Source organism: Geopseudomonas sagittaria (assembly GCF_900115715.1).
Classification (GTDB): Bacteria; Pseudomonadota; Gammaproteobacteria; order Pseudomonadales; family Pseudomonadaceae; genus Geopseudomonas; species Geopseudomonas sagittaria.
This window is the reverse complement of sequence record NZ_FOXM01000012.1, coordinates 56,371-111,908: the sequence shown is the minus strand read 5'-3', so window position 1 is coordinate 111,908 and position 55,538 is coordinate 56,371. Positions and strand designations below refer to the sequence as shown.

Sequence of the window (55,538 nt, the reverse complement as noted above, 5' to 3'; positions counted from 1 at the left end):
ATCATCACCTACCCCCGGCCTGCCGCCGCCCTACCCCACTCCACGCGAAAACGGGCACCCCAGATGCCTGCCACGCCGTACTGCTGACTCCCTGCCTGCCAGCACGACACCATCAGGATGTGCGTGCCCGAGCGGGACTCCAGGCAGCTCCCACTGATCCGCGGCGACCGCCAATGGTCCGCCCGTTGCCGGATATCCAGGGCACCACGCCAGCCAGATTCATTGTTCATACGAGAGGGATCGAGCCATGAGCTTTGTCATCACCTGGACTACTGAATTCGAAACCGGCATCGACATCATCGACGAGCAGCACAAGCGCATCTTCGAGTATCTGGAAGAAATCGATCACGCCATCAAGACGCACAACGCCGATGAGGTCGAGCACGTCATCAAGTCGCTGATCGATTACGCCATCTCGCACAATACCTTCGAGGAGAGCCTGATGGAGAAGGCCGGCTATCCCATGCTGGAGCCGCATCATCAGGTCCACGAAGCCTTCAAGGCCCGCGCCCAGGCCTACAGCGACCGCCTGGCCCAGGGCGAGGATACCTTCCGCGTGGCCAGGGAGATCCGCACCGATATCGGCCTGTGGTTGACCAACCACATCAAGCGCGACGACAAGCACTATGTCTCCTTCGTGAAACGCAACATCGAAGGCGGTTTCGTCGCCCGCATGCTGGGCAAGTTCTTCCGCTGATTGCGCCAGATGCCGTAAACAAAAAGGCCGGTCAGTTGACCGGCCTTTTTGTTTACGGCAACAACTCAGTTCACACGCAAACGCTCGCGGTTCTTCTCCAGCGTGGCCGTACCGATTCCCTTCACCTCGAGCAACTCATCCACCGAGGTGAACGGCCCCTTGGCATCGCGGTACTCGACGATCGCACGGGCCTTGGCCTCGCCGATGCCATTGAGTTCGCGGGCCAGAGTCTCGGCATCGGCACTGTTCAGGTCGATCCGGGTCACCGGCACGACGGCCTGCGCCTGCACCACCGGTTGGGGTGTGGCGGGCGCCTCGGCAGCCATGGTGGCGACGGAAAAACCGCTGAGCAGTGCGAACAGCAGGGAAGAAAGACGCAGTTTCGACATGTTCGACAATTCCTTTGTCAGATGGGGAGGGACCGCCGCTATTCCCGACGGCCACCCGAAGCTAAATCAGCGCCGCAGAATGTCAAAGCAAAAACCACAAGAAATGCGCGTGTTAATGCATTTCAGCGACGCGGTTGGCAATTGTTCGGCCGACCCACAGCGCCGCACCCCAGCCAGCCCGCCCGCGCGGCCAGGATCGGGGGGCACCGCGGCATGAGAGTTTTGCCGTCACGCGCTCGGCCTGAGCTACAGTCCCAGAACCCTCCATTTCCTCGGCAAGGTGAGTGAGCATGGTCAAGAGACAGCTGTTCGGCGATGCCTACCAGCCGCAGCAGATCGCCCGGCGGGTCGCGGAAATGGGCGTGGCCAAGGCCCGCGCCGACGGCCTGACCCTGCTGGTCCTGGCGGTGCTGGCCGGGGCGTTCATTTCCCTCGGCGCCTTGCTGTTCACCGTGGTGGTGACCGGCAGCGAGCTGGGCTTCGGCGTCACCCGCCTGCTCGGCGGCCTGGGCTTCTGTCTCGGCCTGGTGCTGGTGGTGATCGGCGGGGCCGAGCTGTTCACCGGCAACAACCTGCTCGCCATGGCCTGGGCGAGCCGGCTGATCGCCAGCCGGGAGCTGCTGCGCAACTGGCTGCTGGTCTACCTGGGCAACGTCATCGGCTGCCTGGGCACGGTGCTGCTGGTGCTGTGGGCGGACAGCGCCGCCCTGGCCGGCGGGGCCGTGGGAGAAGCGGCGCTGGGCATCGCCCGCGCCAAGACGGAGCTGCCGCTGGGCGCCGCCTTTGCCCGCGGCATCCTGTGCAACGTGCTGGTGTGCCTGGCCGTGTGGCTGGCGATGGGCGGGCACAGCCTGACCGACCGCTTGCTGGCCATCCTGTTTCCGATCACCGCCTTCGTCAGCCTCGGCTTCGAGCACTCGATCGCCAACTGGTTCTTCCTGCCCTATGGCCTGGCCCTGGATGGGCAGGACAGCCTGTCGCTGGCCGCCGCGGCGCGCAACCTGGCCGTGGTCACCGCCGGCAACATCGTCGGCGGCACGCTGCTGGTCGCCGGCGTCTACTGGCTGGCCTACCTGCGCGGCCTGCCGCGGGGCTGATTCAGACCTGCTGGCGGCGTTTGTAACGCACCTTCGGGTGGTTGCCCACCCGCTTGATCTCGAACAGGTCGATGGCGGCGAACAGATCCACCAGCCGCGCATAGCCGTAGTTGCGCGGGTCGAAGGAGGCCTGGTTGGCGATGCGTGCGCCGACCAGGCTGAGATGCGCCCAGCCTTCGTCGTCGGCGGCGAAGGCCACGGCATTGCGCAGCAGGCTCATCAGCTTGCTGTTGCCCTTGAGCTCATGCCCCGTAAGCCGGCAGACCACCTCCGGCGGCGCGCCGACCGCGCCGGCCTCGGCAGTCACCGCGCTGCTGCCCAGCGGCTGGATGGTCACCTCGACCGGCATGTCGTCGAGGAAGACGAAGCGCGAACAGGCGTTGACGTAGGGCACCGGCGACTTGCGCTCGCCAAAGCCGATGACCTGCTTGCCGTCGGCGCGCAGGCGGGTGACCAGCGGGGTGAAGTCGCAGTCCGAGGACACCAGGCAGAACACCTCGACCGGCTTGCCGTGCAGCACGTCCATGGCGTCGATGGCCATGGCCATGTCGGTGGCGTTCTTGCCCTTGACCAGGTCGAACTGCTGGACCGGCTGGATCGCGTGCTCGTGCAGCACCTCCACCCAGGATTCCAGCCGCGGACTTTTCCAGTTGCCGTAGGCACGACGGATGGACACCATGCCGAGCACCGCCAGTTCGGCGAGGATCGCCTCGATCTTGCGGCTCGGCGAGTTGTCGGCATCGATGAACAGCGCTACGCGGACGTTCTGCACACTCCTGCCCTCCCCGTGCCAGTAAGCCTCAGCCTAGCAGGCCGTTTCCAACGCAGTTCCGGTGACGCCGCTGGCCTTACAACAGCCTGCTACTTCAAGGCCTTCTTCGGGTAGATGTCGTAGCGGCTGGACTTGCCTTCGAGCTGGTAGGACGGCTTGGGCCCGTCGATGCACGGCGCCTTGCGCGGGCGCTTGACCACCACGCGGTGGCTGGCCAGGGCCAGGGCCGCCGCGAGCAGGGCCGGGGCATCGAGGTCGTCGCCGACCAGCGGGCGGAACAGGCGCATTTCCTTCTTCACCAGCGCGCTCTTGTCACGGTGCGGAAACATCGGGTCGAGGTAGATCACCTGCGGCGCTTCGCCCTGCCAGGCGCCGATGATCTCCACGGCGTTGCCGGTGAGCAGGCGCATCTGCGCGACGATCGGCGCCACCTCGGGGGCGCGGGCGGCACGCGCCAGGCCATCCTCGAGCAGCGCGGCGATCAGCGGCTGGCGCTCGATCAGGCTGACCGCGCAGCCCAGGCTGGCCAGCACGAAGGCATCGCGTCCCAGGCCGGCGGTGGCATCCAGCACCCGCGGGCGCACGCCGGGCTGCACGCCGACGGCCTTGGCGATCATCTGCCCGCTGCCGCCGCCGAACAGACGGCGATGGGCGGCGGCGCCCTCGACGAAGTCGACGCGCACCGGCCCCGGCGCATCGGGGCCGAGTTCGGCCAGCTGCAGGCCGGCGTCACCCAGCTGCAGGGCGAATTCGGCCTCGCCCTCGACGCTCAGCCCCAGGCGCTCGGCCCACTGCGCGGCGGCAGCGGCGTGGACGGGACTCAGGGCTTCGACGCGGATGCGAACAGGGCTGGCGGACATCGGGACTTCCGGGCGGGGACAGTGGGGCGGCCATTTTGCCAAATAACGCAGCGGCCCGCCCTATCGCGGCACTGGCGCGCGCCCGAGCAGCACCCAGGCCACCCCGCCCAGCAGCAGCGCCGAGGCCAGCAGCAGGCGCAGATCGAAGGGTTCGCCGAGCAGCAGCACGCCGAACAGGGCGGTGATCAGCGGCACGCTGAGCTGCACGGTCGCCGCCTGGGTGGCGCGCAGCGCCGGCAGCACCGCGTACCACAGCGCGTAGCCGAGGCCCGAGGCCAGGGCGCCGGAGAGCAGCGCATAGACCAGTCCGGCGGCGTCCAGCCGCGCCCACGGCAGGCCGAGCACAGCGAGCAGCAGCGCCAGCGGCAACGCGCGGATGAAATTGCCGGCGGTGTTCGCGGTGGCATCGCCGGCGCCACGACCGCGCAGGGAATACACGCCCCAGGCCACCCCGGCCAGCAGCATCGACAGCGCCGGCAAGGGCTGCGGCGCGCTGGCGCCGGGCAACAGCAGCACGGCCAGGCCGCCGCAGGCCAGCAGCAGGCCGCAGCTCTGCCCCAGCGCCAGCCGTTCGCCGCGCCACAGGCCCCAGAGGATCATGCTCGCCTGCACCGCGCCGAACAGCAGCAACGCGCCGGTCGCCGCGGCCAGCTGCAGGTAGGCCCAGGAAAACCCGGCGGCATAGGCGAACAGCGCCAGCGCCGACAGGTTGCTGCCGGCCAGCACCGCGCACTTCGCACCTGGCCGCAGATAGACGATCAACCCCAGCGCCAGCGCACCGCCGAGCAGGCGGATGGCGGTGAAACTGGCGGCGTCGATATGGCCGTCGCGCAGGGCGATGCGGCACAGCAGCGAGTTGGCGGCGAAGGCCAGCATGGCCAGGGCGACGAGCAGCGACAGGCGCAGCAGGGGCATGGAAGACTTCCCGGTCTTTGGTCGTGCGCAGAGGGTAGCGCGAAAGGCGCGGTCGCAGGGGCGACTTGGCAACGCCTGGCGCAGGCAGGGTGCGCTTTGCGCTCCCTACAGGAGGCCCAACTGCTCGCCGGCCGTGTTCTCCGGCAGCGCCGGCAGGCCGGGCAGGCGCGCCATCAGCTGCGCGTGAAAACGCCGCGCCAGTTCGGGCGCCAAGTGGTTGTCGGGGGTATGCAGGAACACGTGGGGTGTGCGGCCTTCCTCGATCCAGCCGGCGACCTTGTCCAGCCAGGGGGCGAGGAAGGGATCGTTGGCCTCCAGCTGCGGATGGCCGATGAAGCGCACCTGCGGCGCCTGGCTGAATGCCGCCGGACGCGGCGGCAGCCGCGGCTTCTTGCTCTGCGCATGCAGCACCGCCGCGCTGCGCTCGGTGCAGCTGAACAGCGCCCGCGAGTCGAGGCCGATGCGCTCGACACCGTGCTCCAGCAGCAGGCGGTTGAGCGCCCTCTCCTCGCCGCCTCGGGCGAAGAACGCCGGATGGCGCACCTCCACCGCCAGGCTGCGCGCGGACGGCAGACCGTCGATGAACGCCGCCAGCTCGGCGAGGCGCGGCGGAGCGAAGCTGGCCGGCAGCTGCAGCCACAGCGGCGTGACACGCGCGCCGAGCGGCGCCAGCAGGTCGAGGAAGTCGCGCGCGGCAGCCAGATTGTCGCGCAGGTCGCCTTCGTGGCTGATGTCGCGCGGCAGCTTGGCGCAGAAGTGGAAGCCCTCCGGCATCAGCTGCGCCCAGCGCGCCAGGGTCGCCGCCGCGGGCCGGGCATAGAAGGTGGTGTTGCCTTCCACGGCGTTGAACACCCGGCAATAGGCCGGCAGGAAATCGCGACCGGCCAGGCCGTCCGGATACAGCGAGCCGCGCCAGGCCGGCTCGTTCCACGCCGGGCAGCCGAGAAAGTACGGCAGCACGGCCGCGTCAGCCCTTCTTCGGGGTGGCCACGTTGTCGCGCAGGTACACCGGCTGCGCCTGCTCGGCGTCCACCGCCTCGCCACGCGCCCAGGCGAAAGTGGCCAGGGTCAGCAGGTCCTCGGCATGCGGCAGCAGGCCGGCATCCATGCCGCTGACCGCCACCGGGATGCGCGCCGCGAAGGCCCAGCCGGTGCCGGCGCCGAACCACTCGCCCTCGGCAGCGCGCGGCAGGGCGACCTGCTCCGGCGGCAGCACCGCCTCGACGCCGGCCAGACGCATCTCGCCGTCCTCCAGGCGATAGCAACCCCAGTACAGCTCGTCCATGCGCGCATCGATGGCGGTCGCCACCTGGCTGACCCCCTGCTCGCGATGGGCGCGCTGGGCCATGACCGCCAGGTTGGAGATCGGCAGAACCGGGCGGCCGAGGGCGAAGGCCAGGCCCTGGACCACGCCGACGGCGATGCGCACGCCGGTGAAGGCGCCCGGACCGCGACCGAAGGCGATGGCCTCCACGGCGCCGAGGACGATACCGGCCTCGGCCAGCACTTCCTGCACCATCGGCAGCACGCGCTGGGCATGCAGGCGCGGGATCACCTCGTAGCGGCTGTAGACACGCCCCTCGTGCAGCAGTGCGACGGAACAGGCTTCGGTGGCGGTATCCAGGGCCAGCAGGGTGGTCATGACGGAGGTCCGGTACGTTGGGAAACGGGCGCGCATTGTAGCAGCCGCGGCTGGTCGCGGCGTGGGCAGCCACGGCACGCGGGCCGGGCAGCCCTCGCCGTGCCCCGGAAATGCAAACGGCCCGCACAGGGCGGGCCGTTTGCTGCAGCAGAGAGCGGATCAGCTCAGTGCGGCGAGCACCTTGGCGGTGATCTCTTCGACGCTGCCGACACCCTCGACGCGCGAGTACTTCGGCTTGCCGGCGGTCTGCTCCAGGTCCTGATAGAAGCCGACCAGCGGCAGGGTCTGGGCGTGGTAGACGTCCAGGCGCTTGCGCACGGTCGCTTCCAGGTCGTCTTCGCGCTGGATCAGCTCTTCGCCGGTCTCGTCGTCCTTGCCGGCCACCTTCGGCGGGTTGTACTGCAGGTGGTAGGTGCGCCCGGAAGCCGGGTGCACGCGGCGGCCGGACATGCGGCTGATAATTTCCGCATCCTCCACGGCGATCTCCAGCACGTGGTCGATTTCCACGCCGGCGTCGCGCAGGGCTTCGGCCTGCGGGATGGTGCGCGGGAAGCCGTCGAACAGGAAGCCGTTGGCGCAGTCGGCGGCGACGATGCGCTCCTTGATCAGGCCGATGATGATCTCATCGGAAACCAGGCCACCGCTGGCCATCACTTCCTTGACCTGCAGGCCCAGCGGGCTCTCGGCCTTGACCGCGGCACGCAGCATGTCGCCGGTGGAGATCTGCGGAATGGCGAATTTTTCGGTGATGAAGCGGGCCTGAGTACCTTTGCCGGCACCCGGTGCCCCCAGCAGAATCACACGCATCTTGTTGCTCCAGAAAGGATGTAGGAAATCCTGGATTCGCCTCGTGGGGCCAATCTCGAAATTTTTATTTGCGCCCTAGCATGAAATGGGGCGGTGAAAAAGCAGACCAAAATACACAGCTACCCGGCCCGACACAAGATAGCGGGATGCTGGCGAGGGGCCGCTCAGCCGGTGTTGCGCAGCCCCGCGGCAATGCCCGCCACGCTGACCAGCAGCGCCTGCTCCAGGGGACTCTCGGCATGCTCGGCGAGGCGGCGCGAACGGGCGAGAAGCTCGACCTGCAGCAGGTGCAGCGGGTCGAGGTAGGCATCGCGCACGCTGATCGACTCACGCAGCACGGGGTCGCTGCCGAGCAGCTGCGCCTGGCCGGTCAGACGCAGCACCGCGTCACTGGCCTGCGACAACAGGTCGCGCAGCTGCTGCCCCAGCGGGCGCAGGTTTTCCTCGACCAGACGCTCGTCGTACAGCCGGGCGATCCCCGCATCGGCCTTGGCCAGCACCATCTCGAGCATGTCGATACGCGTGCGGAAGAACGGCCAGTGTTCGCGCATCTCGTGCAGCAGGCGCGTCTCGCCGCGCTCTGCCGCCTGCCCCAGCGCGGCTTCCCAGCCCAGCCAGGCCGGCAGCATCAGGCGCGTCTGGGTCCAGGCGAAGATCCACGGAATCGCCCGCAGGCTTTCCACCCCGCCGCTGCGCCGCCGCGCCGGCCGGCTGCCCAGCGGCAGGCGGCCCAGCTCCTGCTCCGGAGTGGCCTGGCGGAAGTACGCGACGAACTGCGGATGCTCGCGCACCACCGCGCGATAGGCCGCCACCCCGTCGGCCGCCAGACGCTCCATCAGCGCCCGCCATTCGGCGGTCGGCGCCGGCGGCGGCAGCAGGGTGGCCTCCAGCACTGCGGCCAGATAGAGGCTGAGGTTCTGCTCGGCGACGCCGGGCAGGCCGAACTTGAAGCGGATCATCTCGCCCTGTTCGGTGACCCGGAAACGCCCGGCCACCGAGCCCGGCGGCTGCGAGCGGATGGCCACGTGCGCCGGGCCGCCGCCACGCCCCACGGTGCCGCCGCGACCGTGGAACAGCAGCAGCTCGACACCGTGGCGCTGGCAGACGTCGACCAGCGCCTCCTGGGCGCGGTACTGCGCCCAGGCCGCCGCCAGCGTGCCGGCGTCCTTGGCCGAGTCGGAGTAGCCGATCATCACCTCCTGCGGCCCGGCCTGGCGGGCGCGGTAGCCGGGCACGCCCAGCAGGCGGTCGATCACGCTCCCCGCGTGCTCCAGATCGTCCAGCGTCTCGAACAGCGGCACCACGCGCAGCGGCCGCTGCAGGCCGGCCTCCTTGAGCAGCAGCTCGACCGCCAGCACGTCGCTGGGCGCGCCGGCCATGGAAATCACGTAGGAGCCCAGCGCCGCGGCCGGTGCCTGCGCCGCCACCCGGCAGGTGGCCAGCACCTCGGCGGTATCCGCCGACGGCCGATAATGCGCTGGCAGCAGCGGCCGCGGGTTGTCCAGCTCGCGCTGGAGGAAGTCGAGGCGCTGCGTCTCGTCCCACTCGGCGTAGCGGCCAACACCCAGGTAGGCGGTGATCTCGTCGAGCGCCGCGGCATGCCGCCCGGCATCCTGACGGATGTCCAGGCGCACCAGGAACAGACCGAAGGTGTGCGCGCGGCGCAGGCTGTCGAGCAGCGGGCCGTCGGCGATCGTGCCCAGGCCGCAGGCGACCAGCGAGTCGTAGCAGAGCAGCAACGGCTCGAGCAGCTCGCGGTTGTCCTGCAGCACCGCGGCACCCGGGGCTTGGCCGTCCTGCAAAGCCGCAGCCGCCCAGTCGCGGGTGGCGAACAGCCGGGTACGCAACTGACGCAGCAGCGCCCGGTAGGGCTCGGGCGCCTCGCCGACCCGCTCGCGCAGCGCCGGGCTGGCCTGGTGCATGGACAGGTCGGTGATCAGACGCTCGACGTCGCGCAGGTGCAGCTCGGCAGCGATGCGCCGTGCCAGCAGCAGCACCTCGGCGGTGACCTGCGCGGTGACATTGGGATTGCCGTCGCGGTCGCCGCCCATCCACGAGGCGAAGCGGACCGGGGCCGCCTCCAGCGGCAGGCGGGTACCGCAGCAGCCGTGCAGCAGCTCGTCGACGCCGCGCAGGAACCCCGGCAGGGCACTCCACAGCGAATGCTCGATCACCGCAAAGCCCCACTTGGCCTCATCCACCGGGGTCGGCTTGCTGCGGCGGATCTCTTCGGTATGCCAGACTTCGGCCAGCAGCCGGCGCAACTCGCGAAGCGTCTGCGCCTTCTCCTTCACGGACAGATCGGCATGATCCCGCGCGGCCAGACAGGCCGCGATGTCGTCGTATTTCTTGATCAGGGTGCGCCGCGCCACCTCGGTCGGATGGGCTGTGAGCACCAGCTCGATGTCCAGTCCGGCGATCTGCTGCGCCAGGCCCTGCGAACTGTGGCCGGCGGCCTGCAGGCGCTCGAGCACCTCGCCCAGCACCCGCTCCTCGAACGGCAACGGCTCGGCCGGCCGGCGGCGGCGGATACGGTGGTACTGCTCGGCGATGTTGGCCAGGTTGAGGAACTGGTTGAACGCCCGCGCCACCGGCAGCAGCTCATCCTCGGCGAGGGCATCGAGGGTCTCTGCCAATTGCTGTGCGCCGGCCAGCGAGCCGCGCCGGGCCGCCTTGGCCCCCTTGCGGATGCGCTCGATCTTGGCCAGAAAATCCGCACCGCGTTCGGCACGAAAGGTCTCCCCCAGCAGCTCGCCCAGCAGGTGGACGTCCTCGCGCAGGCGCGCATCGATTTCCGCCATCTTCGCCCTCCTCCCTGTAACCCTTGCCGGTTCGGCACGATTAGCCTTGCGGCAGGAGCCGCAAGAGCAGTCTAGGCTCAGTCTAAAGACATCCCCGTTACCGACCACAGTACAAGGCCGGAGGCATGCATGAAAATCCGCGATCTGGTCAATGAATGGGAACTCAGCGCCAAGGGCAAGCTGAGCAAGAGCATCTACAGCATTCCGCTCGACGTGGAGTCGGCCGCTCGCCTGGCCGCCCTCAGCGAGATGTACCCCAAGCGCCGCCCCGAGGAGCTGCTGAGCGAACTGGTCGGCGTCGCGCTGCAGGAACTGGAGGGGAGCTTTCCCTACGTGAAGGGCAGCAAGGTGGTCGCCACCGACGAGCAGGGTGATCCGCTGTACGAGGATGTCGGCCTGACGCCACGCTTTCTGGCCCTGGCCCGCAAGCATCTGCAGGAGTTGAACAGTCGCGACGAGGATAGCGACTACTGAGTAACCGCTGTACGTAGTTACAGTCCCGATACGGGGCTTTCGCCGGTCCGGATGTCTCCGCGCCGGCCAAAGGGTGTGCCTGCCGTTTTGCCGAAAAAACCGCCGCGACTTCCCTTTCCCGTTGCAGGTGACACACTGTTCGACACTACCCGCTCGGGGGCCGCCGGTCAGAACCTTGCGACCCCCGGCGCAACTCGGCGGCTGGCGGCGGGTCACACTCTCCCTTGCCCGAAACCGACATCTGCGGAAGGTTGCTACTGCATGCCCCTTGCTTCACGCCTCTTCGCGCTCCTCGCCATCCTCTGGCTGGGCGGCGCCCAGGCGGCGGTCAACGAGATCGACGCCGCAAGCTACGGCTTCCCGCTGACCAACCCGTTCGAGGCGACCATCGCCACCACCCCGCCGGAACTGCGCCCCACGCTGCCGGACGATGCCGACATCGACCAGGCCGACTACAGCCTGCGCCTGCGCCCCCGTCGCGAACTGCCGGACAACTTCTGGGCGGTCAAGTCGCTGAAGTACCGTCTGGCCCGCCAGGAGGGCCGCGCGCCGCTGGTGTTCATCATCTCCGGCACCGGCGCGCACTACGCCAACGGCAAGACCGAGGAGCTCAAGCGCCTGTTCTACGGCGCCGGCTACCACGTGGTGCAGCTGTCCTCGCCGACCAGCTACGACTTCATGGCCGCCGCCTCGCGGCACGCCACGCCGGGCATTTCCGACCGCGACGCCATCGACCTGTACCGGGTCATGGAGAGCGTCCGCGCACAGCAGAAGGATCTGCCGGTCAGCGACTACTACCTGATCGGCTACAGCCTTGGCGGCCTGCATGCCGCCTTCGTCAGCCATCTCGACGAAAGCCGCCAGGCGTTCAACTTCCGCCGCGTGCTGCTGGTCAACCCGCCGGTCAACCTGTTCACCTCGGTGACCAATCTCGATCGCCTGGTGCAGACCGAGGTCAGCGGCATCGACAGCAGCAGTACCTTCTATGATCTGGTGCTCGGCAAGCTGGCGCGCTACTTCGAGGAACGCGGCGCGGTGGAGATCGACGCGGCGATGCTCTACGACTTCCAGCAGTCCAGGCAGCGCCTGTCCGACGAGGAGATGGCCATGCTGATCGGCGCCGCCTTCCGCTTCGCCGCCGCCGACATTTCCTTCACCTCGGACCTGATCAACCGGCGCGGCTTCATCATCCCGCCGACCTACCCGATGGATCAGGGCACCAGCCTCACGCCCTTCTTCAAGCGCGCCCTGCTCTGCGACTTCGGGTGCTACATCCGCGAGCAGTTGATGCCGTACTGGCGCCGCCAGGGCGACGGCAACAGCCTGCTGCAGCTGATCGACCAGGTCAGCCTCTACTCGCTGCGTACCTACCTGGCCGGCAGCGACAAGATCAAGGTCTTCCACAACCGCGACGACATGATCCTCAGCCCCGGCGATCTCGGCTTCCTGCGCCGCACCTTCGGCGCGCGCCTGACCCTGTTCCCTCGCGGCGGGCACTGCGGCAACCTGAACTACCGGGTCAACACTCAGGCCATGCTGGAGTTCTTCCGTGACTGACTCTCTTCGCCGCCTGCTGCCGGCCATCCTGCTGGCCCTGAGCACTGGCGCCCTGGCCGAGCAGCCCGCCGACGCCGACGGCTTCACCCGGCCGCTGGAACAGCTGAAGTTCAACCCCCAGCTCAACCAGCGCGAATTCGAGCGCGCCACCCTGGTGGCGCTGGTCAACAACGACCCCTGGGAGGAGTGGAACCGGCGCATCTACCACTTCAACCAGCGCTTCGACGAATGGGTCTACCTGCCGGTGGTCAACGGCTACCGCTTCGTCACCCCGCGCTTCGTGCGCAGCGGGGTCAGCCACTTCTTCGCCAACCTCGGCGAGGTGCCCAGCCTGGCCAACCACCTGCTGCAGCTGCAGGGCAAGGACGCCATGACCACCACGGCCCGCCTGCTGTTCAACACCACCCTCGGCATCGGTGGCCTGTGGGATCCGGCCAGCCGCATGGGGCTGGAGCGGCGCAGCGAGGACTTCGGCCAGACCCTCGGCTACTGGGGCGCCGAGGAGGGCCCCTATCTGGTGCTGCCACTACTCGGCCCCTCCAACCTGCGCGACACCGGCGGGCTGGTGTTCGACACCGCCCTCGGCAGCGCGGCGAACCCCGCCGTGGAAGCCGGCCTCACCGCGCAGGGCACGACCTACTACGGGCTGATGGCCATCGACCGCCGGCACATCAACGACTTCCGCTACGGCCAGCTCAACTCGCCGTTCGAGTACGAGAAGGTGCGCTACGTCTACACCGAAGCACGCCGCCTGCAGATCAGCGAGTGACCGACAACCCATCGACTCGCTCGATGGGTTGCACTAGGAATGCGCAACCATCCATCCGCGGAGCTGAACTAACATGGCGTGAAGCCCACAAGGAGCTGCGCCATGAGCTATCCCCACTATCGCGACGTACTCGACCTGCACAGCGGCCGCGCCACCTCGGATGGCGACGGCGTACGCCTGACCCGCATCATCGGCGGCCCCGGCCTGGAACGTTTCGATCCGTTCCTGATGCTGGACGCTTTCGACTCCTTCGATGCCCGCGACTACATCGGCGGCTTCCCGCCGCATCCGCACCGCGGCTTCGAGACGGTGACCTACATGCTCGAGGGGCGCATGCGCCATGAGGACCATCTCGGCCACCGCGGCCTGCTCGAGCCCGGCGGCGTGCAGTGGATGACCGCCGCGCGCGGCATCATCCACAGCGAGATGCCCGAGCAGGAGCAGGGCCGCATGTTCGGCTTCCAGCTCTGGCTCAACCTGCCGGCGGCGGACAAGATGGGGCCGGCCGGCTACCGAGACTTCGCCCCCGCCGAGATTCCGCGCCTGACCAGCGTCCGGGGTGTCGAGGTGACGGTGATTGCCGGACGTTTCAAGGAAGGCGAGCAGGAGCAGAGCGGCGCCGTGCAGCGCCCGCATACCGAACCGCAGCTGTTCGACCTCAAGTTACCGGCCGGTGCCTGCGTGATGCCCGAACTGCCGCGCGGGCACACTGTGCTGCTGCACGTGTTCGAGGGTGAGCTGATGGTGCGCGGTCAGCGCGACCACACGGTCAAGACCGGCCAGCTGGCGCGCCTCGGCGATGGCGACAGCCTGCACCTGACCAGCGCCCAGGGCGCCCGCGTGCTGCTGATCGCCGGACGCCCGCTGCACGAGCCGATCGTCCAGCACGGGCCGTTCGTGATGAACACTCACGAGCAGATCGAACAGGCGCTGGCGGACTTTCGCAGCGGGCGCTTCGCGTGAGCGCCATGCCTGCCAGACACGCTCAGGCGTAAAGCTTCGGCGCCCCCTCCGGGCGCGTCTTGAAGCGCCGGTGGGCCCACAGGTACTGCTCGGGGCACCGGCGCACCGCCTGCTCGATCCACTGATTGATGCGCAGGCAGTCGGCTTCCTCGCTGTCGCTCGGGAAGTCGGTCAGCGGCGGATGGATGGTCAGCCGATAGCCGGAACCGTCGGCCAGGCGCTGCTGGGTGAAGGGCACCACGCGCGCCTTGCCCAGGCGGGCGAACTTGCTGGTGGCGGTGACGGTGGCGGCCGGCACGCCGAACAGCGGCACGAAGATGCTCTGCTTGCGGCCGTAGTCCTGGTCCGGCGCGTACCAGATCGCCCGCCCGGCGCGCAGTACCTTGAGCATGCCGCGCACGTCATCGCGCTCGATGGCGCTGGCATCGAGGTTGTGCCGCTCGCGGCCGTGACGCTGGATGTAGTCGAACAGCGGGTTCTTGTGCTCGCGGTACATGCCGTCGATGGTGTGCAACTGGCCGAGCAGCGATGCACCGATCTCCAGGGTGGTGAAATGCAGGGACATCAGGATCACCCCCTGCCCTTCGCGCTGCGCCGCCTGCAGGTGCTCCAGCCCCTCGACGTGCGCCAGGCGCGCCAGGCGGGCCGACGGCCACCACCAGCTCATCGCCATCTCGAAGAAGGCGATGCCGTTGGAGGCGAAGTTCTCGCGCAGCAGGCGGGCGCGCTCGGCGGCGGACAGCTCGGGGAAGCACAGCTCGAGATTGCGCGTGACGATCTGCCGACGCGATTTCGCCGCCAGCAGCATCAACGCCCCCAGGGCGCGCCCCAGCTTCAGCAGCAGCGCATAGGGCAGCTGCACCACCAGCCACAGCACGCCCAGGCCCAGCCACAGCGGCCAGTAGCGCGGATGAAGAAAAGCGGCACGAAAGCGGGGACGGTCCATCAGCACATCCAGTCAGGCGAACGAGCGGATCATTCTACCTTGTCACGCCGCAGCGAATCAGCCGTGGCTGCAACTTGCGGGCACGAGGTGATGTCGTTATAAGTCCCGGCATCTCCCTGGCTGCAATCACCATGAATCAAGCAGATCTGACCGACCAAGACCCCATCTTCCGGCTCAAGGGCAACATGCTCGCCGTCACCGTGCTGGAGCTCGCCCGCAACGACCTGGCGCGCCTCGACCGGCAGCTGGCCGACAAGGTCGCCAAGGCCCCCAACTTCTTCAACGACACGCCGGTACTGCTCGGTCTCGAGCAGCTGGCGGCCGCGGACGCCGAGCTGGACCTCGGCGCCCTGCTGGACATCTGCCGCCGCCACGGCCTGCTGGCCCTCGGCGCCCGTGCCAGCCGCCCCGGCGACATCCAGGCCGCCGACGAGCTGGGCCTGCCGCTGCTGCCCTCGGCCAGCGGCCGCGAACGGCTGCTGGCCGAGCCCCAGGCAGCGGAGCCGGAGCCGGAGCCGGAGCCGGTCGAGGAGGCCGAGCCGGCCGAAGCGCCAATGCAACCGACCCTGGTGATTACCCGCCCGGTGCGCGGCGGCCAGCAGATCTATGCCCGCGGCGGCGACCTGGTGGTGCTGTCGACGGTCAGCCCGGGGGCGGAACTTCTCGCCGACGGCAACATCCATGTGTACGGCCCCTTGCGTGGCCGCGTTCTGGCCGGCGCCAGCGGCAATGCCGAAGCGCGAATTTTCTGCCAGCAACTGACCGCTGAACTACTCTCCATCGCCGGCCGCTACAAGGTCGCCGAGGACCTGCGCCGCAGTCCGCAGTGGGGCAAACCGGTGCACGTCAGCCTGTCGGGAGATGTGTTGAACATCACCCGCCTTTAACGGATACTCCCGGCAAATTCAGGGACCTGAAACCATTCATTTGGGGTAAACACCTTGGCGCAAATTATTGTTGTAACTTCCGGCAAGGGTGGCGTGGGCAAAACGACTTCCAGCGCCGCCATCGGCACCGGCCTTGCCCTGCGCGGGCACAAGACCGTGATCGTCGACTTCGACGTCGGTCTGCGTAACCTCGATCTGATCATGGGCTGCGAACGGCGCGTGGTGTATGACTTCATCAACGTGATCCACAACGAAGCGACCCTGAGCCAGGCCCTGATCAAGGACAAGCGCCTCGACAACCTCTACGTCCTGGCCGCCAGCCAGACCCGCGACAAGGAGGCCCTCAACAAGGAGGGCGTGGCACGGGTCATCGAGGAACTGAAGAAGGACTTCGAGTACATCATCTGCGACTCGCCGGCCGGCATCGAGACGGGCGCGCACCTGGCGATGTACTTCGCCGATGTCGCCATCGTGGTGACCAACCCGGAAGTGTCCTCGGTCCGCGACTCCGACCGCATCCTCGGCCTGCTTGCCAGCAAGTCGCAGCGCGCGGAAAAGGGCGAGGAGCCGATCAAGGAGCACCTGCTGCTGACCCGCTACAACCCCGAGCGGGTGTCCCGTGGCGAGATGCTCAGCGTCGACGACGTCGAGGAGATTCTCTCCATCGGCCTGCTCGGCGTGATTCCCGAATCCCAGGCGGTGCTCAAGGCCTCCAACCAGGGCGTGCCGGTGATCCTCGACGATCAGAGCGACGCCGGTCAGGCCTACAGCGATGCCGTCGACCGCCTGCTCGGCAAGGAAGTGAAGCACCGCTTCCTCGAAGTGCAGAAGAAGGGCCTGCTGCAACGCCTGTTCGGAGGTCGCGAATGAGCATCTTCGACTTCCTTCTCGCCCGCAAGAAGACCAATACCGCCTCCATCGCCAAGGAGCGCCTGCAGATCATCGTCGCCCACGAGCGCGGCAACCGCGGCCAGCCGGACTACCTGCCGGCGCTGCAGGAAGAGCTGATCGCGGTGATTCGCAAGTACGTGCCCATCGACCAGGACCAGGTCCAGGTGGCGCTGGAAAACCAGGGCACCTGCTCGATCCTCGAGCTCAACATCACCCTGCCCGATCGCTGATCGGATAGGGGCGTGTACTACGGCGGCCTGCGGGTCGCCGTTTTCATTTATGGGATTTTCCATGCCGCTGTCGAATATCGAAATCGTCCACCAGGACGCCGCCCTGCTGGTGATCAACAAGCCGACCCTGCTGCTCTCGGTGCCCGGTCGGGCCGAGGACAACCGCGACTGCCTGGTCACCCGCCTGCAGGACAACGGCTATCCGGAGGCGCGCATCGTCCACCGCCTGGACTGGGAAACCTCCGGGCTGATCGTGCTGGCCCGCGACGCCGACAGCCACCGCGAACTGTCGCGGCAGTTCCACGACCGCGAGACGGAAAAGGCCTACACCGCGCTGTGCTGGGGCCAGCCGGCTACCGACAGCGGACGCATCGAGCTGCCGCTGCGCTACGACCCGCCGAACAAGCCGCGGCACATCGTCGACCATGAGCTGGGCAAGCATGCACTGACCTTCTGGCGCGTGGTCGAGCGCTGCGGCGACTGGTGCCGGGTCGAGCTGACGCCGATCACCGGCCGCTCGCACCAGCTGCGCGTGCACATGCTGGCCATCGGCCACCCGCTGCTCGGCGACCGCCTGTACGCCCACGAGCAGGCGCTGGCCGCCCACGAGCGGCTGTGCCTGCACGCCAGCCTGCTGTGCCTGACCCATCCGCAGAGCGGCGAGCGCATGCGCTTCGAAAGCCCGGCGCCGTTCTGAGTCTCTCGGCCAAGGCCGGCGTGCAAGTTCCCTTCGCCCAAGCAGGGGCGAGGGGCCAAAAGCCCGCGCCGGCGCAAGGCGCGGGCCAGGCATATTCCGGTAAACTGCGCGAATCACCGCCGCCGGAGCTGTCATGCGCGAAGAACTCAACCAGGGCCTGATCGATTTCCTCAAGGCCTCGCCCACGCCCTTCCATGCCACCGCCAGCCTGGCCCGCCTCCTCGAGATCGCCGGCTACCAGCGTCTCGACGAGCGCGAGCCGTGGCAGGCGCACGCCGGCGGGCGCTACTACGTCACCCGCAACGACTCCTCGCTGATCGCCATCCAGCTCGGCCGCCGCGCGCCGCTCGAGGGCGGCCTGCGCCTGGTCGGCGCGCACACCGACAGCCCCTGCCTGCGGGTCAAGCCGCAGCCGGAACTGGCCCGCCAGGGCTTCTGGCAGCTGGGCGTGGAGGTCTACGGTGGCGCCCTGCTCGCCCCCTGGTTCGACCGCGACCTGTCGCTGGCCGGGCGGGTCACCTTCAGGCTGGACGGCAAGCTGCACAGTCGCCTGATCGACTTCAAGGCCCCCATCGCGGTGATCCCCAACCTGGCCATCCACCTCAACCGCGAGGCCAATCAGGGCTGGGAAATCAACAAGCAGACCGAGCTGCCGGCGATCCTCGCCCAGCTGGCGGCGGGCGAGCAGCGCGATTTCCGCACCCTGCTCGCCAGGCAGCTGGAGCATGAGCACGGCCTCCAGGTGGACGCGGTGCTCGACTTCGAGCTGAGCTTCTACGATACCCAGAGTGCGGCCGTCATCGGCCTGGAGCAGGAGTTCATCGCCGGCGCGCGGCTGGACAACCTGCTGTCCTGCTACGCCGGCCTCAAGGCCCTGCTGGCCGCCGGCGACGAGGAAAACTGCGTGCTGGTGTGCACCGACCACGAGGAAATCGGCTCCTGCTCGGCCTGCGGCGCCGATGGCCCGCTGCTGGAACAGGTGCTGCGCCGCCTGCTCGGCGACGAGGAAAGCTACGTGCGCGCCATCCAGCGCTCCCTGCTGGTCTCGGCCGACAACGCCCACGGCGTGCATCCCAACTATGCCGACAAGCACGATGGCAACCACGGCCCGAGCCTCAACGGCGGCCCGGTGATCAAGGTCAACAACAACCAGCGCTACGCCAGCAACAGCGAAACCGCCGGCTTCTTCCGTCATCTGTGCGAGGAACACGCGGTGCCGGTGCAGTGCTTCGTCACCCGCAGCGACCTCGGCTGCGGCTCGACCATCGGCCCGATCACCGCCAGCCGGCTGGGCGTGCGCACCATCGACATCGGCCTGCCGACCTTCGCCATGCACTCGATCCGCGAACTGGCCGGCAGCTACGACCTCGCCCATCTGGTCAAGGTGCTCGGCGCCTTCTACCAGAGCCCCGAACTGGCCTGATGCGGGAGCACACCCATTGACCCTGGCGATCTTCGACCTCGACGACACCCTGATCGACGGCAACAGCCCCAGCCTGTGGCTGGAACACCTGGCCGACCTCGGCTGGCTCGACCGCGACTCCTTCATCCCCCGCGAGCAGGAGCTGGTGGCGCAGTACGCCGCGCTGCAGATCAGCCTGGAGGACTACTTCGCCTTCAGCCTGCAGCCGCTGGTCGGGCGCACTCCGGAAGAGGTCGACTATATCGCCGGGCCCTTCGTCGAGGCGGTCATCGAGCCATTGATCCACAGCGACGCCATGCGCGCCGTCGCTCGCCATCGCGCCGCCGGCGAGCGCATCCTGATCATCTCCGCCACGCCGTCCTTCCTGGTCCGGGCCATCGCCGAGCGCCTGGGCATCGCGGACGTGCTGGGCACCGACCTGGAGCTGCAGCACGGCCACTACAGCGGCCGCATCAGCGGCATCGCCACCGCCCGCGAAGGCAAGATCCAGCGCCTGGCCCAGTGGCTGGAGGAGCAGGGCGAGGCGCTGGCGGGCGCGCACTTCTATTCCGACTCGCGCAACGACCTGCCGCTGCTCAGCCACGTCGCGCATCCCCACGCGGTCAATCCGGATGCGGCGTTGCGCGCGCATGCCGAGCGGCAGGGCTGGGAGATCCTGCACTGGCGCTGAGCACCCGCCAACCGCGCCACAGCCAGCGAGGCGCTGCGCGTCGGCTGTGGCGAGACCACTCAGCTCAGGCTGTCGTCCACCACCAGCACCAGCTTGCCCTGCACCTCGTTGCTGGCCAGCGCGGCGAAGGCTTCCTCGGCGGCGCTGATCGGGTAGCTGCGCTCCAGCTGCGGCTTCAGTCGGCCTTCGGCGAACAGCGGCCAGACCTGCTGCTCCAGCTCGGCGATCAACTGGGCCTTGGCCTCGGCGTCGCGACTGCGCAGGGTCGAACCGATCATCTGGATGCGCTTGCCGAGCAACTGGGCCAGATCCAGCTGCGCCTTGCGCCCGCCCATCAGGCCGATGATCACCCAGCGCCCGCCCTGCCCCAGCAGCTTGAGGTTGAGCTCGGCGTAGCTGGCACCGACCGGATCGAGGATCACGTCGAAGGGCGCGAAGTCGCGCAGCCCGTCGAGATCCTCGCTGCGCACCACCCCGCCCTGGGCTCCCAGCGCCACGCAGTACTCCACCCGCTCGCGCGAGCCGACGCTCACCCAGCACGGACTGCCGAAGGCCTTGCACAGCTGGATGGCGGCGGAGCCGACGCCGCTGGCGCCGGCGTGCAGCAGCACCTTCTCGCCCGGCTGCAGGCGCGCCAGCTGGAACAGGTTGAGCCAGGCGGTGGCGTAGACTTCCGGCAGCGCGGCGGCTTCCTGCAGGCTCAGGCCCTCGGGCACCGGCAGGGCATGGCGCGCGTCCACCACCACTTCCTCGGCCATGCCGCCACCGGCGAGCAGCGCGCACACGCGGTCACCGACCCGCCAGCGGCTGCCGGCGCCGACCTCGCTGACCACCCCGGCGCACTCCAGGCCGAGCACCTCGGTCACCCCCGGCGGCGGCGGATACAGGCCGTTGCGCTGCAGCAGATCGGCGCGATTGAGACCGGCTGCGGCCACGCGGATGCGAATCTGCCCCACATCGCACTCCGGACGCGGCTGCACGCCCCATTCCAGCTGTCCGTCGATACCTTGCAATGCGTTCACACTACCTCCATATTGTCAAAAGCCCGCCGCCCTTTGGCCGCCGGAATCCGCCCGGATTGTGACCCGGAAACTGCCCCCGCGTCAGCCTCCCCTTCCCCTCCGGGCGCACGTTCATGATGGCACCATGGAACTAGGTGCCACTTACGCTGCCTAACGGCGTAACACTCTGCGACGCATATAACTCATGAAACGCACTCTGTCCTGCACTGCCCTAGCCCTCGCTCTGGCCACCAGCGCCCTGCCGCTGTCGGCCGCGGCCACGCTCAGCAACCCTTGGGACGGCCTGCAGCCCGACCGCGATCAGACCATCGCCAGCCTCAACGTGGTCGAGCTGCTCAAGCGTCATCACTACAACAAGCCGCCGCTGGACGATGCCCGCTCGTCGCAGATGTTCGACGACTACCTGAAAAGCCTCGACCCGGCGCGCAGCTACTTCACCGCCGGCGACATTGCCGACTTCGAGGCCTGGCGCCATCGCTTCGACGACTACCTGAAAAGCGGCGAGCTGCAGCCCGGCTTCGTGATCTACAAGCGCCAGCTCGAGCGCATGCAGGAGCGCCTCCAGTTCGCCCTCGCCCTGCTCGACAAGGGGGTCGACAAGCTCGACTTCAGCGCCGACGAAAGCCTCGACATCGACCGCGAGAAGGCGCCCTGGGCCGCTGACAGCAAGGCGCTCGACGAGTTGTGGCGCAAGCGGGTCAAGGACGAGGTGCTGCGCCTGAAGATCGCCGGCAAGGAACCCAAGGCGATCGAGGAACTGCTGACCAAGCGCTACAAGAACCAGCTCAAGCGCCTGGCGCAGACCCGTAGCGAAGACATTTTCCAGGCCTACATCAATGCCTTCGCGCAGACCTACGATCCGCACACCAACTACCTGTCACCGGAAAACGCGGAAAACTTCGACATCAACATGAGCCTGTCGCTGGAAGGCATCGGCGCGGTGCTGCAGAGCGACAACGAGCACGTCAAGGTCGTGCGCCTGGTCCCCGCCGGACCGGCGGAGAAGAGCAAGCAGCTGCAGCCGGCGGACCGCATCGTCGGCGTCGCCCAGGACGACAAGGAAATGGTCGACGTGATCGGCTGGCGCCTGGACGAGGTGGTCAAGCTGATCCGCGGGCCCAAGGGCTCGCAGGTGCGCCTGGAGGTGATCCCGGCCAGCAATGCCCCCAACGACCAGAGCAGCAAGGTGGTGACCATCACTCGCGAGGCGGTCAAGCTGGAAGAGCAGGCGGCGAAGAAGTCGGTGCTCAAGCTTGCGCACCAAGGCCGCGACTACAAGCTCGGGGTGATCGAGATCCCCGCCTTCTATCTCGACTTCAAGGCCTATCGCAGCGGCGACCCGGACTACAAGAGCACCACCCGCGACGTGCGCAAGCTGCTCACCGAGCTCGAGCAGGAGCAGGTCGACGGCGTGGTCATCGACCTGCGCAACAACGGCGGCGGCTCCCTGCAGGAGGCCAACGAACTCACCGGCCTGTTCATCGACAAGGGGCCGACCGTGCTGGTGCGCAACAGTGACGGCCGCGTCGACGTGCTGACCGACGAGGACACCGGCACCCACTACAACGGCCCGATGGCCGTGCTGGTCAACCGCCTGTCGGCCTCGGCCTCGGAGATCTTCGCCGGTGCCATGCAGGACTACCACCGCGCGCTGATCCTCGGTGGGCAGACCTTCGGCAAGGGCACCGTGCAGACCATCCAGCCGCTCAACCACGGCGAACTGAAGCTGACCCTGGCCAAGTTCTACCGGGTCTCCGGGCAGAGCACCCAACACCAGGGCGTGCTGCCGGACATCCCCTACCCGGCCGTGGTCGACGTCAAGGAAATCGGCGAGAGCGCCCTGCCGGCGGCCATGCCGTGGGACCGCATCGCGCCGGCCATCGATCAGGCCGCCAATCCGTTCCGGCCGTTCCTCGCCGAACTGCAGGCCCGCCATGCCGCCCGCACGACGCAGGATCCGGACTTCCTGTTCGCCCGCCAGCGCCTGGAACTGAGCCAGCAGCTCATGCAGGAGACCGTGGTCAGCCTCAACGAAGAGAAGCGCCGCGCCCAGCAGAGCACCATCGAAAGCCGCCAGCTGGCCCTGGAGAATGCCCGCCGCAGCGCCAAGGGCGAAACCCTGCTGAAAGAACTCAAGGATGAGGAAGAGGATCTGGCCAGCAGCGAAGAAGAAGACAAGCTGCCGCCGGAGAAGGATGCCTTCCTCGCCGAGTCGGGACGCATCCTGCTGGACTACCTCAATCTCAATACGGCCATCGCCCACCACTGAGAAGCCAGACCGGCAGCGCTCAGCCGCACCTGTCATCAGGCAGTCACAATTTAGTCGTGAAATCACCACGCCCCGGCCAATGCCGGGGCGTTTTTTCATTGACTGCCGAGCCCTGCATGACCACCACCGAACAGTTGAGCGAACTGGAGCGAATTCTCGCCCACAACCAGCTCAACACCCTGTTCCAGCCGATCTTCTCCCTCGCCGCTCGACGCATTCACGGCTTCGAAGCCCTCAGCCGAGGGCCGTCGAACAGCCCACTGCATGCACCGCTCGCCCTGTTTTCCGTGGCCCGCAGTGCCGGACGCCTGAGCGAACTGGAAATGGCCTGTCGCGCCCTTGCCTGTACCCGCTACAGCCGCCATGGCGGCCACAAGACGCTGTACCTGAACGTCTCGCCCGAATCGCTGGTCGAACCGGGCCACCAGTCCGGACGCACCCTGCAGCTGCTGCAGAGCTGCGGCATCGCACCGGAGCGGGTGGTGATCGAGCTGACCGAGCAAACGCCGATCGAGGATTTCGACCTGCTCGACCGCGCCCTGCACCACTACCGAGCCATGGGCTTTTCCATCGCACTGGACGATCTCGGCGCCGGCTACTCCAGCCTGCGCCTGTGGTCGGAGCTGCGCCCGGACATCGTCAAGATCGACCGCCACTTCATCGACGGCATCCACCTCGACCCGCTCAAGCGCGAATTCGTCGGCTCCATTCTGCAGATGGCCAAGGCCGCCCGCGCGCGGGTGATCGCCGAAGGGGTGGAGCAACCCGAGGAGCTGCAACTGCTGGAGCGGATGGGCGTGGATCTGGTGCAGGGCTACCTGCTCGGCCGCCCGCAGGAGCAGCCGGTCAGCGAGCCGTTGATCAGCCTCAGGGCCAGCGCCTGAAAGGCTGAGACGACTACAGGCCCAGCTCGCGCGCCCGCGTGGCCAGCCGCTCGGCGGCCTCGGCATCGGCAGCCAGCCCGGGGCCACCCTCGCGCAGCAGCTGCGCCAGCTTGAGCGCCGCCAGCGGATGGCCGCCGTCGGCCGCCTGCTGCCACCAGCGCCGCGCCTCGGCCGCATCCGGCGCGTGCCGGGCACTGCCCTTGAGCGCCTGCACGCCGAGCTGGAAGGCCGCCTTGAGCTGACCCTGGGCCGCCGCCTGACGCAACAGGCGCAGCCCCTCCTCCTGCGCGGCCAGCCCCTGACCGCGAAACAGCAGCAGATGCCCGTAGAAGTCTGCGGCCCCGGCATCGCCGAGCCGGGCCATGCGCGCGAACTGCCCCTCCATCCAGCCCCAGGCCCGCGGCTGACGCAGCAGCCACGGCCAGTGGAACAAGCGTCGCGCCAGCCAATAACCCGCCCGCGCACGCAGACGCCACAGCAGGCCCATCATTGCAGCGGCTCCAGAAACTCGAAGTCGAACACCCGGGCCACTTCCGCCGCATGCCAGGCGGCCGCCGCGGTGCCGTCCGGCGCGCCCACGAAACGACCAAGCCGCGTGGCATGCTCGAAGAACCCGGGGCGTGGCAAGCGGCTGGCGCCCTGACTGATCACCAGCGCGCTGCGCAGCGGCTGGCCGGCCTGCGCATCCAGCATGGCCAGATGCTCGAGGGCGGCCGTGAGCGTGGTCATGGCCGGGGTAGGCAGTTGCAGACGCTCGATCAACGAGCGGTAGGTCAGCAGGTGCCGCTGCCGACGAGCGTCGTCCAGCTCGTCAATCAGCGCCTGCCAGTGCTGGCGGCTGATCCGCAGGATCAACCCGGCTGCCCTTCGGCGGGCGCGGCAAATACCCTGACCAGCGCCCGGTGGATGGCCTGGTCGGGCTCGCGCTCGCCACTTTCGATCATCGCCAGGTAATGCGGGCTGATGCCGATCGCCCGCGCCAGCTGCTCGGGAGCGAGATTGCGCGCCTCGCGCAGGCGACGCAGATTAGCCAGATCGAAGGCCGGCGGCTCCAGCGACAGCGGCGCTGCCGAGCGGGCCGCCGGCTGGCGCCCGGCCGCAGCCAGCAGCTCCTGATATTCGGCCCACGGCAGCACCGCGTACTCCGCCTGTCCGTCGCGCTCGATCACCTGTACGTTCATGCTCTTACCGCCTTTATCAGTAACCTGTTTCATTTTAACAGGCCATTGCCTGCCTTGCGGCGGCTGCAGGCCCCGCGCTGCCAATCCGCCTTGTCGCGCACTCATTTCCAAGCTGCCCGGGAGGCGCTGCTCTGGCCTCCGCCACCGTCCGCACCCCGCCAGAGCGCATGGCTAGAGGGCTTGCTGGCGTTACCCACAAAAGCTGTGGATAACCTTGTGAACAATAACTGGATGACTCCCCCAAGAGCCCATGAAATGAGGCTTCCAGACAGATCGGGTATTTTTTGCTCAACAAAAAAAGCCTTTACAAATCAAACTCTTAAAAATATTAAAATCGAACACATCAGCACCCTTGACAGCGCCAGCAAGGGCGTATCCAGATGTGCATAACCAGCGGGCACAACCGCCAGCGCCAGCCTCCTTTCCACCGCATGCGTCAAGCGTGTTACCGACAGAAACAGAAACGCCCCGACTAGCGGGGCGTTTACAGGTGGTCCGATCGGCCTTATTCGGCCTTTTCCTGGATGCTCAGCAGCTCCAGCTCGAACACCAGTACCGAGTTGGCCGGAATCATCGGACTCGGGCTCTGCGCACCGTAGGCCAGCTCGCTGGGGATGTACAGCTTGTACTTCTCGCCGACGTGCATCAGCTGCAGGCCTTCGACCCAACCGGGGATCACGCCGCCAACCGGCAGATCGATCGGCGCACCACGCTGGATGGAGCTGTCGAACACCGTGCCGTCGACCAGCTTGCCCTCGTAGTGCACGCTGACCACGTCATCCGCCTTGGGCTGTGCGCCGTCGGCCTTCTTCAGCACTTCGTACTGCAGGCCGGAGGCGGTGGTGATCACGCCTTCGCGCTTGCCGTTGTCCTCGAGGAACTTCTTGCCGGCCTTGGCGTTTTCATCGCCAATCGCCGCCATGCGCTCTTCGGCACGCTTCTGCAGGAAGCCGAAGGCCTCCATCAGCTGCTCGTCGCTCAGGCGCTGCTCCTTCTTCGCCATGGCATCTTCGATACCGAGGGCCACGGCCTTGGAGTCGAGGTCATCCATGCCTTCCTGGCTCAGGCTGCGCCCCATGTTCAGACCGATACCGTAGGAGGCCTTCTGTGCCGGGGTCTTGAGCTCCTGCTCCTTCTCCGCCGCCTGCTTGTCGCAACCGGCGAGGACCAGACCGACCAGAGCCACCGCAGCGGCCAACCGATGATGTTTCATGCATGTTCCTTAGTGATGGGTGCCACAGCGGCAAACTCGGAAAAGCGCGAGCTTAGCAGGCCGGCGCGGCGGCTGCCATGGCTGGGAAAAGTTGGAATGCAGAAACGACGAAAAGTTCAAATCGCGACATTCCGCGTTGAACTTTGGGGGAGGTATTGGCTTGACTTGTCACTTTGGGGAGAAAAATGGCGCAGCGGACGGGACTCGAACCCGCGACCCCCGGCGTGACAGGCCGGTATTCTAACCGACTGAACTACCGCTGCGCGCAACCTCGAGAGTGGTGGGTGATGACGGGATCGAACCGCCGACCCTCTGCTTGTAAGGCAGATGCTCTCCCAGCTGAGCTAATCACCCATTCTGCTGCATTCGCATGTTTGCGTTTGCTCTCGAAGTGGTGCGCATTCTAGGGATCAAATTCGCACCTGGCAAGTGTTTTCTGAAATAAATTTTCGAGGCAAACCAAACACTTGCCGCAATCCACGGTGGCCGGCAGACGCGCCAGGGGGAATAATGGTCTCCTTTGCTCAAGGAGTGCCCCGCCGCCATGTGGTTCCGCAACCTGCTCGTCTATCGCCTTACCCAGGATCTGCAACTGGACGCCGAGAAACTCGAAGCGGCTCTGGCCAGCAAGCCGGCCCGCCCCTGCGCCAGCCAGGAACTCTCCACCTACGGCTTCGTCGCGCCGCTGGGCAAGGGCGCCGACGCCCCCCTGGCGCATGTCAGCCAGGAGTTCTTCCTCATCGCCGCGCGCAAGGAGGAGCGCATCCTGCCCGGCAGCGTGGTGCGCGACGCACTGAAGGAGAAGGTCGACGAGATCGAAGAGCAGCAGATGCGCAAGGTCTACAAGAAGGAGCGCGACCAGCTCAAGGACGACATCGTGCAGGCTTTCCTGCCGCGCGCCTTCCTCCGCCGCCAGACCACCTTCGCCGCCATCGCGCCAAAGCAGGGCCTGATCCTGGTCGACGCCTCCAGCCCGAAGAAGGCCGAGGATCTGCTCTCCACCCTGCGCGAGGCCCTGGGCAGCCTGCCGGTGCGCCCGCTGAGCGTGAAGGTCGCCCCCACCGCCACTTTCACCGAGTGGATGAAGAGTCCGCAGGCCAGCAACGGCCTGCAGCTGCTCGACGAGTGCGAGCTGCGCGACACCCACGAGGATGGCGGCATCGTGCGCTGCAAGCGCCAGGACCTGGGCAGCGACGAGGTGCAGAACCACCTGGCCGCCGGCAAGCTGGTGACCAAGCTGAGCCTGGCCTGGTCGGACAAGCTGTCCCTGCTGATCGACGACAAGCTGGCTCTCAAGCGCCTGCGCTTCGAGGACCTGCTGCAGGATCAGGCCGAGCAGGACGGCGGCGACGACGCCCTGGCCCAGCAGGACGCCAGCTTCACCCTGATGATGCTGACCTTCACCGAGTTCCTGCCGCAGCTGATCGAGGCCCTCGGCGGCGAGGAAATCCCCCAGGGCATCTGACCGGGTCGGCAAACCCCGGACACAAAGAAGGCGACCCGCGGGTCGCCTTCTTCATTCAGCCACGCCTAGCGGCGACGGCTCACTAGTGACGGCTTACTTCCTGCGAAACCCCGGACGCTGGCCTTCACCGGACGGCTGAGGGCGGCGCTTGGCCGGCTGCGCTGCGGCCGGCTTGCGCGAGGGGCGCTCGGTCAGGTTGGGCGAGGAGCGCTCGTCGCGCCCCTTGGCCGGACGCTGGCCGCGCTTGACGTCGGCCGGGCGCTCGGCCAGCTGCGAGCCCTGGCCACGACCTTCGCCACGGCTCGAGCGGCCACGCTCGCCAACCACCGGCTTGGCCGACTTGCGCTGCTGGCGGTCGAGCTTCTCGCGGGTCTTGCCCTTCATGCCCGGCAGGGCCATCGGCCGCAGACCGACTTCACCGGCGAGGATATCCACCTCGATCTGATCCATCTCGCGCCAGCGGCCGACCGACATGTCGGAGGTGAGGAACACCGGACCGAAGCGCACGCGCTTCAGGCGGCTGACCACCAGGCCTTGGGACTCCCACAGGCGACGCACCTCGCGGTTGCGGCCTTCCATCACCACGCAGTGGAACCAGCGGTTGAAGCCGTCGCCCTGCGGGGCTTCCTTGACGTCGGTGAAGCGCGCCGGGCCATCCTCGAGCACCACGCCGTTCTTCAGGTTCTCGAGCATCTCGTCGGTGACTTCGCCACGCACGCGCACCGCGTACTCGCGGTCCATCTCGTAGGAGGGGTGCATCAGGCGGTTGGCCAGCTCGCCGTCGGTGGTGAACATCAGCAGGCCGGTGGTGTTGATGTCGAGACGGCCGATGTTGATCCAGCGACCGCTCTTCGGGCGCGGCAGACGGTCGAACACGGTGGGGCGCCCTTCCGGGTCGGAACGGGTGCACACCTCGCCTTCGGGCTTGTTGTAGATCAGCACGCGGCGCACCACTTCGTCTTCCTCGCGGCGCAGCAGGCGGCCGTCGAGGGCGATGGCATCGCTGTAGCCGATGCGCTGGCCCAGGGTCGCCTGGGCGCCGTTGACCTTGACGCGACCCTGGGTGATCCACTCCTCGACGTCGCGGCGCGAGCCGACGCCCATGCGCGCCAGCACCTTCTGCAGCTTTTCGCCTGCGGGGCGGTATTCTTCGCCGACTGCGGCGGACTCGGCGGAATTGTGTTCTTCGTTCATTCTGGGCACCTCCCGGTGTAACCGGATTCTGTGAACTGACTCTACGAAAGAGCGGGCAAGCATCATACGCCTATGGGCGGCCGGGCGCACCCGCGAGACGACCGAGCGGGGCGATCCGGAGCAGGCCTTCAGTCGGGCTGCAGTTCGTCCGCGGCCAGGCGGGCGACGGACTCATCGCCGCCCTCGTCCTCGAGCGGCGCCAGCGGCAGATCGTCGAAATCGCTCTTCAGGCCCTGCTCCATGGCATCCAGCTCGGCCAGCAGGCTGCGGAAGTTGGTTTCGCTGCGCGGCGCCTCCGCCTGCTCCAGCGCCTCGCCCCCCTCGCCATCGGCCAGCACCAGGTCGGCACGCGCCTGCAGGCCGGCCGGCACATCGGGATCGAGGTCCTCGGCCGGCAGGCGCGGCTCCAGCTCGCGCAGCGCCGCCAGCGGCGGCAGCTCGTCGAGGCTCTTCAGATTGAAGTGGTCGAGAAAGCCGCGGGTGGTGGCGAACATCGCCGGCCGGCCGGGCACCTCGCGATAGCCGACCACGCGGACCCACTCACGCTCGAGCAGGGTCTTGACGATATTGCTGTTGACCGCCACGCCGCGCACCTCCTCGATCTCGCCGCGGGTGATCGGCTGGCGGTAGGCGATCAGCGCCAGGGTTTCCAGCAAGGCTCGCGAATAGCGCTGCGGACGCTCCTCCCAGAGACGCCCGACCCAGGGCGCAAAGCGCTCGCGCACCTGCAGGCGGTAGCCCGAGGCCACCTCGCTCAGCTCGAAACCGCGCCCCAGACAGGAGCCGCCCAGCACCCCCAGCGCCTCGCGGAGCAGCTTCGGCGACGGCCGCTCGGCCTCGTCGAACAGTTCGGCCAGGCGCTCCAGGGGCAGCGGCTTGCCGGCCGCCAGGAGGATGGCCTCGAGCACGGTCGCCAGCTGGCGCGGATCGGCAAGGTTCATTCGGCAATACTCTCGACAACGTCTTCAGACAGGCTCTCTTCGAGCACCTCGCCACGCAGGCGCACATGGATCGGCGTGAACGGCTCGTTCTGCACCAGCTCGACCAGCGACTCCTTGACCAGCTCGAGGATCGCCATGAAGGTCACCACCACCCCGAGCTTGCCCTCCTCGGCGCTGAACAGCTCGACGAAGGCGACGAAGGCCCCGCCCTGCAGGCGTTCGAGCACATCGCTCATGCGCTCGCGGGTGGACAGCAGCTCGCGACTGACCTGATGGCTCTCGAACAGCTCGGCGCGCTGCAGCACCTCGGCCATCGCCAGCAGCAGCTCGTCCAGGCCGACCTCCGGCAGCAGCGTGCGCCCGCGCGCCTGGGGCGCCGGCAGCAGCGGCACCTGCAGGTCGCGACCGACCCGCGGCAGATCGTCAAGCTCCTCGGCGGCCTGCTTGAAGCGCTCGTATTCCTGCAGGCGACGGATCAGCTCGGCGCGCGGATCCTCCTCATCCTCCACCGCCTCACTGGAGCGCGGCAGCAGCATGCGCGACTTGATCTCGGCGAGCATCGCCGCCATCACCAGGTATTCGGCGGCCAGCTCCAGGTGCACCGTCTTCATCAGCTCGACATAACCCATGTACTGGCGGGTGATGTCGGCCACCGGGATGTCGAGGATGTCGATGTTCTGCTTGCGGATCAGGTACAGCAACAGGTCGAGCGGCCCCTCGAAGGCCTCGAGGAACACCTCCAGCGCATCCGGGGGGATGTACAGATCCTGCGGCAGCTCGGTGAAGGCCTGGCCATAGACCAGCGCCAGCTGCTCGGGGCGGGCCTGATCAACGGGGGCCTCGGCGGGCATGGGGCACTCAGTCACCGGCGTTTCTCGCAATCATCGAACTCAGGCCGGCACCATGAACGGTTCCGGATCGCCACAACCGACGCGCACCACCTCGGGCTCGCCGCCCACCAGGCTGATCACGGTGGACGCCTCGAGGCTGCCATAACCGCCATCGACGATCAGGTCGACCAGCTTTTCCAGACGATCGCGAATCTCCTCGGGATCGCTCAGCGGCTGCTCGTCGCCCGGCATGATCAGGCTCACGCTCATCAGCGGCTCGCCCAGCTCGGTGAGCAGGGCGTGGGCGATGGGATTGCCGGGCACCCGCAGGCCGATGGTGCGGCGCTTGGGATGCAGCAGCATGCGCGGCACTTCGCGGGTGGCGTCGAGGATGAAGGTATAGGGCCCCGGAGTATGTGCCTTGAGCAGACGAAACGCGCTGGTGTCGACCTTGGCGTACTCGCCGAGCTGCGACAGGTCGCGGCACAGCAGGGTGAAGTTGTGCTTGTCGTCCAACCGGCGCAGCTGGCGAATGCGGTCGATCGCGCTCTTGTTGCCGATCAGGCAACCGAGGGCATAGGAAGAATCGGTCGGATAGACCGCCACGCCGCCCTGGCGAATGATGTCCACGGCCTGCTTGACCAGCCGCGCCTGCGGATTCTCCGCGTGAATCTGGAAGAATTGGCTCATTGCTGTTCCTTAAGCAATCGGATGTTCCTGTCGCGTCAGACGCCGCCAGAGCAGCGCCACATCGTCAGGCGGCGCCCGGTAGCTGCCCAGCTCGGACCACTGCCGCGGCCCGTGAAAGTCGCTGCCGGCGCTGGCCAGCAGACCGAATTCGCGGGCGAGATTGGCCAGCATGCCGACCTGACTGTCCACCTGCGGGCCGTTGGACACTTCCAGCGCATGCCCGCCCCCCTCGACGAAGGCCGCCACCAACTTGCGTCTTTTCGTTCGAGTAAAGTCGTAATGGCACGGATGCGCCAGACTGATCGAGGCGCCGGAGTCACGCAGGGTTTCCAGGGTGCTCTCCAGCGTCGGCCAGTGCTGCTTGACGTCGCCCAGCTTGCCGGCGCCCAGCCAGCGCTGGAACGCCTGGGCGTGATCCTTGACGAAGCCGGCGCGCACCATGAACTCGGCGAAGTGCGGCCGCGACGGCGCATTGCCGCTCTCGCCGCGCTCCTGCTGCACCGCCCGCGCCCCGTCCAGGCAGCCGGGCATGCCCTTGGCCGCCAGGCGCCGGTCGATCTCCTCGGAGCGCGCCCAGCGCCCCTCGTGCAGCGCCGCGATGGCCCGCTGCAGGGCCGGCGCGTCGGGCGCGAAGGCGTAGCCGAGGACATGGATGGTCGCCCCCGCCCAGGTGCAGGACAGCTCGATGCCGTCGACCAGTTCGATGCCCAGCGCTGCGGCACAGGCGCGCGCCTCGGGCAGCCCGTCGAGGGTATCGTGATCGGTCAGCGCCAGTACCCCCACGCCGTGCTCGTGCGCCCGCGCCACCACCCCGGCAGGCGTGAGCATGCCGTCGGAGGCGGTACTGTGGCAGTGCAGATCAACGTACATGGGCGATGCTTTTCCGTCTTGGGTGGTCTGTTATTATGCCCCCTCATCCTGCCCGTGGCGTGTGCCGTGAAACAATTCATCGACTTCACCCCGCCAATCCCCGCCACATGCACGATACCGTCCGCGCACAATCCGCCTCCAAGGACTGACATGCTCTACGCCATCATCGCCAGCGACGCCGCCAACTCCCTCGACGCCCGCCTGGCCAACCGCCCGGCCCATCTCGAGCGTCTCAACGCCCTCAAGGACGCCGGCCGCCTGGTCCTCGCCGGCCCGCACCCGGCCATCGACAGCAACGACCCGGGCCCGGCCGGCTTCACCGGCAGCCTGATCGTCGCCGAATTCGACTCGCTGGAAGCCGCCCGCGCCTGGGCCGACGCCGACCCCTTCTGCGCCGCCGGGGTCTACGCCGAGGTGGTGGTCAAGCCGTTCCGCCAGACCCTGCCCTGAGCGGCCGGCCGAGCGCGCCCCGTACCTCATGCTGCACCGCCCCGAGAACGTGATGAGTGAACTGCTGCTGATCGACGACGACCGCGAGCTCACCGACCTGCTGGCCGCCTGGCTCGGCCAGGAAGGCTTCCAGGTGCGCGCCTGCCACGATGGCAGCCATGCCCGCGACGCCCTCGCCGAGCGCACGCCGGATGCCGTGGTACTCGACGTCATGCTGCCCGACGGCAGCGGCCTGGAGCTGCTCAAGCAGCTGCGCGGCGAATACCCGCAGCTGCCGGTGCTGATGCTGTCGGCCCGCGGCGAGCCGCTGGACCGCATCCTCGGCCTGGAGCTGGGCGCCGACGACTACCTGGCCAAGCCCTGCGACCCCCGCGAGCTGACCGCACGCCTGCGTGCCGTGCTGCGCCGCACGCAGAGCGGCGGCAGCGCCGACACCGCCGGCAATACCCGCCTGGAGCTGGGCGACCTCAGCTACAGCCCGAACCGCGGGGTGGCGATGCTCGGCGAGCAGGAAATCACCCTGACCGTCTCGGAAAGCCACATCCTCGAAGCCCTGCTCAAGCAGCCCGGCGAGCCGCTGGACAAGCAGGCCCTCGCCCTGCTCGCCCTCGGCCGCAAGCTGACCCTCTACGACCGCAGCCTGGACATGCACGTCAGCAACCTGCGCAAGAAGCTCGGCCCGCATGCCGACGGCCGCCCGCGCATCCTCGCCAGCCGCGGGCGCGGCTACTACTACGCACCCTGAGCGTCTTTACCCTCCCTTTACCCATGACTGACCGCGGCTGACCTTGCGCCCCCTAGACTGAACTCATCCGGCGACCACGCCGCCATCGAGAAGGAATCAGACCATGCGCAAGACCCTCTCCGCCCTGCTCCTCGCCGCCGCCCTGCCGACCCTGGCCATCGCCGCTCCCGGTTCTGACGACATGGGGCCGCGCCACATGCGTGGCGACGGCTACCACCACGGCGGCCACATGATGATGAAGGGCCTGGACCTCAGCGCCGAGCAGCGCCAGCAGATCCGCAGCCAGATGCGCGAGCAGGTGAAGAGCAAGCACGAGATCACCCAGCGCTACCTCGAAAAGCTGCCGGCCGCTGAAAAGGCCGCCATGCAGAAGGAGCTGCAGGACAACCGCGACAAGGCTGCCAAGATCATTCGCGACGCACTGACGCCCGAGCAGCAGAAGCGCTACGACGAGATGCAGAAAGAGCGTGAGGCGCGCCGCGCCGAACGCGCCGAGTTCGAAGCCTGGAAGGCCGAGCGCGACAAGAAGGCCCAGTAAGACCCAACGGGGGCATCCGCCAGGATGCCCCCGTTTTTCATTCCACCTCGATAACGGACCCGCGCATGCGCACCCTGTTCTGGCGCATCTTCGCCACCTTCTGGCTGGCCATCGCCCTGGTCGCCGGCCTGTCGCTGCTGCTCGGCCGCGCCCTCAACCAGGACGCCTGGATCCTCGCCCAGCACCCCGGCATTCGCGGCGTGGCCGCCGAATGGAGCCTGCGCTTCGAGCAGCAGGGGCCGGAGGCCGCCCAGGAGTTCCTCGAACGCCACCGGCATCGCCATCGCGTGGACATCCAGGTACTCGACGAAACCGGCCAGCTGCTGGTGCGCGGCACCTTCCCACGCCGCGCCGCCGCCTTCGAAGCGCGCCAGCACAACCCGCAGCGCCTGCCCTGGCGACGCCTGACCGAGGACTACACCAGTCCGCAGAGCGAGCAGACCTACCTGTTCATCTACCGCATCCCGCATCCCGAGCTGGCCACCTGGCACCGCGACAGCCTGCTCTGGCCACTCAGCGCGCTGGTCATCGCCGTGGTGGTGCTGACCCTGCTCAGCGTGCTGCTGACCCTGTCGATCACCCGCCCGCTCAACCGCCTGCGCGGGGCGGTGCACGATCTCGGCCGGACCACCTACCAGCAGCACAGCCTGGCTCGCCTGGCGTCCCGGCGCGACGAGCTGGGCACCCTGGCCCGCGACTTCAACCGCATGGGCGCGCGCCTGCAGGACCTGATCGGCAGCCAGCGCCAGCTGCTGCGCGACGTCTCCCACGAACTGCGCTCGCCGCTGGCCCGCCTGCGCATCGCCCTGGCCCTGGCCGAGCGCGCCAGCGACGCCGAACGCGCGCGCCTGTGGCCACGCCTGGTGCAGGAGTGCGACCGCCTGGAAGCGCTGATCAGCGAGATTCTGGTCCTGGCCCGCGTGGATGCCGAGAGCAGCCAGCGCCAGCCGGTCAACCTGGCGGCGCTGCTGGAAAAGCTGCGCGACGATGCGCGCCTGCTGGCGCCGCAGCAGGAACTGCGCGTCGAGGTGCCCGCCGACCTGCAGCTGCAGGGCTGGCCGGACCTGCTCGAGCGCGCGCTGGACAACCTGCTGCGCAACGCCCTGCGCTTCAATCCGGCCGGGCAGCCGCTGGAAGTCAGCGCCCGCCGCGACGGCGAGCAGCTGCTGATCGAGGTCCGCGACCACGGCCCCGGCGCCGCGGCCGAGCATCTGGCCCAGCTCGGCGAGCCGTTCTTCCGCGCCCCCGGCCAGGCCAGCGCGGGACACGGCCTCGGCCTGGCCATCGCCCGCCGCGCCGCCCAGCGCCATGGCGGCCAGCTGGTGCTGGCCAACCACCCGCAGGGCGGCTTCGTCGCCCGCCTGGAGCTACCTCTCAACCTCGGCGCCGAGGCCTGACGGCCAGGCCGCGACGAAGTCCGCCGGCTGCAGCGGCTGCGGCTTGCGCAGCTCGCCCGCCGGCGTGCCCAGATAGATGAAGCCGATGATCCGCTCGCTGTCCGCCAGGTTCAGCCCGGCGTGCACCGTGGCGTCGTAGGCCAGCTCGCCGGTGCGCCAGACGGCGCCGATGCCCTGGACATGCGCCGCCAGCAGCAGGCCGTGGACCGCACAACCGGCGGCCAGCAGTTGCTCCGACTCCGGCACCTTGGGATGCACCTTGAGACAGGCGATGGCCACCACCAGCAGCGGCGCGCGCAGCGGCATGGCCCGGGCCTTGTCGAGCGCCGCGGCCGGCGCCGCGGGGTCGCGCGCCAGCTGGGCGCGGACGAACAACTCGCCGAGCTGCTCGCGAGCAGCTCCTTCCACCGTGAGAAAGCGCCAGGGGCGCAGCTGGCCATGATCCGGTGCGCGCAGCGCGGCGCGAAACAGCAGCTCGCGCTGCGCCGGGGTCGGCGCCGGCTCGTCCAGACGTGCCACCGAGACACGGTTGAGCAGGGCTTCGAGAGCCTCCATGGGGTTTCTCCAGTAGAAAGACAGTGCCGGGATTCTACCCTCAGGCCACGCGGTCCGGGGCCAGATCCGGCTCCAGCGGCGGGGTCAGCGGCGGCAGGCCATGGGCGGCGCGGGCTGCGTCGCAGCGCGGGTTGTGCTCGCCATGTTCCCAGGAGGCCTCGAACTCGCGACAGGGGGAGGAGCGCTGCTCGTAGATAGTGCAGCGCACGCCACAACCGACCTCGCCCAGCAGGCTCACGCAGCGTGACGGCTTGCTGGTGGTGCCGCGCATGGCCGCGTGATGCGGCGTGATCTGCTCGACCAACTCGTCCGGCACCAGGCCGCCGGCCGACTGGCATTCGCCCCAGTAGAAGGACACACGAAAGTGCGCGCAGCAGGCGCCGCACGCAAGGCAGGGATTATTGTCGGACATCGGTGCAATACCGCGGAAACCGGCGACTGCCGGCGGGAGCCGCGGATTCTAGCGAGTGGCCAATCGCGCTGGAAAGGCCGTCCGGCAGAAATTTTTTCCGCCGTTTACAGCGCCTGCGCAGGCGCGCAGAATGCCGCCCTTTCGAGCCTGAGAGCGCACCACCATGGCCCTGCCGACCCTGCGCATGATCGCCTTCATTCTCGGCATCTTCCTGATCACCCTGGGCGTCAGCATGGTCATCCCGATCATCACCCTGCTGAGCATGGGCACGCCCGAGGGCCTCTCGGACTTCCTCTGGCCGACCCTGATCACCTTCGGCTGCGGACTGGCCATGGTGCTGCCCGGCCAGCCGAAGAATGTCCAGCTGCGTCCGCGCGACATGTACATGCTGACCACCTCGAGCTGGGTGGTGGTGTGCATCTTCGCCGCCCTGCCGATGGTGTTCATCCAGCACATCAGCTACACCGACGCCTTCTTCGAGACCATGTCGGGCATCACCACCACCGGCTCGACCATCCTCACCGGCCTCGACAACGCCTCGCCGGCCCTGCTGATCTGGCGCTCCATGCTGCAATGGCTGGGCGGACTGGGCTTCATCGGCATGGCCGTGGCCGTGCTGCCGCTGCTGCGCGTCGGCGGCATGCGCCTGTTCCAGACCGAATCCTCCGACTGGTCGGAGAAGGTCATGCCGCGCTCGCACATGGTGGCCAAATCGATCCTGTTCGTTTACCTCGGCCTGTCGCTGCTGTGCACCCTCGCCTACTGGTGGGCGGGCATGAGCCCGTTCGAGGCGATCAACCATGCGATGACCACCATCTCCACCGGCGGCTACTCCACCTCCGACAACTCGCTGGCGAACTGGAGCCAACCGGCCGTGCACTGGGTCGCCGTGGTGTTCATGCTGCTTGGCGGCCTGCCCTTCACCCTCTACGTCGCCTTCCTGCGCGGCCATCGCAAGGCCCTGCTGCGCGACCAGCAGGTGCGCGGCTTCGTCGGCTTCCTGCTGCTGACCTGGCTGCTGTTCGGCACCTGGCTGTGGTTCAACTCGGACAATGCCTGGCTGGACGCGGTGCGCATCGTCGCGGTCAACGTCACCTCGGTGGTCACCACCAGCGGCTACGCCCTCGGCGACTACAGCCAGTGGGGCGGCTTCGCCGTGCTGCTGTTCTTCTACCTGACCTTCGTCGGCGGCTGCTCGGGCTCCACCGCCGGCGGCCTGAAGATCTTCCGCTTCCAGGTCGCCTACGTGATGCTCAAGGCCAACCTGCAGCAGATGATCCACCCGCGCGCGGTGATCAAGCAGCAGTACAACAACCACCAGATCGACGAGGACATCGTCCGCTCGCTGGTCACCTTCTCCTTCTTCTTCACCATCACCATCGGCGTGATCGCCCTCGGCCTGGCCCTGCTCGGCCTCGACTGGGTCACCGCACTGACCGGCGCCGCCACCGCGGTGTGCAACGTCGGCCCGGGACTCGGTCCGATCATCGGCCCGGCCGGCAACTTCGCCAGCCTGCCCGACGCCGCCAAGTGGCTGCTGTCGGTCGGCATGCTGCTCGGCCGCCTGGAAATCATCACCATCCTGGTGGTGCTGACCCCCGGATTCTGGCGCCACTGACGGGCATTCTGCGACAGCAAAGGCAACTGCCGAAGGCGCACTTTGCGTCTCGCCAGCGCCTCGGCTAAGATCGCCCGTCCGCCACGCATTGCCCGTGGCTTGTCCAGCCTGTAGCACCCAGCAGAGGTGCCGGCACCTGTCAGGGAAGTCCCCGACCAGATGAAATTCTTGACCCGCGAGCGTTCGGCCATGCGACTGCCGGACCCTCGTTTGCGCGAATACCAGTCCCGTACCCTGGCCTACCTGGCCGCTGCCGCCAGCATCGCCGCCGGCACCTACAGCCAACACTTCGGCTACGACATCCTCTGGCTGGTGCCCTACACCCTGCTCTACCCGCACCTGGCCCACCACCTGAGCCAACGCTTCAAGCTCAGCCATCCGCAGCAGACCGATCGGGCCCTGCTGCTGATCGACGCCGTGCATGCCGGCGTCGGCATGATCCTGCTCGGCCTCTCGCTGGTGCCGAGCCTGATGTTCGTCCTGACCCTGAGCTTCAGCGCGCTGATCCTCGGCGGCCTGCGCTCGCTCACCCTCGCCCTGCTCGGCAGCCTGATCGGTGCGGTGCTCAGCTTCGTGGCGATCGACCCTGCACTCAAGCTGGCCACCCCGGCGCTGGTCTCCGCAGTGAGCATCCTGTTCACCCTCCTCTATCTGTGCATCGCCGCCTTCCTCGTTCACCAGCAGGCCATCCGCCTGGACGTGGCCCGCGAGGAGGTCAAGAAGGAGCAGGAAAAGGCCGCACGCCTGGCCAGCAGCCTGGCCAAGTACCTGTCGCCGCAGGTCTGGGAATCGATCTTCAGCGGCAAGAAGAGCGTGCGCCTGGAAACCCAGCGCAAGAAGCTCACGGTGTTCTTCTCCGACATCAAGGGCTTCACCGAACTGTCCGAGGAACTGGAAGCCGAGGCGCTGACCGACGTCCTCAACACCTACCTCAACGAGATGTCGAAGATCGCCCTCAAGTACGGCGGCACCATCGACAAGTTCATCGGCGACGCGGTGATGATCTTCTTCGGCGACCCCACCACCCAGGGCGCCAAGAAGGACGCCGTGGCCGCGGTGTCCATGGCCATCGCCATGCGCAAGCACATGAAGGTCCTGCGCCAGCAGTGGCGCAGCCAGGGCATCACCAAGCCGCTGGAAATCCGCATGGGCATCAATACCGGCTACTGCACCGTGGGCAACTTCGGCGCCGACACGCGCATGGACTACACCATCATCGGCCGCGAGGTGAACCTCGCCAGCCGCCTGGAAAGCGCCTCCGAATCCGGCGAGATCCTCATCTCCCACGAGACCTACTCGATGATCAAGGACGTGATCATGTGCCGCGACAAGGGCCAGATCAGCGTCAAGGGCTTCTCCCGTCCGGTACAGATCTACCAGGTGGTCGACTTCCGCCGCGACCTCGGCGCCGCCGCCAGCTTCCTCGAGCACGAGCTGCCGGGCTTCTCCATGTACATGGACACCAACAGCATCCAGAACTACGACAAGGAGCGGGTCATCCTCGCCCTGCAGCAGGCCGCCGAGAAGCTGCGCGACAAGGTCATCTACTGATCCACGCCGCGCTGCGCCATACTGCCCGCATGTCCGCGCCGACCCCCACCCTGCCCGCCTGCTGCAGCGCCCTCCAGACCGACTGGCCGCTGCCGCAGGCGCTGCCCGGCCTGATCCTGCACAGCTGCCGTTTCGATCCCGCGCAGCTCGCCACCGACGATTTCGCCCGCAGTCGGCTGACGCCGCCACCCGGCATCGCCACCGCCGCCGCCAAGCGGCAGAGCGAGTTCCTCGCCGGGCGCCTGTGCGCCGCCAGCGCCCTGCGCCAGCTCAGCGGCACCGCCAGCTTCCCGCCCCGTGGCGAAGACAACGCCCCCTGCTGGCCTGCCGGCAGCACCGGCAGCATCACCCACAGCCACGGCTGGGCCGCCGCCCTGGTCGGCCCCAGCGACGCCTGGCGCGGCCTGGGCCTGGATGCCGAAACCCTGCTGAGCGCCGAGCGCGCCGCACGCCTCGCCGAACAGATCCTCACTCCCGCCGAGCTGCAGCACTTCCGCCAGCTGCCCGGCGACCAGCGCGCGCCCTACCTGACCCTGTGCTTCTCGCTCAAGGAGAGCCTGTTCAAGGCGCTCTACCCGCTGGTCCAGCGGCGCTTCTACTTCCACGCCGCCGCGCTGGTCGAACAGGCCGGCAACGGCCGGGTACGCCTGCAACTGCGCGAGGATCTGAGCGCCGAATGGCGCCTCGGCCGCTGCCTGGAGGGCCAGTTCGCCCTCCACGAGGAACGCCTGCTGAGCCTGGTGGCGATCCCCGTCGACTGACCCGCCTCGCACACTCGGCGCGTTTTTCCAAGCCTGCCAAGGCACAAGATATTGTGTTAGTTTGCGCGCCCTTCGACGCCCCGAGCGCCGCGCAAAGTGGCTCCGCACAGGCGACGAATGGCATAGACGCAGCAAGACTGCAGCTAGCATCAGGGCCAGCAAGGAAGCCCACAAGCCACCCACACCTTACCCACAGCGTTATCCACAGAAGGTCATTTGCATATGGGCCGCAAGCGCACTATCTTGTAGCCAATTCGCAGGGACCCACTAGATATTGGGTTTTGTGACGACAACCACATTGTATCGGCCTAGCCGGTCACAGGTCCCGCCAGGGCCGCCAGGGTGGTTGTCCGCCAACGCTTTTCCGCACGTCGCCGCCCCGCGCGCGGCGTGCATGCCCACCGATGCAGGCATCGGCCAGGGACGTTTGGAGGTGGCATGCCAGATGCATGCCCACCACCACATATTGTGTTTGGTCAACACGCTGCAATCGCACCTGTTGATCATGGGCCATACCGGCGCCTGCTACGTGCCGCCCGCCCTGTTCCGCTTCACCCGTGCGCGCTGACGCGTGACGGGCGCTCTTTTCGAACGGCGGGCACCCCAGGTGCTCAAACTGAACATACGAAATCGTGGAGACTCCGATGCATACCGACACCACCCGCGAGAACCCGACGGCCAGCCAGGATCTGGCGGCCACCGCCCCCGGCCAGCTGCGCGTGATCAAGCGCAACGGTACCGTCGTGCCCTACACCGACGACAAGATCACCGTGGCCATCACCAAGGCGTTCCTCGCCGTGGAAGGCGGCAACGCCGCCGCCTCGTCGCGCATCCACGACACCGTCGCGCGCCTGACCGAGCAGGTCACCGCCACCTTCAAGCGTCGCATGCCCTCCGGTGGCACCATCCACATCGAGGAAATCCAGGACCAGGTCGAACTGTCCCTGATGCGCGCCGGCGAGCAGAAGGTCGCCCGCGACTACGTGATCTACCGCGAAGCCCGCGCCCAGGAGCGCAAGCGCAGCGCCGGCAGCGAAGTGGCCCAGCCGCACCCGAGCATCCGCATCAGCCTGGCCAACGGCGAGAAGATCCCGCTCGACCTCGGCCGCCTGCAGACCATCATCGCCGAGGCCTGCGAAGGCCTGGCCGAAGTGGACGGCGCGCTGATCCAGCGCGAGACCCTGAAGAACCTCTACGACGGCGTCTCCGAGCAGGACGTCAACACCGCCCTGGTGATGACCGCGCGCACCCTGGTCGAGCGCGAGCCGAACTACTCCTACGTCACCGCCCGCCTGCTGATGGACACCCTGCGCGCCGAAGCGCTGGGCTTCCTCGGCGTCGCCGAGCGCGCCACCCACCACGAGATGGCCGAGCTGTACGCCAAGGCCCTGCCGGTGTACATCGACAAGGGCATCGAGTTCGAACTGCTTGATCCCAAGCTGCGCGACTACGACCTGGCCAAGCTGGGCGCCGCGCTGGATCACGAGCGCGACCAGCAGTTCACCTACCTCGGCCTGCAGACCCTGTACGACCGCTACTTCATCCACAAGAACGACATCCGCTTCGAACTGCCGCAGGTGTTCTTCATGCGCGTGGCCATGGGCCTGGCCATCGAAGAAAAGGATCGCGAAGCCCGCGCCATCGAGTTCTACAACCTGCTGTCCAGCTTCGACTACATGGCGTCGACCCCGACCCTGTTCAACGCCGGCACCCTGCGCCCGCAGCTGTCCAGCTGCTACCTGACCACCGTGCCGGACGACCTGGGCGGCATCTACGACGCCATCCGCGACAACGCCCTGTTGTCCAAGTTTGCCGGCGGTCTGGGCAACGACTGGACTCCGGTGCGCGCGCTGGGCTCCTACATCAAGGGCACCAACGGCAAGAGCCAGGGCGTCGTGCCCTTCCTCAAGGTGGTCAACGACACCGCCGTCGCGGTCAACCAGGGCGGCAAGCGCAAGGGCGCGGTCTGCGCCTACCTGGAAACCTGGCACCTGGACATCGAGGAATTCCTCGAGCTGCGCAAGAACACCGGTGACGACCGTCGCCGCACCCACGACATGAACACCGCGAACTGGATTCCCGACCTGTTCATGAAGCGCGTGTTCGACGACGGCCAGTGGACCCTGTTCTCGCCGTCCGACGTCCCCGACCTGCACGACCTGACCGGCAAGGCCTTCGAAGAGCGCTACGAGTACTACGAAGCCATGGCCGGCTACGGCAAGCTCAAGCTGCACAAGACCATCGCCGCCAAGGACCTGTGGCGCAAGATGCTGTCCATGCTGTTCGAGACCGGCCACCCGTGGCTGACCTTCAAGGACCCGTGCAACCTGCGCAGCCCGCAGCAGCACGTCGGCGTCGTGCACAGCTCCAACCTGTGCACCGAGATCACCCTGAACACCAACAAGGACGAGATCGCCGTCTGCAACCTGGGCTCGGTCAACCTGGTCAACCACATCGTCGACGGCAAGCTGGACAGCTCCAAGCTGGCCCGCACCGTGAAGACCGCCGTGCGCATGCTCGATAACGTCATCGACATCAACTACTACTCGGTGCCGCAGGCGCAGAACGCCAACTTCAAGCACCGTCCGGTCGGCCTCGGCATCATGGGCTTCCAGGATGCGCTGTACCTGCAGCACATCGCCTACGGCTCCGACGCTGCCGTGGCCTTCGCCGACCAGTCGATGGAAGCCATCAGCTACTACGCGATCCAGGCCTCCTGCGACCTGGCCGACGAGCGCGGCGCCTACTCCAGCTTCGACGGCTCGCTGTGGTCCAAGGGCATCCTGCCGCTGGACTCCCAGCAGATCCTCATCGAGGCCCGCGGCCAGAAGTACATCGACGTCGACCTGAGCGAGTCGCTGGACTGGGCGCCGCTGCGTGCCCGTGTGCAGAAAGGCATCCGCAACTCGAACATCATGGCCATCGCGCCGACCGCGACCATCTCCAACATCGTTGGCGTGTCGCAGTCGATCGAGCCGACCTACCAGAACCTGTACGTGAAGTCGAACCTGTCCGGCGAGTTCACCGTGATCAACCCCTACCTGGTCCACGACCTCAAGGCCCGCGGCCTGTGGGACCCGGTGATGGTCAACGACCTCAAGTACTACGACGGCTCCGTGCAGCAGATCGAGCGTATTCCGCAGGACCTCAAGGACCTGTACGCCACCGCCTTCGAAGTGGAGACCCGCTGGATCGTCGAGGCCGCCAGCCGCCGCCAGAAGTGGATCGACCAGGCCCAGTCGCTCAACCTGTACATCGCCGGCGCCTCGGGCAAGAAGCTCGACGTGACCTACCGCATGGCCTGGTACCGCGGTCTGAAGACCACCTACTACCTCCGCGCCCTGGCCGCGACCAGCACCGAGAAGTCGACCATCAACACCGGCAAGCTCAACGCCGTGTCCTCGGTGATCGACGAAAGCCTCTCGGCTGCCGAGCCCAAGCCGGCTCCGGTCCCGCAAGCCTGCAGCATCGACAACCCGGACTGCGAAGCCTGCCAGTAAGGCGCGAACCCTCCCCTCTCCCGCCCGCGGGAGAGGGGCCGGGGGAGAGGGCACAGCCCGCTCGCGTTCAAGTAGTGATTACTCCTCCTCGCCTCTGCGGCGAGGGCCAGGGAGAGGGGTCAACCAGGCCAGGCCCTCCCCAGACCAACGGCCCCGTTTTTCGTCTTGCGCACACGCCGCAACGTCATAGAATCAATTTACTGTCTATCCATACAGGCCGATCAGCGTCGGCCCGCTCAACCAGGCAGGAGAAGCATCATGCTGAGCTGGGATGAATTCGATACCGAAGAAGAAACCGTAGCCAAGCCGGCCGCGGCCAAGGCTGCCGCCAACGCCGCCCCGGACAAGCTCGACAACGCCGCCGAGGCCGCCGTGCACGACGCCCGCGCCGTGTCCGCCGACGACTCCGCCGCCGTGGCCCGCGCCAAGGCCGCCCTCGACCAGCTCGACATCGCCGAAGGCCTGGCCGAGCTGGAAGGCGAAGGCGCCCGCGTCACCGTCGACGCCAAGCGCATGATCAACTGCCGCGCCGACCTCAACCAGCTCGTGCCGTTCAAGTACGACTGGGCCTGGCAGAAGTACCTCGACGGCTGCGCCAACCACTGGATGCCGCAAGAGGTCAACATGAACGCGGACATCGCCCTGTGGAAGAGCCAGGACGGCCTGACCGAGGACGAGCGCCGCATCGTCATGCGCAACCTCGGCTTCTTCTCCACCGCCGACTCGCTGGTCGCCAACAACCTGGCGCTGGCCGTGTACCGCCTGATCACCAACCCCGAGTGCCGCCAGTACATCCTGCGCCAGGCCTTCGAGGAAGCGATCCACACCCACGCCTACCAGTACTGCATCGAGTCGCTGGGCATGGATGAAGGCGAAATCTTCAACATGTACCACGAGGTGCCGTCGGTGGCGAAGAAAGCCGCCTGGGGCCTCAAGTACACCCGCGCCATCTCCGATCCCGAGTTCGACACCGGCACCGTCGAGACCGACAAGGAGCTGCTGCGCAACCTGATCGCCTACTACTGCGTGCTGGAAGGCATCTTCTTCTACTGCGGCTTCACCCAGATCCTCTCCATGGGCCGCCGCAACAAGATGACCGGCGTCGCCGAGCAGTTCCAATACATCCTGCGCGACGAATCCATGCATCTGAACTTCGGCATCGACGTGATCAACCAGATCAAGATCGAAAACCCGCACCTGTGGGATGCCGAACTGAAGGACGAAGCCACCCAGATGATCCTGCAGGGCACCCAGCTCGAGATCGAATACGCGCGCGACACCATGCCGCGCGGCGTGCTGGGCATGAACGCGGCGATGATGGAGGACTACCTCAAGTTCATCGCCAACCGCCGCCTGACCCAGATCGGCCTGAAGGAAGAATACCCGGGCACCACCAACCCGTTCCCGTGGATGTCGGAAATCATGGACCTGAAGAAGGAGAAGAACTTCTTCGAGACCCGTGTGACCGAGTATCAGACGGGTGGGGCGCTGGCCTGGGATTGATTCCGGCCTGGACCACAAAGAAGCAATGCGCTTAGCCCGAGACTCTATTTAGGCTAAGCGCAGAAGGACTAAAGCCCCGCCGTGCGCGGGGCTTTATGCAAAGGGAACAAGATAATGCCAGCATTTGTAGAACACAAATTTGAAAAAGCCTTTCTTCTAACAGAAGAAAACCTCAGAAAAATTCACGAATTAGTTCGTACTCGCCTCGAAAAACTGTCGCCCCCACAAAACCCAGAATACAGAGTATATCGAGGAGACTCCTACTCATATACAACAGAAAATATCCAGGACGTTTTAAATGAAGACAACGACGACTGGAGATCAATCACAAGGCTTGAGGTACTCTGCCAAAAAATAGAATCATTCGAACTCAGGCTTGAGTTCTCAAAAAGCGGCGTCGAGCTACTAATCTCAGGCGACGATAGAGATAGCGTGTTTTTACTATTCAGCGACCTTCGTGAATACATGCAAAACGAGGTTTTACTAAAAAGAAAAGCGGCTAGCAATGGCTCACTAATTATATTTATGGTCGCCATCCTAGCAATACTTTCATTCACCATATACAGCTCAACCAACGCAAGCCTAGCAAACAACCCAGAAGAGATTAGCCAGGCATTAACCTCAAGCAGCGAACTGGACAAGCTTGACTTCCTGATAAATGATAGAGCCAGCTCAAGCCCTTCCCTAAAGCGCTCCGGCGGCTTGATAGCAATAATCGCACTAGTGATAATCTCTCTATCCGGAGTCACCGATAAAATAATAGACCTAGCGTTCCCTAAAAACCTTTTCCTCTTTGGAAAAAGAAAAATCTCATTCGAAAGAAACTCGAAATTACTAAACAACATTCTTTGGGTTGTTATTGTAGGATTCCTAGTAAGCATGATAGCCGGCTTAATCCTCTGGAAGATAACAACCTAAGTTGATCGTTCCCACGCTCTGCGTGGGAACGCATCTCTTGACGCTCCGCGTCCACCTGAAGCCCTGCATACACCCCAACCCCGTAGCGACGCAGAGCGTCACGGGCTAGGCTCCCACGCAGAGCGTGGGAGCCATCAGTCAGCCAAGGAGGCATCCCCGCGCAACCCGCCAACCGATTCACGGACGAATCCCATGGGCCGCAGCCGCTACGTCATTACCGTTCCTACGCAACCGCACTTCCTCACCTATACGGTGATGGAGTGGCTACCGCTGTTCAGCCGCCCCGCACTGGTCGACATTTTGCTCGACTGCTGGCGTTATCAGCAGGCTCGTCAGGGACTCAGGCTGTACGGCTACGTGGTGATGGAAAACCACCTCCACTACCTGGCACAGGCACCCGATCTGGCCCGATGCGTCAGCAGCTTCAAGTCCTACAGCGCCCGCCGGATGCTCGATCACCTGGAGCAATGCGGCGCGGAGTCGGCCCTGCAGCGGCTGCGCTTCAGCAAGCGGGCGCACAAACAAGACCGGGAATTCCAGCTCTGGCAGGAAGGCAGCCATGCCGAGCTGGTCTGCAGTGAGGACGTCATGCGCCAGAAACTGGATTACATCCACCAGAATCCGGTGCGGCGCGGTTATGTGGATCAGCCCGAGCACTGGCGCTACTCCAGTGCTCGGGACTATCAGGGACAGCCTGGACTGATCGGTATCGACCGCTGGATCTGAGCTGACGCGGAGCGTCGAGGGATGCGTTCCCACGCAGGAGTGTGGGAACGATCAGTGTGAGGCGGGATTCGGCGCGATCTACCCTGGAGCTGAGCTGACGCAGAGCGTCGGGGGATGCATTCCCACGCAGGAGCGTGGGAACGATCAGGCGCCTGGAAGGGCTCAGCGCTTCACACAGGCAAACAGGGCATTCCCGGAGGTTCCGTTCCAGGGAATCAGCTTCTCGTAATCATGCTCGAGCACATGCACCTCGAAGTACGGTTGCAGCAGCGTCTGCAACTCGTCGAAGCTCACCGCGACCATCGGGTGCTCGTCGTGCCACACCTGAGTCTCGCCCGCCACGCTGCGCTCGATACACAGCTTGAGCGACTGCTGCTCGCCCTGGCCGGGGTAGTTCCAGCCGGAGCTGAAGCTGAACAGGCCGTCCGCGTGCCGTGCGGTGTGGCTCACGAATGAAGCGTTGTCGATCCTGCCCTTGTCGACCGCGTTGAAGCAGAACAGCCCGTTGCTGGCCAGTGCGCGATGCGCGGTGGCGATGCAGGCCTGCAGCCGGTCGAGTCCGCCGCTGTAATGGATCGAGTAGAGGAAGCAGGTGATCAGATCCTGCGGCTCGTCCGCCGTGAAGGCGCACATGTCCTGGCGGGAGAAGTGCGCCTCCGGGCAACGCACCGCGGCGCGGTCCAGCATCGGCTGGTTGATGTCGAGGCCACTGCTCGCATAGCCAGCGTCGATGCAGTGGCGGACATGCGGCCCGGTTCCGCAGGCCAGATCGAGATGCCGGCGCCCGCCATTGCCGAACAACTGCTGCAATCGGTGAGCGCAGTGGCTTTGCGCCAGGTAGTCGATATCGGCGCACATCAGGTCGTAATAACCGGACAAGTCGTTATAGAGGATATTGCCGGACATGATGGCCTGATGTTCCAAGCGGAGCGTGGGGGCGCGCATCATAGCCCAACCCGGGCATGGGGACATTGGAAGCACGCCCGGCGGCCAGAGAGCGGCGAAGCAGGCGGAGTCCTGAAGATCTTCGCTGGAAGATCGCTGCGCGGATCTTCCACCCTACGGAATAGGCCCGGCGAGCTACGGCGACCTGTTCAGACGCAATTGCCGGCGCAGCCGCCGCGGGCGCAGGCCGGGGCTTCGGGGTTCTTCAGGGCGCGGCTGTTGACCACGGCGGAGGTGCCGAGCAGTTTGGTCACCGGGGCGTCGTCGGGGATCGCCGGGTCTTCGGCCAGGGTGCAGGCGGCGCGCAGTTCGCCCCAGGTCTTCGGGCTCAGGGCCATCGGATGGTGAACTTCGTACACCTGGCCGTTGGCTTCGCAGCGGTAGTCGTAGGTCGGCATGGTGGTTCCTCTCGCGGTGGTTGCGGGTGCCGACGATAATCTACCGTTTCCAGCCGAATCGGAAAGGGGGCAGAGCGCACGCCTGGTGCCGTCCTGACGTGCAGGGACGGCCCGCGCACCGAATGCGACTGCTTGCCAACGCCCGGAACTTGCCCTATCCACAATGGTCTCTGCTGCCTCGCCGACAAGGCGGCATACCCCAACGGACGGCCCACAAGGCCTCTCAGCAAGGATTCCCCATGAAGCATCGCAAACTCCCCCTTATCGCCCTCGCCTGCACCCTGCCCCTCGCGGCCTGCGCCGCCACGCCCGAGGCGCTCAAGCCCTATCCGGCGGCGGCCGCAGGCTTCCAGCGCCATGTGATCGACCTGCCGGCCCGGCCGAACGAGGCCGACCACAAGGTTGAGCTGATCGCCGGCAAGACCATGGAGGTGGACTGCAACCTGCGCCGCCTGGGTGGGCAGTGGCAGGAGAAAACCGTGGAAGGCTGGGGCTATGGCTACTACCAACTGGAGAAGGTTGGCCCGGCGATCAGCACCCTGATGGCCTGCCCCGACAGCAGCCGCAAACAGGCCTTCGTGCCGGTGGGCGGCGAGCCCATGCTGGTGCGCTACAACAGCAAGCTGCCGCTGGTGATCTACGCTCCGGCCGACGTGGAGGTGCGCTACCGCATCTGGTCGGCCGCGGAAAACAGCAGTCCCGCCCCGCAGCAGTAAGCGCCTGCGAGTCCTGCCCGTTCCCAGGCGTTGCCGGGTACGGGTGGGATCTGGCCTGCGAGGTCATTTGAAGCACCTCGGTGGAAAATCGCTGTGCGAGTTTTCAACCCCACGCCAGTCGGGATGACGGGGGGTAGTCCTCAGTGAAGACTGGAGCTTAACTTCAAGTAGGCATGCTGGTACCTATTTAAGCTTGGCAAGTTCCTTTGCCGCTCTTGGGTCAGAAGATCTTCGGAACCAGTATTTCGCCAATTCGATATCTACGGGTATCCCCTCACCCTTCAGGTATGACCATCCTAGCCAGTACAGCGCATTTTTATTCCCATTCAGCGCGGCCTTGTTGTACCAGTAAAAGGCAGTTGCGTATTTAGGCGTCTTGAGTACTTCCCCCCTACCGTAGGCGTGGGCCAACAGCAGTTGCGCCTCCGTACTGCCTCGCTCGGCGGCTCTTTGCATCCAGTAGACGTATTGTTTGCCGTCTGTAAGTCGATAGAATTCGGCCAGAGCCATCTGCGCCTGGATATGCCCCCTGTCGGCGGCTTGTTCAAGCCAATGGACCGCCTTGGCACTTGATCTTTCGGAGCCATTACGTCCTTCCAGGTAGTCGAGCCCCCGTTGATACATACTCTCGGACTCGGCTTGCTCGATCTTCGCGGCCAGCAGTGCGTCGGCATGCAGTTCAGACTCTTTATTGAGGCCGTTGCAGCCGCTCAGAAATACCAGACACGTGCAAGTAAGTGCTGCGCCGATAACTTTTGAATAGTGTTTCATTGTCATCCTCTGGCCGTTTCAGGCATCCGCGGGATGCACTCAGCAGCCGCTTCCCGCAACAGGCTAGTCCAAAGTCCTGCCCTTGTGCGTTGCTGCCGTGTTACCAGCTCAACGCTGGGTATCGAGAGCGGTAGGTTGCCAGGGAGGATCGCCGCACTTGCGGCCAGCCCCTCCAGAAGCCCTTGGCAAAGCTGTCAGTCGCACCCGCTACGCTGACGTAGCGTTTACCGTCCAGCATGTTGCGGCGGATCGCACCGGCCCCGCGGGATTGGGTGGGCGATGAGGGCGCGGCCAAACGGGGGTTGGGGGGGAGAATGAAGCCGACCGGCGGATGACGTTGGGTGGACTACGGCGCAGCCTTGTCCACCGGTCGCACCTGGAGGTGCAGGGCAGAAAACCGCTGCGGGGTACTTCCACCCTGGGGGGAGGAACCCTGGCGGCAGGACTCCCTGTCGCCACGGATGCTGGTCTCACCCCTGTTTCAGGGCCACCAGCGCGAAGCCGCAGACGATGCCGGCCAGAGCGATCAGCCAGCCGATCCGGTAGCCACGGTTCTTGTTCGCCTGGCGAACGGGGTCCACGGGTTTCTTCTTTCTCACAAGTCCACCTGCCTCTCGCTGAAAACAAGGCGCATGAGCCGGCAACCGGCCTGCGCGAGGCCGTCTTTGTAGGGGGGATGAGCCTGCTTGTCCAGCCCGGCGAGGCGCATATCCGCCCGGCTGCATTATGATTGCCCGCCTCCCTCCGCACAGGATCGCCCCCATGGCCAAATGGCTGGTGAAAACCGAACCCGCCGAATGCGGCATCGACGACTTCGCCAAGGCTCCGCAAACGCCGATCCGCTGGGACGGGGTGCGCAACTACCAGGCACGCAACTTCCTCAAGGCGATGGCCGAGGGCGACGAGGTGTTCGTCTACCACGCGAGCTGCAAGGACATCGGCATCGCCGGCGTGGTGCGGGTGGCGCGCACGGCCTATACCGACCCGACCCAGTTCGATCCCGAGTCGCCCTACTTCGACGCCAAGAGTTCGTCGGACAAGCCGCGCTGGCAGGCGGTGGACATGGTCTTCGAGCGCAAGCTGGCGCGGCTGATTTCCCTGGACCGGCTCAAGACCCTGCCCGGCCTGGACAACCTGCCGCTGGTGCAGCGCGGCAGCCGGCTGTCGGTGATGCCGGTCGGCGAGGAGGAGTGGCGGATCATTCTGGGCGAGCGGCAGTAGGCGGGACGGCTCCGCTTCCCGGCAGAAGCGCGGGCACGCTCGGAAAGCCAGAAAGCACAAGGGGGAGCCATTGGCTCCCCCTTCGAATAGGTCATGCTTTGTTCTTGTTGTGCTGACGGGTTTGTTGTTGTTTTTGGCAACCCGCCCGGACCAGAGTCCGGTAGTAGTCCCAAGTCGGGACCAGAAGAACAAACGTATTCCTTTGGACGCTGATATTGCCACCACCCTTGCGGGTCCAACCGGTTCTGGAGCTGCCTCGGGGCAGTTTTGTTGTTCTCGGTCCGGTCGAGGGAGAACCCCATCGGGCAACTCCTCTCCAAAAGAATCTGCTTGCTACGCCCCCACCCTGTTGTTTTTGTTGTGTTGGAGTCGTTACGTCTTGTTTTTGTTGTGTTGGTTCAGCGTTATTGTTCTTGTTGTTCGAATGCTAAAGCAGGTGCCGTGCCAACTTTTGAAAATCCTTTAAATTCAATGACTTAGACATTTTCACCATGACGGAGCGAGCGGAAAAAACCGGGAATCCGTTACCCGCGACCCCAGCCGGCGTTACGCCGCAGCGAAGCGGTAACACCTCCCGCCACCGCAGCCCCAACCCGTTACCCGGGTGAGCGGCTGCGGCGGGCCCGCTTCACGGCGCCCCGAACAGCGCCGTCCAGTAGATCCCCGCATCGCTCTTCGGGTCGGCCGCGTAGGCCGCGCCCAGCTCGCGAAATTGCGGATTGATCTTGCCCAACGCTCTTGAGCACCGCTCGAGCAGTTAGCCAGGCCTCGAGCCACCAGCTTCCAGGGCGGTACGAGCAAACTCGACGAAAGCGCGGAGGGCAGCCGGTACATGGCGACGGCTGGGGTAGTAGAGGAAAAGGCCCGGGTAGTCTGGGCACCAGTCCGCCAGCACCTGGATCAAGCGACCGTCGGCCAGCGACTCTCTGACCATCGCCTCAAATACATAGGCGAGCCCGACACCCTGCTCCGCCGGTGCGACCATCAGGCCAACGTCGCTCAGGGTGAGCGGGCCGTCCACCTCGACCTCCAGCTTGATGCCGCCTCGCTCGAGCTCCCACTGGTAGAGGCTGCCACTGGGAAAGCGATGCCTGATGCATGGCAGCCCCTGCAGGTCCTGAGGTGTCTGCGGTACGGGGTATCTCTCGAACAGCGCCGGCGCGCCTACCACCACCGAGCGCATGCGAGGGCCGATGGGCAGCGACACCATGTCCATCTCCAGGCGGTCGCCGAAGCGCACGCCGGCGTCGAAGCCGGCGGCCACCACGTCCACCAGTGCATCGTCCGAGACGATCTCCAGACGCACGTCCGGATAGGCGGCGAGGAAGCGACTCGCCAGCGGCAGCAGCAACAGTTGGACAGCCGGACGGCCGGCATTGATGCGCAGCGTGCCCGAAGGCTTGTCGCGGAAGCTGTTGAGGTCTTCCAGAGCATCGTAGATGTCGCGAAATGCCGGCTTGACTCGCACATAGAGATGTTCGCCCGCCTCGGTGAGGGCCACGCTGCGGGTGGTGCGGTTGAATAGGCGCACGCCCAGGCGCTCTTCTAGTCCACGCAGCGCATGGCTGAGGGCCGACGGTGACAGGCCGAGCTCGACCGCCGCGCGGCTGAAGCTGAGGTGCTGCGCGATAGCGAGGAAGATTGCCAGATCGGCGGCGGAGACGGGTTTCATTTGTGATTCCAGCTCAAAAGCCCATGCCATTCTTTTGGGATTATCACATGAGTAATCCAGCCCTAGAGTTACATCAACGGCCTCGCAAGCGGCGGGACCGAAGACACGAGGATTCAAACATGCGCACTTGGCTGATTACCGGGGCTTCGCGTGGTTTCGGCGCCCTGATCGCGGAACAGGCCCTGCAAGCCGGCGATGCCGTCATCGCCACCGCCCGCAAGCCCGCCGACGTGATCGCCCGGCTGGGCGACCATCCCAACCTGCTGGCCGTCCGGCTGGACGTGACCCAGGAGAGCGAGGCCCATCAGGCCGTCGCCGCGGGCGTGGAGCGCTTCGGCCGCATCGACGTGCTGCTCAACAACGCCGGTTACGGCGTACTGGGCGCGGTGGAGGAAACCAGCGCAGGTGAGGTCGAACGGCTGTATGCCACCAACGTTTTCGGTCTGCTCAATGTGACCCGCGCCGTGCTACCGCACATGCGCCAGCAGCGTTCCGGCCACGTCATCAACATCTCGTCTCTGGGCGGCTACCAGGCCTATATGGGCTGGGGCGTGTACGGCTCCACCAAGTTCGCGGTGGAGGGCATCACCGAAGCCCTGCAGCAGGAGGTCGCGCCGCTTGGCATCAGCGTCACGGTGGTCGAGCCTGGCTTCTTCCGTACTGACTTCCTTGACGAGCAGTCGCTGGTTAAGACCGCTCTGGAGCTGCCGGACTACGAGGAAACCGTCGGCGCCATGCGGCGCTTCGCCCACTCGGCCAACCACGCCCAGCCTGGGGATCCAGCCAAGCTAGCGGTTGCCATCCTCGCCCTGGCAGATGCTGAGCAGCCACCGCTGCGCCTGCCGCTGGGCAGTGACGCAGTAGCACGGATCGAGGAAAAGAATGCGCAGGTCGCCGCCGAGCTGGCCGTCTGGAAGGCACTATCGCGGTCCACTGATTACTCTGGCGAGTAGCCCTGGCATCCCTGGTGGAAAACCGCTGCGCGGTTTTCCACCATTCCCCCAGATCACGGCGCCCCGAACAGCGCCGTCCAGTAGATCCCCGCATCGCTCTTCGGGTCGGCCGCGTAGGCCGCGCCCAGCTCGCGGAATTGCGGGTTCATCAGGTTGGCGCAGTGGCCGGGGCTGGCCAGCCAGCCGTCGACCACCTTGCGCGCGCTGTCCTGCGCGGCGGCGATGTTCTCGCCGATCTGCCCGCCGCTGTAGCCGGCCAGCTCCGCCCGGTCGCCCGGGGTGCGGCCGTCGCGGTCCCGGTGGTCGAAGAAGTTGCCGTTGGCCATGGCCCGACTGTGCGTCTCGGCCACCGTCCCCAGCACGGCGTTCCAGGCCAGCGGCGCCGCCGCGGCGAAGGCCTGGCCGCCGCACTGGCGCGCCTGCGCGCGGGCGGCATTGATCCCCTCGAGCAGCTTCTGCCCTTCCGCCTGCCAGTCGCCCATGCGCCCGGCCAGCAGCGGTCGCGCCAGCACGATGCGCCAGTCGCGCCCCGCGCGACTGACACCGATATCGACGAACTGCGGGTCCAGCAATACCTGGCAGTAGTTCGCCTGCAGCGTGGTCATGGCCGCCTGCGCGTCGCGCGGGCCGGACAGGCTGATCGCCTGGGCGCTGACCATCTGGTAGTCCGTGCGGGTCAGCGCCTGCCGCAAGTCCCCGACCGCGCCGGCCGGCAGGATCAGCCGCGGATCGGCCGCCAGCGGCGGCAGCTCGCCCAGCGCCTGGCCGGTGCAGCGCTGCACCTGGCTGCGGTAGCCGTTGATCGACTCCAGCAACTGCGTCTCTTCGCTCGCCCCGGCAGCGGCGGCAAACACCCAACCCAGCGACAGCGCGGCAAACCGCGCCATGAATGAAGCGCTACGCATGGCAACCTCCTTGATCTGACTGCGCCCATGATGCGCGATTGCAGGGCTTTTGCGCACACCCGGCAGCCGCCGGTACGATCGGACAAGGCTGCGCCACCGCCCGCCCCACACAAGGCCGGCGCCCCCGCGCGTCACGCGGATGCTCCAAATGCGTTGCGGGCGGCTAAAATGGCCGCCTGTTTCGTACCGGTCATGAGCCCGCCCATGTCATTACCCAAGCACCACCTGGAACTGCTGAGCCCCGCGCGGGATGTGTCGATCGCCAAGGAGGCCATTCTGCATGGCGCCGATGCCGTGTATATCGGCGGCCCCAGCTTCGGTGCGCGGCACAACGCCGGCAACAGCGTGGCGGAGATTGCCAGCCTGGTGGAATTTGCCCACCTGTTCCACGCCAAGGTGTTCGTCACCATCAACACCATCCTGCATGACGACGAGCTGGAGCCCGCCCGGCAGCTGATCTGGCAGCTCTACGAGGCCGGCGCCGATGCGCTGATCGTGCAGGACATGGGCATCCTCGAGATGGACATTCCGCCGATCGAGCTGCATGCCAGTACCCAGACCGATATCCGCACCCTGGAAAAGGCCAGATTCCTCTCCGACGCCGGCTTTTCCCAGCTGGTGCTGGCGCGCGAACTCAACCTGCAGGAGATCCGCGCGATCAGCGCGCAGGTCGACGCGACCATCGAGTTCTTCATCCACGGCGCGCTGTGCGTGGCGTTTTCCGGACAGTGCAACATCTCCCATGCGCAGACCGGGCGCAGCGCCAACCGCGGCGACTGCTCGCAGGCCTGCCGCCTGCCGTACACCCTGAAGGACGATCAGGGCCGCGTGGTCGCCTACGACAAGCACCTGCTGTCGATGAAGGACAACAACCAGACCGACAACCTGCGGGCGCTGGTGGATGCCGGCGCGCGCTCGTTCAAGATCGAAGGCCGCTACAAGGATGTGAGCTACGTGAAGAACATCACCGCGCACTACCGCCAGCAGCTGGACCAGATCCTCACCGAGCGTCCCGAGCTGGCCCGCGCCTCCAGCGGCTTCACCGAGCACTTCTTCGTGCCCAACACGGAAAAGACCTTCCACCGCGGCAGCACCGACTACTTCGTCAGCGAGCGCAAGATCGACATCGGCGCCTTCGAGTCGCCGAAGTTCATCGGCCTGCCGGTGGGCGAGATCATCAAGGTCGGCAAGCACGACTTCACCGCCAACACCAGCGAACCGCTCAGCAACGGCGATG

General features: G+C 66.6%; 56 protein-coding genes, 2 tRNA genes and 2 pseudogenes (1 of these 60 running past the window's edge). 31 read left to right on the top strand and 29 right to left on the bottom strand.

The genetic code is table 11. The annotated features are described in order from the left end of the window. Positions 1-247 precede the first annotated feature (247 nt). Entirely contained in the window at positions 248-697 is a 450-nt protein-coding gene (locus BM297_RS15100) for a bacteriohemerythrin (RefSeq protein WP_092432965.1), read from the top strand. A 65-nt stretch (positions 698-762) separates the two neighbouring features. On the opposite strand, the gene BM297_RS15095 is transcribed toward BM297_RS15100, so the two are convergent. Next, on the bottom strand, positions 763-1,086 hold the full coding sequence (locus BM297_RS15095) for a ComEA family DNA-binding protein (protein WP_092432963.1): 324 nt from the start codon (positions 1,084-1,086) through the stop codon (positions 763-765). Between the two features lie 290 nt (positions 1,087-1,376). Here BM297_RS15095 and BM297_RS15090 point away from each other — a divergent pair, with 290 nt between their 5' ends. Beyond that, a complete protein-coding gene (locus BM297_RS15090; protein ID WP_092432960.1) occupies positions 1,377-2,183 on the top strand; it encodes a formate/nitrite transporter family protein in 807 nt (268 codons plus the stop codon). A gap of 1 nt (position 2,184) precedes the next feature. Here the strand turns inward: BM297_RS15090 and BM297_RS15085 are convergent, their stop codons facing one another. The 7 genes from BM297_RS15085 to ppc form a co-directional block, all read right to left on the bottom strand. Further along, positions 2,185-2,955: an NYN domain-containing protein gene (locus BM297_RS15085; RefSeq protein ID WP_092432956.1), complete on the bottom strand. Its 771-nt coding sequence runs from the start codon at positions 2,953-2,955 to the stop codon at positions 2,185-2,187. Between the two features lie 89 nt (positions 2,956-3,044). Beyond that, a complete protein-coding gene (locus BM297_RS15080) occupies positions 3,045-3,815 on the bottom strand; it encodes a class I SAM-dependent methyltransferase (protein ID WP_092432954.1) in 771 nt (256 codons plus the stop codon). 60 nt (positions 3,816-3,875) lie between these two features. After that, positions 3,876-4,730 (bottom strand): DMT family transporter, encoded by an 855-nt coding sequence (locus BM297_RS15075; RefSeq protein ID WP_092432953.1) that lies wholly within the window; start codon positions 4,728-4,730, stop codon positions 3,876-3,878. A 105-nt stretch (positions 4,731-4,835) separates the two neighbouring features. Further along, the gene (locus BM297_RS15070) at positions 4,836-5,690 is read right to left on the bottom strand and encodes a DUF72 domain-containing protein (RefSeq protein WP_092432951.1); all 855 of its coding nucleotides are present in this window, start codon (positions 5,688-5,690) and stop codon (positions 4,836-4,838) included. 7 nt (positions 5,691-5,697) lie between these two features. Continuing rightward, positions 5,698-6,372 carry a tRNA (adenosine(37)-N6)-threonylcarbamoyltransferase complex dimerization subunit type 1 TsaB gene (gene tsaB, locus BM297_RS15065; RefSeq protein ID WP_092432949.1) on the bottom strand — a complete coding sequence of 225 codons (675 nt, stop codon included), beginning with the start codon at positions 6,370-6,372 and terminating at the stop codon, positions 5,698-5,700. A gap of 159 nt (positions 6,373-6,531) precedes the next feature. Then, entirely contained in the window at positions 6,532-7,179 is a 648-nt protein-coding gene (gene adk, locus BM297_RS15060; protein WP_092432945.1) for an adenylate kinase, read from the bottom strand. Between the two features lie 164 nt (positions 7,180-7,343). Then, complete coding sequence (ppc, locus tag BM297_RS15055) at positions 7,344-9,980, bottom strand: phosphoenolpyruvate carboxylase (protein ID WP_092432939.1); 2,637 nt, start codon at positions 9,978-9,980, stop codon at positions 7,344-7,346. 129 nt (positions 9,981-10,109) lie between these two features. On the opposite strand from ppc, the gene BM297_RS15050 reads away from it, so the two are divergent. From BM297_RS15050 to BM297_RS15035, 4 genes are all read left to right on the top strand, one after another. Then, the gene (locus tag BM297_RS15050; RefSeq protein WP_092432936.1) at positions 10,110-10,454 is read left to right on the top strand and encodes a pilin assembly protein; all 345 of its coding nucleotides are present in this window, start codon (positions 10,110-10,112) and stop codon (positions 10,452-10,454) included. 261 nt (positions 10,455-10,715) lie between these two features. Next, the gene (locus tag BM297_RS15045) at positions 10,716-12,011 is read left to right on the top strand and encodes an alpha/beta fold hydrolase (RefSeq protein WP_092432935.1); all 1,296 of its coding nucleotides are present in this window, start codon (positions 10,716-10,718) and stop codon (positions 12,009-12,011) included. A gap of 13 nt (positions 12,012-12,024) precedes the next feature. Then, complete coding sequence (locus tag BM297_RS15040) at positions 12,025-12,780, top strand: MlaA family lipoprotein (RefSeq protein WP_394328021.1); 756 nt, start codon at positions 12,025-12,027, stop codon at positions 12,778-12,780. Between the two features lie 102 nt (positions 12,781-12,882). Then, positions 12,883-13,743 carry a pirin family protein gene (locus BM297_RS15035; protein ID WP_092432934.1) on the top strand — a complete coding sequence of 287 codons (861 nt, stop codon included), beginning with the start codon at positions 12,883-12,885 and terminating at the stop codon, positions 13,741-13,743. A gap of 22 nt (positions 13,744-13,765) precedes the next feature. On the opposite strand, the gene BM297_RS15030 is transcribed toward BM297_RS15035, so the two are convergent. Then, positions 13,766-14,689: a lipid A biosynthesis lauroyl acyltransferase gene (locus BM297_RS15030; RefSeq protein ID WP_092432932.1), complete on the bottom strand. Its 924-nt coding sequence runs from the start codon at positions 14,687-14,689 to the stop codon at positions 13,766-13,768. A gap of 131 nt (positions 14,690-14,820) precedes the next feature. On the opposite strand from BM297_RS15030, the gene minC reads away from it, so the two are divergent. The 6 genes from minC (at position 14,821) to BM297_RS15000 (ending at position 19,487) form a co-directional block, all read left to right on the top strand. Continuing rightward, the gene (minC, locus tag BM297_RS15025) at positions 14,821-15,576 is read left to right on the top strand and encodes a septum site-determining protein MinC (protein ID WP_092432931.1); all 756 of its coding nucleotides are present in this window, start codon (positions 14,821-14,823) and stop codon (positions 15,574-15,576) included. Between the two features lie 54 nt (positions 15,577-15,630). Then, the gene (gene minD, locus BM297_RS15020) at positions 15,631-16,446 is read left to right on the top strand and encodes a septum site-determining protein MinD (protein WP_092432930.1); all 816 of its coding nucleotides are present in this window, start codon (positions 15,631-15,633) and stop codon (positions 16,444-16,446) included. After that, entirely contained in the window at positions 16,443-16,697 is a 255-nt protein-coding gene (gene minE, locus BM297_RS15015) for a cell division topological specificity factor MinE (RefSeq protein WP_092432929.1), read from the top strand. The genes minD and minE overlap by 4 nt, the downstream gene beginning before the upstream one ends. Positions 16,698-16,758: 61 nt before the next feature. After that, the gene (locus tag BM297_RS15010; RefSeq protein WP_092432927.1) at positions 16,759-17,394 is read left to right on the top strand and encodes an RluA family pseudouridine synthase; all 636 of its coding nucleotides are present in this window, start codon (positions 16,759-16,761) and stop codon (positions 17,392-17,394) included. Between the two features lie 133 nt (positions 17,395-17,527). Continuing rightward, on the top strand, positions 17,528-18,817 hold the full coding sequence (locus tag BM297_RS15005) for a M18 family aminopeptidase (protein WP_092432925.1): 1,290 nt from the start codon (positions 17,528-17,530) through the stop codon (positions 18,815-18,817). A 16-nt stretch (positions 18,818-18,833) separates the two neighbouring features. Continuing rightward, positions 18,834-19,487 (top strand): HAD family hydrolase, encoded by a 654-nt coding sequence (locus BM297_RS15000; protein WP_092432922.1) that lies wholly within the window; start codon positions 18,834-18,836, stop codon positions 19,485-19,487. Between the two features lie 59 nt (positions 19,488-19,546). On the opposite strand, the gene BM297_RS14995 is transcribed toward BM297_RS15000, so the two are convergent. Beyond that, a complete protein-coding gene (locus BM297_RS14995; protein ID WP_092432920.1) occupies positions 19,547-20,509 on the bottom strand; it encodes an NAD(P)H-quinone oxidoreductase in 963 nt (320 codons plus the stop codon). Between the two features lie 184 nt (positions 20,510-20,693). Here BM297_RS14995 and BM297_RS14990 point away from each other — a divergent pair, with 184 nt between their 5' ends. Both BM297_RS14990 and BM297_RS14985 read left to right on the top strand, forming a co-directional pair. Further along, positions 20,694-22,778 (top strand): carboxy terminal-processing peptidase, encoded by a 2,085-nt coding sequence (locus BM297_RS14990; protein ID WP_092432918.1) that lies wholly within the window; start codon positions 20,694-20,696, stop codon positions 22,776-22,778. A gap of 116 nt (positions 22,779-22,894) precedes the next feature. Next, a pseudogene (locus tag BM297_RS14985) lies at positions 22,895-23,623 on the top strand (EAL domain-containing protein); the annotation flags it as partial. A 52-nt stretch (positions 23,624-23,675) separates the two neighbouring features. On the opposite strand, the gene BM297_RS14980 reads toward BM297_RS14985, so the two are convergent. The 6 genes from BM297_RS14980 to BM297_RS14955 form a co-directional block, all read right to left on the bottom strand. Then, on the bottom strand, positions 23,676-24,152 hold the full coding sequence (locus BM297_RS14980; protein WP_092432914.1) for an SEL1-like repeat protein: 477 nt from the start codon (positions 24,150-24,152) through the stop codon (positions 23,676-23,678). Beyond that, positions 24,149-24,517 carry a hypothetical protein gene (locus BM297_RS14975; protein ID WP_092432912.1) on the bottom strand — a complete coding sequence of 123 codons (369 nt, stop codon included), beginning with the start codon at positions 24,515-24,517 and terminating at the stop codon, positions 24,149-24,151. Before BM297_RS14975 ends, BM297_RS14980 begins: the two co-directional genes overlap by 4 nt. Further along, on the bottom strand, positions 24,514-24,843 hold the full coding sequence (locus BM297_RS14970; protein WP_092432908.1) for a helix-turn-helix transcriptional regulator: 330 nt from the start codon (positions 24,841-24,843) through the stop codon (positions 24,514-24,516). The genes BM297_RS14975 and BM297_RS14970 overlap by 4 nt, the downstream gene beginning before the upstream one ends. 505 nt (positions 24,844-25,348) lie before the next feature. After that, complete coding sequence (locus BM297_RS14965) at positions 25,349-26,056, bottom strand: BamJ family beta-barrel-assembly machinery protein (protein WP_092432906.1); 708 nt, start codon at positions 26,054-26,056, stop codon at positions 25,349-25,351. Between the two features lie 186 nt (positions 26,057-26,242). Then, positions 26,243-26,319 (bottom strand) — tRNA-Asp (locus BM297_RS14960). A 15-nt stretch (positions 26,320-26,334) separates the two neighbouring features. Next, positions 26,335-26,410, bottom strand: a tRNA-Val gene (locus BM297_RS14955). Between the two features lie 190 nt (positions 26,411-26,600). On the opposite strand from BM297_RS14955, the gene rdgC reads away from it, so the two are divergent. After that, positions 26,601-27,521: a recombination-associated protein RdgC gene (rdgC, locus tag BM297_RS14950; RefSeq protein ID WP_092432904.1), complete on the top strand. Its 921-nt coding sequence runs from the start codon at positions 26,601-26,603 to the stop codon at positions 27,519-27,521. Positions 27,522-27,614: 93 nt separating this feature from the next. Here rdgC and rluB read toward each other — a convergent pair whose 3' ends face one another. The 5 genes from rluB to BM297_RS14925 all read right to left on the bottom strand — a co-directional run bounded on the left by rluB (position 27,615) and on the right by BM297_RS14925 (position 32,046). Further along, positions 27,615-28,715, bottom strand: coding sequence for a 23S rRNA pseudouridine(2605) synthase RluB (rluB, locus tag BM297_RS14945; RefSeq protein ID WP_092432902.1), 1,101 nt, complete (start codon positions 28,713-28,715; stop codon positions 27,615-27,617). 128 nt (positions 28,716-28,843) lie between these two features. Continuing rightward, entirely contained in the window at positions 28,844-29,656 is an 813-nt protein-coding gene (gene scpB / locus BM297_RS14940) for an SMC-Scp complex subunit ScpB (RefSeq protein WP_092432898.1), read from the bottom strand. After that, on the bottom strand, positions 29,653-30,507 hold the full coding sequence (locus BM297_RS14935) for a segregation and condensation protein A (RefSeq protein ID WP_092432895.1): 855 nt from the start codon (positions 30,505-30,507) through the stop codon (positions 29,653-29,655). The genes scpB and BM297_RS14935 overlap by 4 nt, the downstream gene beginning before the upstream one ends. Before the next feature lie 39 nt (positions 30,508-30,546). Next, on the bottom strand, positions 30,547-31,176 hold the full coding sequence (locus BM297_RS14930; protein WP_092432893.1) for an L-threonylcarbamoyladenylate synthase: 630 nt from the start codon (positions 31,174-31,176) through the stop codon (positions 30,547-30,549). A gap of 9 nt (positions 31,177-31,185) precedes the next feature. After that, positions 31,186-32,046, bottom strand: a complete 861-nt coding sequence (locus tag BM297_RS14925; protein ID WP_092432892.1) for a PHP domain-containing protein — start codon at positions 32,044-32,046, stop codon at positions 31,186-31,188. A gap of 150 nt (positions 32,047-32,196) precedes the next feature. On the opposite strand from BM297_RS14925, the gene BM297_RS14920 reads away from it, so the two are divergent. The 4 genes from BM297_RS14920 to BM297_RS14905 all read left to right on the top strand — a co-directional run bounded on the left by BM297_RS14920 (position 32,197) and on the right by BM297_RS14905 (position 35,176). Beyond that, a complete protein-coding gene (locus BM297_RS14920) occupies positions 32,197-32,496 on the top strand; it encodes a YciI family protein (protein ID WP_092432891.1) in 300 nt (99 codons plus the stop codon). Between the two features lie 52 nt (positions 32,497-32,548). Then, the gene (locus tag BM297_RS14915; RefSeq protein WP_092433041.1) at positions 32,549-33,241 is read left to right on the top strand and encodes a response regulator transcription factor; all 693 of its coding nucleotides are present in this window, start codon (positions 32,549-32,551) and stop codon (positions 33,239-33,241) included. 103 nt (positions 33,242-33,344) lie between these two features. Further along, positions 33,345-33,779 carry a Spy/CpxP family protein refolding chaperone gene (locus BM297_RS14910; RefSeq protein WP_092432889.1) on the top strand — a complete coding sequence of 145 codons (435 nt, stop codon included), beginning with the start codon at positions 33,345-33,347 and terminating at the stop codon, positions 33,777-33,779. Positions 33,780-33,844: 65 nt separating this feature from the next. Then, positions 33,845-35,176 carry a sensor histidine kinase gene (locus tag BM297_RS14905; RefSeq protein WP_092432888.1) on the top strand — a complete coding sequence of 444 codons (1,332 nt, stop codon included), beginning with the start codon at positions 33,845-33,847 and terminating at the stop codon, positions 35,174-35,176. Here BM297_RS14905 and BM297_RS14900 read toward each other — a convergent pair. Then, complete coding sequence (locus tag BM297_RS14900; protein ID WP_092432886.1) at positions 35,147-35,731, bottom strand: nitroreductase family protein; 585 nt, start codon at positions 35,729-35,731, stop codon at positions 35,147-35,149. The genes BM297_RS14905 and BM297_RS14900 overlap by 30 nt on opposite strands. A gap of 40 nt (positions 35,732-35,771) precedes the next feature. Continuing rightward, positions 35,772-36,143, bottom strand: a complete 372-nt coding sequence (locus BM297_RS14895) for a YkgJ family cysteine cluster protein (protein ID WP_092432884.1) — start codon at positions 36,141-36,143, stop codon at positions 35,772-35,774. 163 nt (positions 36,144-36,306) lie between these two features. Between BM297_RS14895 and BM297_RS14890 the strand changes: the two genes are divergently transcribed. From BM297_RS14890 to BM297_RS14865, 8 genes are all read left to right on the top strand, one after another. Further along, complete coding sequence (locus BM297_RS14890; RefSeq protein WP_092432883.1) at positions 36,307-37,761, top strand: TrkH family potassium uptake protein; 1,455 nt, start codon at positions 36,307-36,309, stop codon at positions 37,759-37,761. A 159-nt stretch (positions 37,762-37,920) separates the two neighbouring features. After that, positions 37,921-39,312: an adenylate/guanylate cyclase domain-containing protein gene (locus BM297_RS14885; RefSeq protein ID WP_092432882.1), complete on the top strand. Its 1,392-nt coding sequence runs from the start codon at positions 37,921-37,923 to the stop codon at positions 39,310-39,312. A 29-nt stretch (positions 39,313-39,341) separates the two neighbouring features. Next, entirely contained in the window at positions 39,342-40,073 is a 732-nt protein-coding gene (locus BM297_RS14880; RefSeq protein WP_092432880.1) for a 4'-phosphopantetheinyl transferase family protein, read from the top strand. A gap of 394 nt (positions 40,074-40,467) precedes the next feature. Then, on the top strand, positions 40,468-40,641 hold the full coding sequence (locus BM297_RS21880) for a hypothetical protein (RefSeq protein ID WP_175526662.1): 174 nt from the start codon (positions 40,468-40,470) through the stop codon (positions 40,639-40,641). 76 nt (positions 40,642-40,717) lie between these two features. Further along, positions 40,718-43,573 carry a ribonucleoside-diphosphate reductase subunit alpha gene (locus BM297_RS14875; protein WP_092432877.1) on the top strand — a complete coding sequence of 952 codons (2,856 nt, stop codon included), beginning with the start codon at positions 40,718-40,720 and terminating at the stop codon, positions 43,571-43,573. Between the two features lie 258 nt (positions 43,574-43,831). Continuing rightward, the gene (locus tag BM297_RS14870) at positions 43,832-45,076 is read left to right on the top strand and encodes a ribonucleotide-diphosphate reductase subunit beta (protein WP_092432876.1); all 1,245 of its coding nucleotides are present in this window, start codon (positions 43,832-43,834) and stop codon (positions 45,074-45,076) included. A gap of 114 nt (positions 45,077-45,190) precedes the next feature. Next, positions 45,191-45,994, top strand: coding sequence for a hypothetical protein (locus BM297_RS21620; protein WP_139231068.1), 804 nt, complete (start codon positions 45,191-45,193; stop codon positions 45,992-45,994). Between the two features lie 192 nt (positions 45,995-46,186). After that, a complete protein-coding gene (locus tag BM297_RS14865) occupies positions 46,187-46,720 on the top strand; it encodes an REP-associated tyrosine transposase (protein WP_092432874.1) in 534 nt (177 codons plus the stop codon). A 162-nt stretch (positions 46,721-46,882) separates the two neighbouring features. Here BM297_RS14865 and BM297_RS14860 read toward each other — a convergent pair whose 3' ends face one another. Next, entirely contained in the window at positions 46,883-47,626 is a 744-nt protein-coding gene (locus BM297_RS14860; protein ID WP_175526665.1) for a class I SAM-dependent DNA methyltransferase, read from the bottom strand. Between the two features lie 188 nt (positions 47,627-47,814). Next, positions 47,815-48,063: an FmdB family zinc ribbon protein gene (locus BM297_RS14855; protein WP_090313379.1), complete on the bottom strand. Its 249-nt coding sequence runs from the start codon at positions 48,061-48,063 to the stop codon at positions 47,815-47,817. Positions 48,064-48,302: 239 nt separating this feature from the next. Between BM297_RS14855 and eco the strand changes: the two genes are divergently transcribed. Then, a complete protein-coding gene (eco, locus tag BM297_RS14850) occupies positions 48,303-48,779 on the top strand; it encodes a serine protease inhibitor ecotin (RefSeq protein WP_092432871.1) in 477 nt (158 codons plus the stop codon). 183 nt (positions 48,780-48,962) lie between these two features. On the opposite strand, the gene BM297_RS14845 is transcribed toward eco, so the two are convergent. Continuing rightward, on the bottom strand, positions 48,963-49,550 hold the full coding sequence (locus BM297_RS14845; RefSeq protein WP_175526661.1) for a tetratricopeptide repeat protein: 588 nt from the start codon (positions 49,548-49,550) through the stop codon (positions 48,963-48,965). Positions 49,551-50,312: 762 nt separating this feature from the next. Between BM297_RS14845 and BM297_RS14840 the strand changes: the two genes are divergently transcribed. After that, positions 50,313-50,771: an EVE domain-containing protein gene (locus BM297_RS14840; RefSeq protein WP_092432868.1), complete on the top strand. Its 459-nt coding sequence runs from the start codon at positions 50,313-50,315 to the stop codon at positions 50,769-50,771. A gap of 628 nt (positions 50,772-51,399) precedes the next feature. Here the strand turns inward: BM297_RS14840 and BM297_RS14835 are convergent. Next, positions 51,400-51,495, bottom strand: a pseudogene (locus tag BM297_RS14835) (CAP domain-containing protein); the annotation flags it as partial. A gap of 33 nt (positions 51,496-51,528) precedes the next feature. Continuing rightward, a complete protein-coding gene (locus BM297_RS14830) occupies positions 51,529-52,443 on the bottom strand; it encodes a LysR family transcriptional regulator (protein ID WP_092432865.1) in 915 nt (304 codons plus the stop codon). A gap of 119 nt (positions 52,444-52,562) precedes the next feature. Here BM297_RS14830 and BM297_RS14825 point away from each other — a divergent pair, with 119 nt between their 5' ends. Beyond that, on the top strand, positions 52,563-53,396 hold the full coding sequence (locus tag BM297_RS14825; protein WP_092432862.1) for an oxidoreductase: 834 nt from the start codon (positions 52,563-52,565) through the stop codon (positions 53,394-53,396). A gap of 53 nt (positions 53,397-53,449) precedes the next feature. On the opposite strand, the gene BM297_RS14820 is transcribed toward BM297_RS14825, so the two are convergent. Next, positions 53,450-54,301: a CAP domain-containing protein gene (locus BM297_RS14820; RefSeq protein WP_092432859.1), complete on the bottom strand. Its 852-nt coding sequence runs from the start codon at positions 54,299-54,301 to the stop codon at positions 53,450-53,452. 204 nt (positions 54,302-54,505) lie between these two features. On the opposite strand from BM297_RS14820, the gene BM297_RS14815 reads away from it, so the two are divergent. Then, on the top strand, positions 54,506-55,538 hold the 5' portion of the coding sequence (locus BM297_RS14815; protein WP_092432857.1) for a peptidase U32 family protein. Its footprint extends 962 nt past the window's final position; the window shows 1,033 of its 1,995 coding nt (coding positions 1-1,033); the start codon lies at positions 54,506-54,508; its stop codon lies off the right edge, out of view.

Bases quoted from the DNA above. Each gene is read 5' to 3' on its own strand.
- BM297_RS15100 (WP_092432965.1), top strand. From the start codon at position 248: ATGAGCTTTGTCATCACCTGGACTACTGAATTCGAAACCGGCATCGAC.
- BM297_RS15095 (WP_092432963.1), bottom strand. From the start codon at position 1,086: ATGTCGAAACTGCGTCTTTCTTCCCTGCTGTTCGCACTGCTCAGCGGT.
- BM297_RS15090 (WP_092432960.1), top strand. From the start codon at position 1,377: ATGGTCAAGAGACAGCTGTTCGGCGATGCCTACCAGCCGCAGCAGATC.
- BM297_RS15080 (WP_092432954.1), bottom strand. From the start codon at position 3,815: ATGTCCGCCAGCCCTGTTCGCATCCGCGTCGAAGCCCTGAGTCCCGTC.
- BM297_RS15075 (WP_092432953.1), bottom strand. From the start codon at position 4,730: ATGCCCCTGCTGCGCCTGTCGCTGCTCGTCGCCCTGGCCATGCTGGCC.
- tsaB (WP_092432949.1), bottom strand. From the start codon at position 6,372: ATGACCACCCTGCTGGCCCTGGATACCGCCACCGAAGCCTGTTCCGTC.
- adk (WP_092432945.1), bottom strand. From the start codon at position 7,179: ATGCGTGTGATTCTGCTGGGGGCACCGGGTGCCGGCAAAGGTACTCAG.
- ppc (WP_092432939.1), bottom strand. From the start codon at position 9,980: ATGGCGGAAATCGATGCGCGCCTGCGCGAGGACGTCCACCTGCTGGGC.
- BM297_RS15050 (WP_092432936.1), top strand. From the start codon at position 10,110: ATGAAAATCCGCGATCTGGTCAATGAATGGGAACTCAGCGCCAAGGGC.
- BM297_RS15045 (WP_092432935.1), top strand. From the start codon at position 10,716: ATGCCCCTTGCTTCACGCCTCTTCGCGCTCCTCGCCATCCTCTGGCTG.
- BM297_RS15035 (WP_092432934.1), top strand. From the start codon at position 12,883: ATGAGCTATCCCCACTATCGCGACGTACTCGACCTGCACAGCGGCCGC.
- BM297_RS15030 (WP_092432932.1), bottom strand. From the start codon at position 14,689: ATGGACCGTCCCCGCTTTCGTGCCGCTTTTCTTCATCCGCGCTACTGG.
- minC (WP_092432931.1), top strand. From the start codon at position 14,821: ATGAATCAAGCAGATCTGACCGACCAAGACCCCATCTTCCGGCTCAAG.
- minE (WP_092432929.1), top strand. From the start codon at position 16,443: ATGAGCATCTTCGACTTCCTTCTCGCCCGCAAGAAGACCAATACCGCC.
- BM297_RS15010 (WP_092432927.1), top strand. From the start codon at position 16,759: ATGCCGCTGTCGAATATCGAAATCGTCCACCAGGACGCCGCCCTGCTG.
- BM297_RS15005 (WP_092432925.1), top strand. From the start codon at position 17,528: ATGCGCGAAGAACTCAACCAGGGCCTGATCGATTTCCTCAAGGCCTCG.
- BM297_RS14990 (WP_092432918.1), top strand. From the start codon at position 20,694: ATGAAACGCACTCTGTCCTGCACTGCCCTAGCCCTCGCTCTGGCCACC.
- BM297_RS14980 (WP_092432914.1), bottom strand. From the start codon at position 24,152: ATGATGGGCCTGCTGTGGCGTCTGCGTGCGCGGGCGGGTTATTGGCTG.
- BM297_RS14970 (WP_092432908.1), bottom strand. From the start codon at position 24,843: ATGAACGTACAGGTGATCGAGCGCGACGGACAGGCGGAGTACGCGGTG.
- BM297_RS14965 (WP_092432906.1), bottom strand. From the start codon at position 26,056: ATGAAACATCATCGGTTGGCCGCTGCGGTGGCTCTGGTCGGTCTGGTC.
- rdgC (WP_092432904.1), top strand. From the start codon at position 26,601: ATGTGGTTCCGCAACCTGCTCGTCTATCGCCTTACCCAGGATCTGCAA.
- rluB (WP_092432902.1), bottom strand. From the start codon at position 28,715: ATGAACGAAGAACACAATTCCGCCGAGTCCGCCGCAGTCGGCGAAGAA.
- scpB (WP_092432898.1), bottom strand. From the start codon at position 29,656: ATGAACCTTGCCGATCCGCGCCAGCTGGCGACCGTGCTCGAGGCCATC.
- BM297_RS14935 (WP_092432895.1), bottom strand. From the start codon at position 30,507: ATGCCCGCCGAGGCCCCCGTTGATCAGGCCCGCCCCGAGCAGCTGGCG.
- BM297_RS14930 (WP_092432893.1), bottom strand. From the start codon at position 31,176: ATGAGCCAATTCTTCCAGATTCACGCGGAGAATCCGCAGGCGCGGCTG.
- BM297_RS14925 (WP_092432892.1), bottom strand. From the start codon at position 32,046: ATGTACGTTGATCTGCACTGCCACAGTACCGCCTCCGACGGCATGCTC.
- BM297_RS14920 (WP_092432891.1), top strand. From the start codon at position 32,197: ATGCTCTACGCCATCATCGCCAGCGACGCCGCCAACTCCCTCGACGCC.
- BM297_RS14915 (WP_092433041.1), top strand. From the start codon at position 32,549: ATGAGTGAACTGCTGCTGATCGACGACGACCGCGAGCTCACCGACCTG.
- BM297_RS14910 (WP_092432889.1), top strand. From the start codon at position 33,345: ATGCGCAAGACCCTCTCCGCCCTGCTCCTCGCCGCCGCCCTGCCGACC.
- BM297_RS14905 (WP_092432888.1), top strand. From the start codon at position 33,845: ATGCGCACCCTGTTCTGGCGCATCTTCGCCACCTTCTGGCTGGCCATC.
- BM297_RS14900 (WP_092432886.1), bottom strand. From the start codon at position 35,731: ATGGAGGCTCTCGAAGCCCTGCTCAACCGTGTCTCGGTGGCACGTCTG.
- BM297_RS14895 (WP_092432884.1), bottom strand. From the start codon at position 36,143: ATGTCCGACAATAATCCCTGCCTTGCGTGCGGCGCCTGCTGCGCGCAC.
- BM297_RS14890 (WP_092432883.1), top strand. From the start codon at position 36,307: ATGGCCCTGCCGACCCTGCGCATGATCGCCTTCATTCTCGGCATCTTC.
- BM297_RS14885 (WP_092432882.1), top strand. From the start codon at position 37,921: ATGAAATTCTTGACCCGCGAGCGTTCGGCCATGCGACTGCCGGACCCT.
- BM297_RS14880 (WP_092432880.1), top strand. From the start codon at position 39,342: ATGTCCGCGCCGACCCCCACCCTGCCCGCCTGCTGCAGCGCCCTCCAG.
- BM297_RS21880 (WP_175526662.1), top strand. From the start codon at position 40,468: ATGCCCACCGATGCAGGCATCGGCCAGGGACGTTTGGAGGTGGCATGC.
- BM297_RS14875 (WP_092432877.1), top strand. From the start codon at position 40,718: ATGCATACCGACACCACCCGCGAGAACCCGACGGCCAGCCAGGATCTG.
- BM297_RS14870 (WP_092432876.1), top strand. From the start codon at position 43,832: ATGCTGAGCTGGGATGAATTCGATACCGAAGAAGAAACCGTAGCCAAG.
- BM297_RS21620 (WP_139231068.1), top strand. From the start codon at position 45,191: ATGCCAGCATTTGTAGAACACAAATTTGAAAAAGCCTTTCTTCTAACA.
- BM297_RS14865 (WP_092432874.1), top strand. From the start codon at position 46,187: ATGGGCCGCAGCCGCTACGTCATTACCGTTCCTACGCAACCGCACTTC.
- BM297_RS14860 (WP_175526665.1), bottom strand. From the start codon at position 47,626: ATGTCCGGCAATATCCTCTATAACGACTTGTCCGGTTATTACGACCTG.
- BM297_RS14855 (WP_090313379.1), bottom strand. From the start codon at position 48,063: ATGCCGACCTACGACTACCGCTGCGAAGCCAACGGCCAGGTGTACGAA.
- eco (WP_092432871.1), top strand. From the start codon at position 48,303: ATGAAGCATCGCAAACTCCCCCTTATCGCCCTCGCCTGCACCCTGCCC.
- BM297_RS14845 (WP_175526661.1), bottom strand. From the start codon at position 49,550: ATGAAACACTATTCAAAAGTTATCGGCGCAGCACTTACTTGCACGTGT.
- BM297_RS14840 (WP_092432868.1), top strand. From the start codon at position 50,313: ATGGCCAAATGGCTGGTGAAAACCGAACCCGCCGAATGCGGCATCGAC.
- BM297_RS14830 (WP_092432865.1), bottom strand. From the start codon at position 52,443: ATGAAACCCGTCTCCGCCGCCGATCTGGCAATCTTCCTCGCTATCGCG.
- BM297_RS14825 (WP_092432862.1), top strand. From the start codon at position 52,563: ATGCGCACTTGGCTGATTACCGGGGCTTCGCGTGGTTTCGGCGCCCTG.
- BM297_RS14820 (WP_092432859.1), bottom strand. From the start codon at position 54,301: ATGCGTAGCGCTTCATTCATGGCGCGGTTTGCCGCGCTGTCGCTGGGT.